The sequence below is a fragment of the Kribbella lupini genome (assembly GCF_039529595.1).
Taxonomy (GTDB): domain Bacteria; phylum Actinomycetota; class Actinomycetes; order Propionibacteriales; family Kribbellaceae; genus Kribbella; species Kribbella lupini.
In genome coordinates, this window is the sequence record NZ_BAAANC010000002.1 from 1,303,340 (window position 1) to 1,358,987 (window position 55,648).

Genomic DNA, 55,648 nt, shown 5'->3' on the forward strand with positions numbered 1-55,648 from the left:
TCCTTGGGGAACCCGATGCCCATCGTCGTCTCGTCCGCCGACAGCGCGAGGTAGACGATCTGCCCGACCCGGAACTTCACCCGGTCCCGGACCAGCACCTCGTAACTACGCGGCAGCCCCTCGGTCACCGCCCGGATGTCGCTCAGATCCACCATGACGCCTCCTCCTGACCGACGGTAGCGCCGATACTTGACAGCATGTGTCAGTCATCTCATCGTCGCACCGGTTTACCGGCGGGATTGCTGGGTTCCTCGGCCTGGCACGTACCGTGGTCGGATGCCTGACGAGGTGAAGAGCGCGGTCGAGGGGGCCGAGGTGGTGTTCCGCCTCGCCGACCCCGAGCACGCGCTGCCCGGCGTACGGCTCTGGGAGGAGCTCGGGCTCGCGGCCGAGCAGCTGGAGTTCAAACCGGTCGAGTATGGCTGGGAGCTGCGGCTCCCGCGGCCCTCGGTGCACCGGATGGAGTACCTGTTCGACGTCGCCGACGCCGGGATGCGGACCGACCCGACCAACCCGCGCGTGGTCGGCGGCGCGTTCGGCGAGCACTCGTGGCTGCCGCTGCCCGGGTACGTCGAGCCCGCCTGGATCACGGTCGAGCCGATCGCGTCGGAGCTGACTCCGCTGCCGGTCGAGACCTCGCCGGTCGGCCCGGTCGACGTCCAGGTCTGGGCGCCGGACGGGATCGCGCCGTCGTTCGAGCTGCCGCTGCTGCTGTCGCACGACGGGCCCGAGTTCGCCCTGTACGCCGGGCTCACGCACTTCGCCGGCGCGATGGTGGCCGAGGGCACGCTTCCCCCGTTCCGGCTGGCGCTCGTCCGGCCGGGGTCGCGCAATCTCTGGTACGCCGCCAACCCGTCGTACGCGGAGACGCTCACCGAGCACGTGCTGCCGGCGATCACCACGCAGTACAAGAGCAGGCAGCCGGTGCTGATGGGCGCGAGCCTCGGCGCGCTCGCCGCCCTGTACGCCGAGTGGAACCATCCCGGCACCTTCGCGGGGCTGTTCCTCCAGTCGGGCTCGTTCTTCACGCTCACGACGGACCCGCAGGAGTCCGGCTTCGAGTACTACGCCGAGGTCACCGGCTTCGTGAACCAGGTGCTCGAGGCAACCTCCGCGCCGAGCACTCCGGAGATCGCGATGACCGCCGGGACACCGGAGGAGAACGTGCACAACAACCGCGTGATGGCCGCGCACCTGGCCTCGCTCGGGCTGGAGGTCGACTTCACCGAGTCGCCGGACATGCACAACTTCACCGCCTGGCGCGACACCTTCGACCCCTGTTTGATCGAGCTGCTCCAGCGCACCTGGGCCGCCTAGGGTAGAGCGGGTGGTCAGAACACTCGCAGGCTTCGGCGCGTTCGGACTCTTCTGGGGAGCGTGGGGAGCGATCCTGCCCGCGGTCCGCTCCGAGGCCGGGGTCAGCGACGCCCAGCTCGGCGGCGCGCTGCTCATGGTCGGTCTCGGCGCCCTGGTCTCCATGCGCTTCACCGGCTACCTGATCGACCGGTACGGCGGTGTGGTGCTGCCGGTGGTCGTCGTACTGTTCGGCGCCTGTGGAGTCCTCCCCGCCTTCGCCGGCTCGGCTGTCACGCTGGGTGCGGCCTTGTTCCTGCTCGGCGTCACCTCGGGCGCCACCGACGTGGCGATCAACGCGACCGGTACGGCGGCCGAGGCCGAGACGAGCAAGCCGCTGATGAACCTGGCCCACGGCCTGTTCTCGATCGCAGTGGTGGTGTCCAGCCTGAGCACCGCCGGTCTGCGCGCGGCAGGCGCTGGTGCGCTGCCGGTGCTGGGTGGTGTGTTCGTGGTGATCGGGGTGGCCGCCGTACTGGTGCTCTACCCGGGTTCGCCTCGCTCTGTCGCCGTCCAGGCCGACAAGCCCAAGCGCCGCCGGCTGGAGCCCGCCCTGCTCGTCTTCGGCGGGCTCTGCGCGCTCGCGTACGTCGTGGAGAACGCCTGGCAGAGCTGGAGCGCCGTACACCTCGACACCTCCCTGGGCGCCGCACCTGGTCTGGCGTCGAGCGCACCGGCCGTCTTCGCCGCCGCTGCGGCGACCGGACGGATCAGCGGGAACGCCCTGCTCGCCCGGCTCCGCCCGACCCAGCTACTGGTTGCCGGAGGCGCCGTTGCCGCCGTCGGCTCGCTACTGGCCGCTACAGCGGGCAACCCCTGGGCGGCCCTCGTCGGCATCGGCATCGCGGGCCTCGGTACGTCGGTCTGCGCGCCGACCATCATCAGCATGGCCGGCGCCTGGGCCGGGCCCGAGCGGCGGGCCGGAGCGATCTCCACCGTCACGACGATCGCCTACCTGGGCTTCCTGCTCGGCCCGGCCGCGGTCGGCGCCGCCTCCAGCGTCTGGTCGTTGCCTGCCGCCCTCGCCGGAGTCGCGGTCCTCGCCGTCGTCGTCGCCCTGCTCGGACCGGTCGCGGGACGCGCGGGGACCAGACAGCCGACCTGAAGTCGTGCGAGGGTTACCGGCAGGACAGTGAAGGGGTGAGGCCGCGTGGAACGTGAGCAGGTCGAACTGGACGCGCCGGGGCTGGACCGTCCGGGCACAGTGATCCGCTACGGCCACTACGGCCGGCCGGTCCTGGTCTTCCCCAGTGAGCAGGGCCGGGCCTGGGACTACGAGAACAACGGCATGGTCGACGCCGTGGCGGACCTGATCGAGGCCGGCCGGGCGAAGCTGTACTGCGTCGACTCCTACGACCACGTGAGCTGGTCCGACCGCAGCATCCCGCTGGAGGAGCGCGCTCGCCGGCACGGGCTGTACGAGTCCTGGATCCTCGACCAGGTGGTCCCCGCGATCGGCCGGGACACGCCGGGCGCCTCCGACATCATCACCACCGGCTGCAGCCTGGGCGCCTTTCACGCGCTGAACTTCGCGCTGAAGCGGGCCGACCTGTTCCCGATCGCGATCTGCCAGTCGGGCAACTACGACGCGGCCAGCTGGCACGCCTGGGGCGACCGCGGCGACGCGACGTACTTCAGCAACCCGGCCGACTACCTGCCGAACCTGGACGGCGACCACCTGGAGTGGCTGCGCAACCGGGTCTTCCTGCTGCTCACCGTCGGGCAGGGCGACTGGGAGACGCATCCGACCGGCTCACTGCCCTCGGCCCGCGCCACGGCCGCTCTGCTCGCGGCGAAGGGCATTCCCCATGAGCTGGACCTGTGGGGACACGACGTCGCTCACGACTGGCCGTGGTGGCAAAAGCAGCTGGCCCATCATCTGCCACGATTCTGTTAGGAGACTGACTGTGCCTGACCGCTCTCAGCACTTGATCGGGTTGCTGCTCGGCGCCGAGGAGGACTGGCCGCAGGCGTTCGAGGCGCTGCTGCGGCGGGTCGGCCCGGTCACCGCCGGCGACCGCACGCACGAGTTCGAGACCGAGCGGCTCACCATCGAGCCGTTCGACCTGAACGACCCGGTCCGGGTCGGGCTGGTGATCGACCGGCTGGCGTACTGGTACTACCACCCGCGCGAGTGGCTGAAGAAGGCCGCGCTGATGAACGGCACGTACCTGCTCAACTCGCCGTTCACGTTCCAGTCGATGGAGAAGCACTCGGCGTACTGCGCGATGCTGCGGCTCGGGCTGAAGATCCCGCGGACCGTGCTGGTGCCGTACAAGAACCCCGTCGACAACGTCCGCTGGGCCTACACGTCGGCCAAGTACAACAAGACCTTCGACCTGGACGCGATCGCCGACGACCTCGGCTACCCGATGTACATGAAGCCGTTCGACGGCGGCGGCTGGCGCGGGGTCTCCCGGATCGACAACCGCGAGGACCTGCACACCGCCTACGACCAGTCCGGCGAGATGCTGATGCACCTGCAGGCGACGGTCGAGTACGAGAAGTTCGCCCGGGCGCTGTCGATCGGCGCCGAGACGATGGTGATGGACTTCCGCCCCGACGAGCCGATGCACAACCGGTACGCCGTCTCGCACGACTTCCTGAGCCCCTCGGCCGGCCACCAGGCGGTCGCGATCAGCCGGATCGTGAACGCCTTCTTCGGCTGGGAGTTCAACTCCTGCGAGATGCTGGTCGCGGGCGACTCGGTGCACCCCATCGACTACGCCAACGCCTGCCCCGACGTCGCGATCACCTCGCTGCACTACTACTTCCCGTGGGCGATCGGCGCGCTGGTCAAGTGGTCGGTCTTCTCGCTGGCCACCGGCCGCCGGACCAAGGTCGACCTGCACACCGAGCGCTACTTCGCGATCGCCGACGACGAGTCGCTCGACTACGACGCCAAGATCGACGCCTACCTCGCACTGGCCGACGAGCACTTCGAGACCGCCAAGTACCACGAGTGGTGCGCGCAGAACCTGCCGCACTTCGACGAGCAGCTGGTCGAGTGGGTCAAGAGTCCCGACTTCGACCGGATCCTCACCGAGACCGTCGCGGCGACCTACCCGGCCCACGAGCAGGAGAAGTTCACGGCCCACTTCCGCGGCCTCACCGGCCTGTGGGTCAGCGACCAGTCGCGGTGATCAGGCGGGCCGCCGGGTGGTGGGTCCACTCACCGTCCGGCGCCCGTTCCAGGAACTTCGCGCGCAGGTCCTCGACGAACGCCTCGCCGCGCGCGATCGCGGTCGCGCGCATCGGGCCGGAGTGGGCGTAGGCCTCGAAGAACTCGGCCGCGTCGGTGTAGGTGATCGGGAACTTGATCAGCTCGTACCGGTCGACCGCGGCGCCGAGGATCGTGGTCAGGTCCAGGTCGGAATCGGTTGCGCCGGGGCGGAGCAGCTCCTTGATCAGGCTGAACGGACCTGACTCCTCGGTGACGGACGGCCAGTAGACGACCGAGAGCCGGCCTTCGGAGCGCAGTGCGTCGTACCAGGACCTGATCGCCTGCTCCGGCTCGGGCAGTTGCTGCAGGCCGAAGACCGAGACGACCGCACTGCAGGCGTTGAGCCAGCGCGGGTCGAGCGTCGAGGCGTCGCCCTCGACCACGCTGACCAGGTCGTGGCCGCCGACCCGCTCGCGCGCCAGGCGGACCATACCGGCCGACAGATCGATGCCGACGATCTCCCGGTTGGGGAACTGCTCGAGCAGCAGGTCCAGCTCGGGGAACGTGCCGCAGCACGGCACCAGGATCGGTCCGGGCGGCAGGTCGCCCAGCTGAGCCACGGCCGCCTCCACCCACGGCCGGAAGCGCGGGACGAAGTACTGCTCGTAGCCCGCGGCGGCCTCGTCCCAACCGCGGGCGAGATGCTCGTTCCCAGCGTTCATGGGCCTACCTCTCCAGAGCGACCAGGATCGCGCGCAGCGCGACCACCCGGGTCGGCGGTACGGCGAAGACGCCACGGCTGGGGGTGTGCAACCAGTTCTCGGCCGTCAACTGCCGCAGATGGTGGTAGATCTGCCCGCTCGTCCCGAGGCCTTCGACCTCGCTGAGCGCGCTGACCGTCGTACGTCCCTGCAGGATCTCGCGCAGCAGTGTCAACCGGACCGGATGCCCGAGCGCGGCCAGCGCCGGCGCCCGTGAGGTCCAGTCCGTTTCCAGGATGTCGGCGTCGCCTGCCGGCGCGGGCCGTTGCCGTGGATCGAACCGGGCGGATTCCAGCGCGGCGACGCGCCGTTCCAGCTCCGCGAGCCGGTTATCCACAGGTCTTTCCACACTGTGGATAGTACGTAGCTACGTAGATGCTGCAAAGCGTAGGCGTGTCTAGAGTGTTCGGATGCGTGACGACGAGGTGCCCGCCTGGTGGCGGTGGCTGGGGCTCGACGGGCTGGTGGACGTGCACGTCCACTTCCTCCCGGACCAGGTGATGAACGCGGTCTGGGCGTACTTCGACCAGGCCGAGCAGCACTACGGCGTCGCCTGGCCGGTGCAGTACCGGACGCCGGCGGCCGAACGCGTCGAGACGTTGCGGCAGTTGGGCGTACGCCGGTTCTCCGCGCTGGTCTACCCGCACAAGCCCGACATGGCCGCCTGGCTGAACAGCTGGGCCCGGGACTTCGCCGCCCGGACCCTGGGCTGCGTGGCGAGCGGGACCTTCTACCCCGAGGCGGGCGCCGCGGCGTACGTGAAGGAGGCGCTGGAGCTGGGCACCCGGATCTTCAAGGTGCACGTCCAGGTCGGTGACTACGACCCGCGCGACGCGGAGCTGGACGCGGTCTGGGGACAGCTGGCCGAGGCCGGCGTCCCGGTGGTCGTGCACTGCGGGTCAGGACCGATCCCTGGGCGCCACACCGGGCCGGGCCCGATGGGCGAAGTACTGGCCAAGCACCCACGACTGACGGCCGTCATCGCCCACCTGGGCATGCCGGAGTACGCCGAGCACCTGACGCTCGCCGAGACCTACCCGAACGTGCACCTGGACACGACGATGGCGCTGACCCCGTTCACGGAGTCACTGGCGCCGTACCCGCGCGAGCTCCGGCCGCGGATGGCCGCGCTGCAGGACAAGGTCGTGCTCGGCTCGGACTTCCCGAACATCCCGTACGAGTACGCCGTACAGCTGGAAGCCCTGGAGCGGCTGGACCTCGGCGACGACTGGCTGCGCGCGGTCTGCTGGGAGAACGGCCTACGGCTCCTCGACGGGTAGCTGGGAAGCGAACCAGGCCAGCGTGAGCCCGGTGAGCAGCGCGTCCCGGTCGATCTCCAGACTGACCAGCTGCGCGTTCCAGGCGAGCAGTGCGGTGCTCAGCACCAGCGCGGAGATCTGCTGGCCGTCGTTGAACGCGGTGAGGTTCTCGTTGAACCAGCGGACCTCTGCCAGCTCGGCGGCGTCCAGTCCACGCTGTTGCGCGACCGCCTCCGACACCGCCGTGTACGCCGGGGTGGCGCCGAGCCCGTCCCGGTCGTCGCCGACCTGGTACTCGTCGTAGCCGAGCCGGCGCATCAGCTCATCCCAGCCCGCGGCGGCCCGGCTGCTCGGCGAACCGCCTTGCGGCCCGTTCAGCGCGGTCCAGGCGATCGACGGGATGACCAGGTGGTGAGTCCCGGCCACCTCCAGCCGCATGGCCGCGTCCAGCACGTCCATCACGCCACTCGGCCAGGCGTGCGTCAGCAGCGCCGGCCGGGCATCGGGGTGCGCCGACCGCAGGTGCAGGAAGTGGACGAACTGGCCACCGATCTCGGTGGCGTAGTGGTGGTAGGCGCTCAACCGGGCCTCGTGCACGCGCCAGTCGTAGCCGTCGAGCCAGTAGTCGAGCAGCTCGTCGGCGTACGCGGCCGGCACCACCCGGTCCAGACCCGCGGCGATGTACCCGCCGCCGTCGCGGAACGCGCGGAGCCGGTCGTACAGCGCGTCGAGATCGGCCTGCGGCACCCGCAGCCGCAGCTCCCGGACCTCGGCGGTGCGCTCAGTTCCCACCCATCGACCTCTCCCTCTCCCCGCTTCCCACCAGCATGACGCCACGGACCGGCAGTTTGTTGTCCCCGATCCGGACTTGCCTCTTCTGACAAAGAACGAACCGATGCCGAAAGGGTTGCACGAACGGGCTGACAACTTGCTGACAGCTCTCTTCGGGAGCCAACCGTTGACAACGTTGCCCTCCGCGTGCGGTCCACTCCTCGTCCATCCGTTGCCCGGCGTATTTCAACGTTGTAAAGTCGACGCCGACCTGCTCAGCCCATCTCACGGGAGCCTCTCGATGCCCAGCACCCAGCCCCGCCCCGAGCACCCCCGGCCGCAGTTCGTCCGCCCGCACTGGCTGAACCTCAACGGCGAGTGGCAGTTCGAGGCCGACAAGTCCGACTCCGGCCTGGAACGCGGTCTGGCCGAGCGCGAGCTCGAGCGCCGGATCACCGTCCCGTTCGCGCCCGAGTCCGAACTGTCCGGGATCGAGGACGTCGACTACCAGGAGGCCGTCTGGTACCGGACGACCGTCACGATCCCCGCCGACTGGACCGGCAACGACGCCGTCCTGCACTTCCAGGCCGTGGACCACGACGCCACCGTGTGGGTGAACGGCGTCGAGGTCGTCCGGCATCGCGGCGGCTTCACACCGTTCAGCGCCAGCCTGGCCGGCGTCGCCGGGCCCGGCGAGGAGGCGCTGATCGTCGTCCGCGCCCGCGACAGCAAGAGCGGTGCGCAGGCCCGCGGCAAGCAGAGCACGCTCTACTTCAACCGGGACTGCCACTACACCCGGACCACCGGCATCTGGCAGACCGTCTGGCTGGAGGCCGTCCCGTCGGTCCACCTCGGGCGGCCGCGGATCACCCCGGACGTGGCCGGCTCGGCGTTCCACCTGGCCGTCCCGGTGTCGGCGAACAAGCCGGGCTGGAAGGTCCGCGCCGTCCTGTCCGACAGCGACGGCGAGGTGGTCGCGGCCGAGGTGCGCGCCGACCTGGACCTGGCTCCGCGCCTGGTGCTCGCCGTACCGGCTGACCGCGTGCGGCTGTGGGACACCACCGATCCCCACCTGTACGACGTACGGCTTGAGCTGCTGGACGCCGAGGGCGCTGTGGTCGACCAGGCCGCCAGCTACGCCGGACTGCGGTCGGTGTCGATCAACGGCCAGGCCGTACTCATCAACGGCAAGCACGTGTTCCAGCGGCTCGTGCTGGACCAGGGCTACTGGGCGGAGAGCCTGATGACGGCGCCGTCCGAGGAGGCGCTGGTCGCGGACATCGAGCTGAGCCTGGCCGCCGGCTTCAACGGGGCCCGGCTGCACCAGAAGGTGTTCGAGGAGCGGTTCCTGTACCACGCGGACCGTCTCGGCTACCTCGTGTGGGGCGAGTTCGGCGACTGGGGTGCGGGCGTCGGCGACACCAACGACAACAACCAGCAGCCGACGGCGTCGTTCGTGACGCAGTGGCTGGAGGCGGTCGAGCGGGACTACAGCCACCCGTCGATCGTCGGCTGGTGCCCGCTGAACGAGACCCACCAGCTGCTGCACGACCGGATCACCCAGCTGGACGACGTGACCCGGGCGATGTTCCTGGCCACCAAGGCGGCCGACACCAGCCGTCCGGTGCTGGACGCGTCCGGCTACTCCCACCGGGTGCCGGAGACCGACATCTGGGACTCGCACAACTACGAGCAGGACCCGGTCGAGTTCGGCAAGCAGATGGCCGGGCTGGCCGACGGAGCGCCGTACGGGAACACCGGGGGCAGCGACGACCGGCCGATCTCACAGCCCTACAACGGGCAGCCGTACTTCTGCAGCGAGTTCGGTGGGATCTGGTGGAACCCGGAGGCGGTCCAGCTCGCGGGGACCGACCGGGCCGAGTCGTGGGGCTACGGCCAGCGAGTGAAGGACGAGGCGGAGTTCTACGACCGCTTCACCGGGCTGGTCGACGTGCTGCTCGACGACCCGCGGATGTTCGGCTACTGCTACACGCAGCTGACCGACGTCTTCCAGGAGGAGAACGGCATCTACCGCTTCGACCGCACCAGCAAGCTGGACGTCGAGCGGATCCGCAAGGTGCAGGTCCGGACCGCCGCCTTCGAGCAGCAGGGCTAGCTAGAGCGTCCCGGTCGCCCACTGCAGGCCGAGGCTCCCCAAGCTCACGCTGACCCACAGGATCGCCCCCAGCACGAGCGGCCGGAGCCCGGCCTTGCGCAGTTCGCCGACCCGCAACGACAAGCCGATGGCCACCAGCGCACTGGTGATCAGGAAGGTCCCGACGAGCGCCAGGTCCGCCTGCCGCTCGTCGGGCACCAGCCCGGCCGTGCGCAGCCCGGCGGCCACGAGAAAGCCAACAAGGAAGAGCGGCAACATCCGCCGCCAGGGAAGCTTGGGCCGCGCGCCGGCGACGCCCGCGCCCGCGGCGCCCGCGGCGGCGAAGCCGCTCGCGGTTTCGGGGGCGCCGGCTCCCTCTCCCCCCACCTTCTCCGCCCTGCGCGCATCCCGACGGGATCTGAGGATCACCAGACCGATCACGATCGGGACCAGCATGAGCGAACGCGTGAGCTTGACGACCAACGCGTGATCGCCGGCCTGCTGGCTGAACGCGTAGCCGGCGGCGACCACCGACGACGTGTCGTTGACCGCCGTACCGGCCCACAGGCCGAAGGCCTCCGGGCCCAGTCCCATCAGGTGCCCGAGCGGCGGGAACGCCAGCACGGCGACCACGTTGAACGTGAAGATCGTTGCCAGCGCGTACGCGACCGACGACTTCTTCGCCTCGATCGCCGCCGTCGTCGCCGCGATCGCGGACGCGCCGCAGATCGCCGTACCGACGCCGATCAGGATCTGCGTGTCCCCGCGCATCCCGAGCAACCGGCCGAACAGCCAGGCCCCACCGAGCGCGATCGCCAGCGTCCCGAGCATCACCGGCAGCGATCCGGCGCCGACCCGCGCGACCTGCTGCAGCGACAGCCCGGTGCCCAGCACGACGATCGACACCTGCAGCAGGAACTTCGACGCGAACTCGTACCCCGGCCGCGACCACTCACCCCGCAGTACCGGCACGACCGAGCCGACCACGACGCCCAGCACCAGCCCGAACACCGGCCCACCGACCACCGGTACCAGCCGCCCGAGCGGCACGGCGGCCATCGCGAGCACGAGCACCACCAGCAACCCCGGCAGCCGCTCGACGAAATGAGGTTTCGCCGCCGTCTGTGACGACGCCGGTGACCTAACCTCGATCTGCACGCCGGGACCCCTCGCTCTTAAATGTACGCACATTTAAGCTAAGAGATGACCGGACATTTAGCAAGCCACGGTGACCCACGACTCCGACGGAAAGGCCTCGATGACCGAGCGCAAGCTCAACCGCGGCGGCGGGCGGCCGTTGTGGAAGCAGCTCCAGGAGGAGCTGGTCCGCCGGCTCCGCGCCGGCGAGTTCGACGACGTCTTCCCCGGCGAGCTCGCCCTGGTCGAGGACTACCAGGTCAGCCGGCACACCGTTCGCCAGGCGCTCAGCCAGCTCCGCGCCGACGGCCTGATCGTCGCCGAGCGCGGCCGCCAGCCGCGGGTCGCGACCGCGCCGGAGATCCGCCAGCCGATGGGCGCGCTCTACAGCCTGTTCTCCTCGGTCGAGGCGTCCGGCCTGAACCAGCACAGCGTCGTACGGGCCCTCGACCTCCGCGCCGACGGCGTGATCGCCAGCCGTCTCGGCCTGGAGGCGTCGATCCCGCTCGTCTACCTCGAGCGCGTCCGCTTCGCCGGCGACGAACCGCTCGCGCTCGACCGCGTCTGGCTTCCGGCGGCCGTGGCCGAGAGCCTGCTCGAGGCCGACTTCAGCCACACCAGCCTGTACGCCGAGCTCGCGGCCCGCACCGGCCTCCGGCTCGATCACGGCCGCGAGGACATCCGGGCGGTCAACCCGACCTCGGCCGAGCGAGCCCTGCTGCACTGCCCGGCCGGCGCGGCGGTCTTCTCCATCAACCGCCTGGCCCACGCGCAGGGCCGCCCGCTCGAGTGGCGCCACACCGTCGTACGGGGTGACCGCTTCGCTCTGGCCGCGGAGTTCTCCGCCCACCAGGGCTATCGACTCACTCCCGCGACCGGCAGCAGCCTGGCCTGAGTGGGTTCACGCCGGGCGCGTTGGCCGCTGGAGTGCGCCCGGCGTGAAGCTTCTAGAGAGTGATCGACTCCAGGTGGTCGACCTTCTTGAACTCGGCGCCGGCCGCGAGCACCGACGCCTGGAGCTTCGCCAGACCACCCCAGTCCTTGGCCGGCTGGTCGAGCGGCCTGTCGAAGTCGTCCCAGTGCGTCGCGATCACCAGCGGTACGGGCTTGATGGTCTTCAGCAGCCGGTCCGTCACGCCAGGCTCTCCACCGGGCGCGGCCAGGACCACGTCGACCTCCAGGTCCTTCAGCGCGACCGGGTCGAAGCCGGCCGTGCTGAGGCTGAGGATGCGCAGGCCACCGATCGTCAGCACGTAGGCGAGCGTCCCGCCCTCGACCAGGTCGGCGATGGTCCGCGGCCTGGGCGGTACGACGGCCGGACGCGTTCCAGGGAAGGCGAACTGGTGCCGCGCACCCCCGCACGAGTGCAGCGACCGGAACACCTCCACGGTGAACCCGGTGAACGGCAGGTACTCCCCACCGACCACCTGCGTCAGCTGGTCACCCGGCGCGCGCAGTGCGCGCAGCAGGTTGAGGTGCGTCTCGTTGCCGAGCACCGTCGCCTTGGTACGCCGGGCGATGTACGGGACATCGGGGAGGTGGTCGTAGTGGCCGTGATGCACCAGGATCGCGTCGGCCTTGGTGACGTACTTGTCGATCACGCTGGGCTTGCTGACGATCCGGGTCGTCTCGTCGGCGCCCTCCGGCGCGTAGGTCCCGGTGACGAACCTGGTCAGCCACGGGTCGGTCAGCACGACCGAGTCCCCGGACCGGATCTGCCACGCGTGGTTGCCCCACCAGGTCAACTCGACCGGCTGCCGATCCACTGTTGTCGGCTCGTCCGCGGTGGCTGCTCGCACTCCCGCTGCTGTCCCGGCCGCGCCCACCGCCGCGACCGCGGCTCCTCTGAGCACACCTCTCCGGCTCACCGTCATCCCAGCTCTCCTCACCTCGACGTGGCACCCAGTCAAGGCTCTGCGCCGACGGAATGTCGAATATGCTCTTACACATGATCCGATTGCCTGCACATATCACTCCAGGTCAGCCGGGTCATGCTCACTGAACGACACCTGCAAATCTTCGTCGCGCTCGCCGACGAGCAGCACTTCGGCGACGCCGCCCGGGTCGTCGGCATTACTCAGCCGCCGCTCTCCCAGGGCCTGCGCCGCCTGGAAGCGCTGGTCGGCGCCAAGCTCTTCGAACGCGGCCCCGGCCGAGTCGAGCTCACTGCCGTCGGCGCAGCCCTGCTCCCGTACGCCCGGCGTGCACTGGGCTCGCTGGACGAGTTCCACCACGCAGCAGGTGCTCAGGATCCGGAGGGACCGGAGGTCCGGCTAGGCCTCACTCCTGAGGTCCCGCCTGCCATCGGCGCCGCTGTAGCCGCCGCACTGCCCAGCGGCCGAGTCACAGTCGTCACCGCTCCGACCAGCCAGCTCCTGCCTCAGCTGACGTCCGCCCGCCTGCACCTGGCCGTCGTACTGCATCCCGCGGTGCTGGACGGACTCCAGGCCGGGCCGGTCACCCTCCTGCCGACCGACGCGTTGGTGCCCACCGCTCTGCACCCGGACGACGGCGTACCGCTCAAGCTGCGCGACCTGGACGCGCTGCCGATCGCCGTACGCCCGCGGGCCGAGGCACCGGCTGCCAGAGACCTGGTGCTGGACACACTGGATCTCCACCGCCCAGCCGGAGGCACTGTCGTGGTCACCGACGAGCGCGCTGCCCTGGCGATGGCCGCAGCCGGGCAGGCCATCGTGGTGACACCAGACCGGTCGCTGCATGCCGCAGGCCTTGGCCGCCATCCGATTGTCGACGACCCGCTGCCCGTAAGGCTCCGCCTGGTTTGGCCAAGCGCCCGTACGCCGTCCGCCCTGCTCCCCGACGCCTTGGCGCGCATCGCCGACGCCCTGGCGGTGGCGCCGTGAGCGCCCCTGGTCGCGACGCCGCGAGATCACCGCAGCGCGACTCCGCGGGCAACCAGCTGCGCGCGATCTTCGAGGACGCCGGCGCCCGCGGCTGGTTCCACGCGATGTCCCTCGACCGGCCCGACGAGGCGATCTCCCTCGACGCCGACCACGTCGTACCGATGGCGTCGGTCTACAAGCTCCCGCTCACCATCGCCTTCGCCGAGCTGGTCGACCGCGGCGCGCTGAACGCCCAGGAGCCGATCACCCTCCAGCCCAGCGACCGCACTCCGGGCCCGACCGGGCTCTCGATCTTCAGCGATCCGGTCACCCTGTCCCTGCGCGACCTCGCCGCCTCGACCATGGCACTCTCCGACAACGCCGCCGCCGACGCACTGCTCGAGGTCGTCGGCCTGGATCGCGTCGCCGATCTCCTGCAGCGCGCCGGCCTGACCAGCACCCGAGTCCGCCGAGGCACGGCCGACAACCTCCGCGAGCTGGTACGTCGTACGCGAGCTACCGACGCCGACGCCGCACTCGCCGTACTGGCCGACAACGACACCACCGACCCGTCCGGCGTCTACGAAGCCGCCAACGCCTCGGCGACCACCGCCCGCGACATGACCACCCTGCTCAGCGCGCTCTGGTCCGGCGAGCTCCTCTCCGCGCCGCAGACCGCTTTCGTGCGACGGCTGATGGCGCAACAGGTCTTCACCCAGCGGATCGCGTCCGCGTTCCCCCACGACGCCGTCCGCGTCTACGGCAAGACCGGGACGTTCGGCGCACTCCGCCACGAGGTCGGCATCGTCGAACTCCCCGGCGGCCCGACCGTTGCCGTCGCCGCCCTCACCCGAGCCGCCCGCGCCGACAAACGCCTCCCCCGCGTCGACGCCGCCATCGGCCAGGCCACCCGGTACGCCGTCGACCGCCTCCGCTAGTCGGCGACCACGGCGTACGCCTCGACCTCCAGCACGAGCTCGGGGCGGAACAGCCCGACCACCTGCACCGCCGTACTGGCCGGAGGGTTCGCCGTGTCGACGTACGCATCTCGAGCCACCCGTACGGCGGGCAGCACCCCGATGTCGGTGACGTAGAAGTTCAGCTTCACCACATCGGCAAAGGTGGCGCCCGCTGCCTCCAGGCAAGCGGCCAGGTTCGCGAACACCTGCCGGGCCTGCGCCTCCGGATCGCCGACGCCGACGATCTCCCCGGCGGCGTCCAGCGCGACCTGCCCGGCGATCGCCACCCAGCGGCCGGGGCCGGTGACGACGTGGCTGTAGCCGTTCCCGGCGGCGACGCCTTCGGGCTTCGGGTAAGAAAGACTCACGTGACCTCCTCCAGTCACCGTCATCCTGCCACCGACCCCTTGACCTCAAGTCGACTTGAACCGCTGGGTTGGGCGCCATGACCAACGAGTGGGGCATCGAGCGGCTCGACCTGGCCGCCTACCTGGATCGGATCGGCCAGCCCGCCGGCGACGTTTCGGTGGACACGCTGCAACGGCTGCACGCGGCGCACGTCCGGAGCATCCCGTTCGAGAACGTGGACGTCGTCCTCGGCACGCATCCCGGACTGGAGCTCGACGTCGTCCAGGCCAAGCTCGTCGGGCGGCAACGCGGCGGCTACTGCTACGAGCACGCGCTGCTGTTCGCCGCCGTACTGGAGACTCTCGGCTTCGAGGTCGAACGCCGGGTCGCGCGAGTCCAGCCGAACAAGTCCGGACCGAAGACGCACATGAACCTGCTCGTCCGCGTGAACGGCGAAGAGTGGCTGGCCGACGTCGGGTACGGCGCCGGAATCCTGCACCCGATGCCACTCAAGGACGGCGCGGTCGTCGACCAGGGCGGCTGGGAACACCGGCTGACCGACGACGCCGGCACCTGGACACTGGCGAAGCGGACCGCCGACGGCTGGATCCCGCAGCACGCCTCGACCGACGAGCCGCAGCGCCTGATCGACTACGAGGTCTACCACCACTACGTCGCGACCCATCCGCACTCGCCGTTCTCGACCAAGCTCGTCGTGATGCGCCTGGCCGACGGCGTCAGTCGCCGCGTGGTCGGCACCGAGCTCACCACCGAGTACGCCGACGGCCGGACCGAGCACCGCACGCTGACCGCCGACGATCTCGGTCCGGCGCTGGCCGCGCTCGACGTCGTACTGAACGACGAGGAGCTGGACCGGCTCCTGCTCAAGCGGTAGGTGTCTCGGTCCGGAAGCTCTCGCCCAGCTGCTCGCCGAGACCGAAGTAGTGGCGGAAGTTGTAGACCAACGGCGACCAGGCCCGCGGATCGACGTACGACGTGCCCGGTACGACGATCTCGGCCGCGGCGTGCACCCGGAGCACCTTCGCCTGCACGACCAAGAAGTTGCCGCCAGCATCTAAATCGACGCTGACCGCCGTCGCCTCGAACTGCAGCGGGCACTCGCCGACCCGCGGCGGCGCGACCAGCTCGGACTTCTGCTCGGTCAGCCCGGCGGCCTCGAACTTCCGGGGCTCGTAGCGAAACCTGGCGCGCTTGTGGGGCGGCACGGGATTGCTGCCCGTCAGCGAAGCCAGTCGCTCGACGGCGTCCCACTGCACCGGAGACGGGTAGTTGACGACGAGGTCCGGCCGGCTGCGCAGGTTCGTCCCGGTCCGGCCCTCTTCACCGAGACCGAGGACGACGACGTCGCCGAGCGCCCAGACCGACGACATCGGGGCCAGGTTGAAGGTCCCGTCGCCGTTGTCCGTGGTGAGCAGGGCCACCGGCGTACCGGCGTACAGGATGGAGGGCTCGATGGTGAGATGGGGCATGGCGCCGAACCTAGGTCCGGATCGCTTCGGCCGGGGCCGAACCGACCCCGAGGCACTATGGGTGGATGACGACGACCGAGGGCCAGGAACTGGCCACGTGGGCGCGGATGCTCGCCGACGGCACGCGCGCGACCGTCTGTCTCGCGCTGCTCGACGGCCGCGCGTGGACCGCGACGGAGCTGGCCGAGCTGGCCGGCGTCTCGCGCCCGACGATCAGCGAGCACCTGAACCTGCTGGTCGAGGGCGGCCTGCTCAGCGAAGTACGGCAAGGACGGCACCGGTACGTCGAGTTGGCCGGACCCGAGACCGCGCAGCTGCTGGAAAGCCTGTCGGCGCTGGCTCCTCGTCGTACGGAAATCGCGACCAGCCTCAAAGGCGCGAGCCGTCGGGACGCGTTCGCACGGGCCCGGACCTGCTACGACCACCTGGCCGGCCGGCTCGGCATCGCCGTCATCGACACGATGACCGAACGCGGCCTGCTCGACTGGTCGGACGGCCTCGCGCTGACCCCCGACGGCACGCGCTGGCTGGAAGATCTCGGCATCGCGGTCAAGACCGGAAGCGGCCGCCCGCTCGTCCGGTCCTGCCTCGACGTGACCGAACGCCGTCCGCATCTGGCCGGCGCGGTCGGCTCGGCGCTGTGCCGGCACGCGCTCGACCAGGGCTGGGTCCGCCGGATACCGGGCGGCCGCGCGCTCAAGGTGACCGGATCGCTGACCGAACTGGGCCTTCCTGTCGGTGTGGTGCGAGAACTCGCTTCCAGGGTGTGAGATTCCCGGCGGGGAACACACCTTCGGGAGGCGAGTGTCGGTGAAAGGGCCTAGCCTTCGGCCATGACTGGTTTCGAGCCCGACACCGAACTGGTGTCCCGCCTCCCTCTGCCCAGCCATGTCGTCGTTCAGGTGGACGGTGTGTGGTACCGCGGCTGGCTGATCGGCCGCGAGCACGAGGACGCGGGATGGACCGGGATGGTGCAGTACGAGGGCGACGACGGCGTCGAGCGGACCGAACGGCTACCGGCCGACCGGATCGCTCTGCCGGAGTCGGACCGACCGACTGAGCAAGCGTCGTAGGAGGAACGACCACAGCGAGGCCCCCGAGGAGATCTCCTCGGGGGCCTCGCTGTGTAACGGGTACTTCGGGCGCCTCGTGCGAAAGCGGATCCCGCCCCAGGCCCTTCGGGCGGTTGACCTGGGGCGAGATCCAGCGTTACACCCTCTGTATCGGTGACGACACGGCCGGTGTTACACGCGTCAGCGACTTTTTCTGCGTCAGGACAGCTTGCGGGTCTCGATCAGCCGCTGGGCGACGTCCCGCAGCTTCACGTTGCGGTCCTGGGAGTACCGGCGCAGTACGGCGAACGCCTGCTCGTCGGTCAGGTCGAAGCGTTCCATCAGGATCCCCTGCGCCTGACCGATCAGCTTCCGCGCGTCGATCGCCTGCCACAACGTCGACTCGCTCCGCGCGTTGGCCACCGCGACCGCCGCGTGGTCGGCGAGCACCTGCGCGATCACGTCGTCGTTCGGGCCGAACCGCTCGGCCACGGGGTCGTACAGGTTCAGGACGCCGACCGTCGTGGTCGGGGTCCGGAGCCGGACGCTGAGCACGCTCCGCAGACCGACGCCGGTGACGCCCCCGGACCACCGTGGCCAGCGCAGGTCCCGCGGTACGTCTCCGCTGACCACGCTCTTCTCGTCCTGGACCACGCTGAAGCTCGGCCCCTCGCCGGTCTCGATCTGGACCCGGTCGGCCTCCTCGACCAGCGCGTCGGTCGCGGTCGCCGACTCCAGCCGGCCGCCGCGCAGTACCAGCAGCAGGCTGGCGTGCGTGGTCCCGATCCTGGGCATCACGAACTCCAGGAACCGTTCGGCGGTTTGTTCCACATCGGGCTGCTCGTGCAAGACCTGGGCCATCCGGGCCAGCTCCTGAGCGAACTCGTCGCTCACCGGGCTCCTGCGCCCGACGGTTGGGAGGGTGCTCTCACCGGGGTGTGTCCTCAACGGGTCGAAATCACTGCGGGCGGCATGCTGCGCCACCGGCTGACTTCCCAACCGGGATGAACTTTAACACCGACCACCCGGCCGTTCCGCGTCCTCCCCCGGACGCGAGGCGACCCCGGTGCGTCGGGTCTGAACACCGGGGCCTGGAACGACTTGCCTCTCGAGCGACCCGCCCTTCCTTGCACTCAGGTGCCCCATCCGGCACCTGTCATGCGCCGTGCCGGATGTGACCGTCAGAACTGATGCAAGCGTTCTCAGAAGTGCACGGCGAGCAGGATCCGGCCGGTGTCGGAGCTGCGGATGTCCAGCGCGCGGATCTCGGCGCGGTGCAGCTTCGTCGTCGCGGCCGGGCGCACCGTCGTACCGGGTGAGGCCGTCCAGCTCGCGATCATCGTCGTCTTGCCGGCTTGGTCGGTGACGAACAGGTCGTAGCCGCGGGCGCGTTCGCTCGGGGTCGCCAGTTCGTCGTACCGGCAACTGATCTCGATCGTCGTCCCCCACCGCTCCTCCACCAGGCGGGCATCGGCGGTCAGCTTGCTGGCGACGGTCTGCGCCAGGACGACGTAGTCCCCCTCGGGTTCCTCGCGAGCCAGCGGGACCGCGACCACCGCGCCGATCGCGGCAGCGGTGGCGGCGGTCGCGGCGACCAGCCCCGCGACCCGGAACCGCCGCTTGCGACGGTCCCGGGTGACGGCCCGGACCAGGCCGGGCAACAGGTTCGGCGGGGTGGGGTCGAGGGTGGCGAGCGCCCGGTCCCCCGGCAGCATCGCCAGGGTCCCGGGGACGCCCGCCAGCGACGCCACCTCCGCCGAGCAGTCCGCGCACGTACGCAGGTGCTCCTCGTACGCGCGCCGATCCTGCGTGGACAACGCGCCCAGCAGGTAGGCCGCGTCCCAGTCCCGGTACGGATCGCTCATTCCTGCGTCACCCCCCTCTCCTGCAGCGCGAGCTTCAGCGCCCGCATCCCGTAGTGCAACCGCGACTTCACCGTGCCCGGCGGGATGTCGAGCTCCTTGGCGATGTCGGTGACGGTCCGCCGGCCGTAGTACGCCCGGACGATCACCTGCCGATGGTCCTCCGACAGCTGCGCCAGCGAGTCCGACACCAGCCACGCGTCCAGTACGGCGTTCGCGTGGTCGGCGCTCGGCCGTTCCGGCAGGTCGTCGCTGGCCACCTCCCGGTTGACCCGGGCACTGCGCCGGTCGTCGATGACGAGATTGCGCGCCACCGTGAACAGCCAGGCCCGGGCCCCCGCCTCGTCCTCGGTCAGGATCTGCGGCCGCCGCCACGCCCGCAGCAACGTCTCCTGCACGACGTCCTCGGCGAACCGGTCGTCCCCGGTCAGCCGGACCACGAACCGCCACAACGCAGGCGCGTGCACGTCGTGCAGCTCACGCAGCAGCGCCGCCCGGTCGTCGGCCATCGGCACTCCCGCTCTGTCGTCGTGGATCGGCACGGCCCGGCACCCCGCTACTCGCCGGCCGCCACGGACTCCCGCTTCCTGCCCGGAAGGCTACTTTCCAGCGCCCACCCACCGTTCCCGAGCACCGCGATCAGCAGGAACGCGAACGCGAACAACGCCGCCTTCTCCCCACCGTTCTCCACCGGCAGCAACCCGTCAACCTGATGCACCGTGAAGTACGCGTAAGCCATCGACCCCGAACACAGCAAGGCAGCCCACCGCGTCCCGAACCCCACCATCACCAGTGCCCCACCCACCGCCTGAATCACCGAAGCCCACCAGGAAGGCCACGCCAGCGCCTCGACCTGCTTCACCCCCAACACCCCGAACAAGGCAGCAGCCCCGTGCGTCGCGAACAAGAACCCCACCACAATCCTGAACACAGCAACCACTTGTCCCTGCCAGCGCTCCAGCATCTTTTACTCCTCAAAGGTGAATGGACGGCTCCACACCCCCACCCGCCTCACGCTGACGAGGGTGCTCCTTCACCCCGTCAAACGACCCACCCGTCCATCCGGTTCAACCCACAGTGATCCACTGCTCACCGTCCGAGACCACCGTCACCACTGGTCTCATCCCCTTTCCAGTTGGCCCCCCACCCCCAACACCTGTCACACTGGTCCCCACACCCGGGCCTCTAGCTCAATTGGCAGAGCAGCGGACTTTTAATCCGCGGGTTGTCGGTTCGAGTCCGACGGGGCCTACCAGGTTAAAAGGACACCGCCTGCGGCGGCGGCAGTATCTTCCGGCGCCTGCGGCGCGGGCGCCTACCGTGGTTTTCGGCGAGCACCGCCGGCGGCGTGCGGTGAGCAAGCTGACGGCTCATCAGGACCTGACTCCAGCACCCCAACCACTGTCTGCTTCGTCCACCCGGGTACCCGAGCGCGGCAGATAACCTTCCCGAGTGGAACGCTGAGGATCTTGGCGCGCAGGAGATCGTCAGGTCTTCAAGCGATGGCGAGGCTTTCGCGAGACGATCCCGGCGGCCAGTCACAAAGCGAACCGAGGCAGAGAACGGCGATGCGCCGGCTCCGGACACACATCGACGAGGTCGTCCGCGGCGCAGATGTGCAACCCGTCAGCCACCTTGTGACACCGACAACTTGACCTAATCGCCCTGGAAGAGACTACGGTGCGGACTTCCCCGGAACTACATGAAGCACTACATCGCGCCGTTGATCACCAGTCCAGGTTGGCGCTGGCGAGGCGGACCTCCTCGACCGCCGAAACGCCGGTCGCTCCTATGGCTCATACTCCATGCCAATTGAGGAAGGGCTCGACCACTCCGTCAACCGCCTGCTTTGCTTCCGGGTCTACGCCAACTTCTCGCGACTGGAGCCGTCGGAAGAGGGTGCGAGCGCCATCACCACTATCCAGACCATATCCAAATCGGGTTCGGATAAATCCCTTGAAACTCTCTCCTGGCTTGAGTCCGAGCTCACGCCACGAGTCCGTTTCCGCACCGAACGCTTTTGGACTAACAACCTGAAAGATGTCCGAGAGGCCATGCATCATGAAGCTGACCCTCGTCTCCATGCTCGCCTCCAAAATGTTGGCCTGAACCCGCAATAGGCCGAGATCTTCATTCGAGAGCCGATCCGGTCTGTCCGCCCTGGCACGCAGTTCCCGAACAGTTCCTCGACGATCGACAAGGGCGCGCGACTGAAGCAAACGCCATCGCTCTTCTGTGTCACCAGCGGTCAAGGAATCGAACATCACCCCAAACGGGGAACCGATGAGGCGCTGCCAGACTGAGGTGACCACTCCACTCGCGGCGAGAGTTCCGTGCGTGGGGCAAACAACAACACGTGCATCGCGGAGTTTATCGCGATAAAAAAAGTCTAAAATATTAGCATCCCAGATACCCTCAACATATAATACCTTAAGACCAGCAAGTGCGCCCGGACCCTCGACGGCCAACCTTGCTAGCTGAGTGCTAGCCCACTCATCAGGCGGCGAGTACTCAAAAGACCCGGGGGCAGTAAAGGTGAAGAAGTCACATTTGCCCACCAGGCCTGCCGCGAGCTCAAGGCTATGCGTAGCCACTATCAAACGACCGCCGACGCTAACCTCCGCCAACGACTCGCCAAGCTTCTGCGCCTCACTTCCAAACAGATGAACCTCCGGTTCATCGAGCATTACCCACGCGCTCTTCGTCGCAAAGCCAGAAACCGGCCCGCGAGGGATCAGTTGGTCAAGGATGGTCCCGTCAAGAAATTCCGCCGCCGGCAATCGACCCTCGTGAAATTTAGAAACTCCACATGCGAGTAGATAGTATTCTCGCAGAGTTTCCGTGGCGGCCAGGCTTACCCACCGGCGAATGGCAGTACTCGCGCGATCGTAGGGAAACCATTCGCCGGACATTCGAAGTCTGAACTGGAAGCTCTCTTCAGGAGCAATGAGCATGTCCAGGTCAAATCCAACAAAGGCACTGAGTCTGGTCTGAGTCCTCGTGGCTACTGACGCGCAGAAGGACTCTGCAATCGACAGGAATGAAACTCCCGTACCGTCCGCGAGACGCCCTACCAGAGGATTGCCTGAGCGCACAATTCGCGCATCGAGGCATAGCAGACACTCCGAAAGCCAATCGGCAAATGTTGCTTGCGCATGCAACTGGAGGTCAACTGCGATCCCAACATCTGGCCGGATCCACTCCTCGCACAGAGATGCCGCACCACCAACCGGAATAGTCCAGGAACCCCTCTCCAGGTCCTCCCCCCTCTCATCTGACAGACAAACGACGGCCTCATCCACCTCCGACGAAACAGACCAGAAACGGTTGGGGTCATCATCGACGTAGGGAATGAAGTCAACTACCGCAGCCACCTCTTGTGGCAGAGGCGACGCCAGGCGGTTGTTCTCAGAACTAGCGCCCACCCAAGCGCGCTTCAATACATCCGGAAGTTTCGCATATACGCGCGATGTCCCCGGCGCAGCCATGGCGTCGATGAACTTTGACTTTCCACACCCATTCGGACCAATAAGCACCTTCGATCGACCATTGTTCTCCACGAAGAAGGGCGCGGGAAAGGGCGCTCCAACCTCTAGGCGCCAACCTCGAAAATTTTCAGGCATATGAATACACTTCCGCACCCCTCATTAGGCCTTTCGGACCAAACGGTCACAGACCGCCTGTATGGTCTCGCCAGCCACGCCATCATGGATTAGCAGCAGGACGTCCTGACGGCGACCAACATCTCCCGTGAGAATGAATGGCGGCCGACTCCCATGCGCACCCCGATCCTCTGCTACGAAGCCCTCTGTCTTAAGTGCCCTTACAACTCTCCGTATGACAAAATCTCGGTCAATCGGCGGAAGGCCGCCCATAAAGGCGGGCCAGCTAATGGCCGAATCAAGGCGACCGCCCCTATAGAATTTCGCGAGTCTGCCTGCAATGATTCGAAGTACGTAGTCCTCCTGCGACTCCCGCATTTCGGCCGGATTTGTTATGTCCGTCAAGATGGGTTCCGCCCACCTATCAGAAAGCTGAGGACCGAAATATTCAATATCGTCGATCGTAGAGCTCGCATTCGTCGCGGTACTCAGACGCGAGTCGACCGAGCAGCCCACGAACGCCGTTCCACTCAGTAGCGCTCCGTCCCAAGCAACGTCCCTCAGGTCGCAGTTGCTGAACAGGGCACCGGAGAGATTGGTGTGCCTAAGATCTTTCCCCCGTAGATCTAGACCAGAGATCGTTACATCACGAAAATCTCTACCGCTCAAGCGCTCGCTCAGATCGCTCGGCACCGCGTTCAACTGCCCGTCATCACCGACTGGAACAGCCGCAGAAAGCAGTCGCAGGACATTGCGTAGACCTACATCATTGAATTTGACGACAAACTGTTGCGGGACAGTCAGCTCTGCGCCGATTGCCGCAACAACACTGCGCGCCACCCCGTCGGAGAGGTCCCTGCGGTTCAAGACGAGGAGAGCCTCCGGAAGCGCCGGAACGAGGGCTCGCGCCAGCGACGTCCCCTGATAATAGTCACGCCAGACTTGATGCCTAATCGTTGCCGCTTGAGACGACCCGACCTGTCCCTCTTCGGCGCTCAGGAAATGATGGCTAAATAACTTCGAGACTCGCCTACGCCCCTCTGGGTCGGGGACATTTATGGTTTCTTGACTTGAAGCTATAGCCTCAAGCGCAAACACCTCTAGATCTTCTAGAGCATAGTATGCGGCGCCGCTTTGAAGCATATCAAGCGCGATTGCCTCCAAAAAGCGCTGCTGCTCATCATCGCTGAAGCCATGACCCTGGCGCTCTCGTTCGCGCTTATAGGCCACCTGAACGAGAAAGTCAACAAATTCCCTCGCTCCCAATTTTGCGATTGAAAACTTGTCGCCGCGGATAAGTTCAACAAACTCAGAAAGGAAGAATGGGCTTCCATAGATGCCGAATCCACCGGCGTCTCGCTCAATCAGTTTCTGTGCACGCTCCACGCGTTGCGAACGGTCTCCAACTCGGTCTAGCTTCTTTTTGATGAATTGCTTTGCCTGCGTCTTATCAAAGGCTTGGAGTTCGAGAAGTTCTACATCACTCTCTACTAGGTTCGGATCCCCAACCATTGATACGACATCACCTGAACTTCGATAGAAGAGCGTTCGCGATGTAAGAATTATTCTGCTCAATGGTCCCGCCATGCTAATAAATTCGGCGATATTTGACTTTGCCGTCTCAGGCATCGCCTCCAGCATCTCGTCATAGCCATCGAGAATAAAGAGGATCCGACCTCGACCGACTAAGTATTGGAATGCCGGAAGGGTCAGCAAAGGTCGTCCATGTCGCGCCAGAGCCGACAAGATGAGTCCTTCAAAGGACGTCGATCTCCGAAATTTTCCGAAGGGAATCAAGAACGGCAAGGGAGGCTTCCGAACTCCGCCCTGCGCATAAATTTTAGCGAGACGCTTGGCAAGTATGTGGGTTAGTTTACTCTTTCCAAACCCGGCGGGCGCCAGAATCATGCTCATTCTCGGCGAGACCCCGGTAGCCCATTCCTTTGCCAGATGGGCAATCGCGTTCACTTTACCTGCGTACTGGCTTATGGCTATCGGGGGTATGAAATCGTCCTCGAACAGAAGACCTGCTTCCTGATTCGGCGCATCGGCGCCAGCCTCAGTGAGGTAGGTACACACTCGTTCGGGACGCATATGACTGTCCAGATACTCGGTGAAAGGCAGTGTCTGATTGAACAGGTCCGCGCCATCTCGCACCCATCTTGTGCGATCAGATTCGGCATAGCCGTCCGGGAGGATCAAGGCCGTTCGGATGGCCTCGTATCGCGGTAGGGACTTAGCGAACCCTGCCAGTTCATCAACCGGCATTGATAGATCCTGAAGGACCAATAGACAGTTGATAAGGTCTCGATCATCCTCAGTCATCACCGCTGCTAGACCCGGTTCTGGGGCATCAATGATGGTCGACTGAAGCCCTTGGCGCCCAATGAAGGACGCAAGCTCGTCTTTCATAAGTCCGTTACCCCAGCCGCATCGCCGGACGACCCGATGCGTCGACGATAGGAACGACTGACACCCAGTCTCCGATCTTGGATTCGGTCGCGGGGCGCGGGCAGAAGATAAGCCCTCGATTGGGAGTACGATTTGAGTCGCGCACCTCGACAAACACGTAATCCCGGCCGTCCGGACATACGGCAATCTGACCTTGAGTTGGCTGATCGAAGATCATCACGCGCACGGCCGTCGCATTCTTTTTCCCTGGCGCAGCTGTGTTGCCGAGGAATGCGACTCTCTGGCCTCGTGGCAGCTCGTCAACACCGACGAGCCAGTGCTTGAGGACGAAGCGGTCCTCCTTTTCGCCGTCCGCACGAACGAAGCCCATGCCTCGATCACCACTCCAACTCACCACTGTTCCGAGCTGCCATTCCCGGGAGCGGTCCCGAGAAGTGTTGGCGGCTTCTGCTACCACTTTGTCACTCTCACGATTAACAATCTGAGTGACCACGCTGTTTCTCACGCCGAAAGGTGTCGTTGACCAAATGATTTCGTGATATTTGACCGGATCTGAAAATCCCTTAAGCCGAACAGACTCCTCCCCCGTGCGGTACTCAGCGACCCCTCGGCGCATGGCCGCTCCGACACGGCTTCGCACCCGCGCCATATTGGCTGCCGAGACAGTATTGGCATCGGCCCATACCGCGTTGGGATTTGCCGCGCCGCATAATCTGGCGGCCAGGTCAACTGACTCTCCGACGAAATCCGTGGCGCCGGCAATCTCGAAACTCACGGGGCGTCCCGTAGTGACCCCGATCGAACATTGGCACTGCAATTTGTTGTCGTGCCTGAGCTCCTCGAGACTCTCTTGGATGAGGATGGCAGCGTTGATGGCCTCGGCTGCCTTATCGTCGTCAAACGCAAGCACGGCACCGTCGCCTAAGTACTTTACTACCCGTCCACCAGTCTGGCTGACCGCTTCTCCCACGACGTCATAGAACTTGCCGACTGTTGGCAGCCAGGTCACCTCACCTTTCGCCTTCATATCGGTTGACCCTACGATGTCCGCGAAAACAATCACCTTGCTTCGACGGTCATTCTCATCGAGCGCGGTACGAAAGAGCGTGAAGTAGTCGCTCTGGTGTGCTGTTGACATCCGTCCCCCTACGTGCAGCGCAAGTACCTGGACGGGCAACGTCGCAGGTTCACATCCCCTTAGCTCGAACGCTAGCAGCGGATCGGCCGGTAGGAGTAGCGGTGGATCCGAGAAAGGCATATCATGTTGGGAATGTCAGTCAGTGGACACATAATGGGGTTCGTCAGAACCCGCGCAGTCTCAGCGCTTTGATGGATGGGGGCGTCGGCTTAGCTGGCGCCCCTGTCGCTTGCCTCGGCATCTGAAACCTGGCTAGAGCGGGCTCTCGGCACTCGGGTGACGACCAAATCGTCGGGCGTCTCGCGCCGTAACCTGGCGCAGGCCGTCCTAGCCGGTGCAACAACGTTGGCGGCCGCGCGCCAGAGTAGGTGCTTCCTGAGACTCTGCATGGAGCGCTTAGGCAGCGATCGACCGCCGTCGTGGCGTCGTGCCGTCAGCAAGCGGATGCGAACTCGATAAGTCGGCGGGGAGCATGGATCGGCGCGCGGCCTCCCGGCTGGGTGGTTGCACCTGCTGCTGCCGACACGATGGAAGGTCTGCCGGATGCCGCATTTCGGACGACGCTGATCGAACAGAAGAGCCTCGCGGCGGCACCAGACCATTATTGGGCTTCCGTAGCGTCGATGTCTCCGCCATCATGGCTTAGGCCTGAGCGTCAGCGAACAGGGGGCGTATGACCGACATCATCAGCCTCGTACTGAATTTCCTCGGGCCTCTAGTAGGTGTGTTGATCGGTGGGGCCATCGCGCTACGCACCCAGTCGTCAGCATTCGCCGGAGAGACCAGCCTGCGGATCCGGGCCGAGAAGCGCGAGGCGTACCTGCGGTTCGTCGCGGCCGCCCGCAGTTGGCAGGCAACAGTATTGAATCCCGAGGTCAATATCAGAGGACCGGCGGTTTACGGAAACCGTAAGTACGCCGACGCCGGCCTTGCCTATGCCGAGAGTATCCGGGCCTTGACCGAAGTTCGGCTGGTCGGCGGACAGCCAGCGATCGACGAGGCCTGGCGGTGGGACAACGCGCTGCGGACTCTCTCAGACGCCATCGCTAACTCGGAGGATAGCGCAGGCGCAGAGAAAGCTGTGGAGGCCTGTCAGGACGCGGAGGCAGCATTCATCGCTGCCGCTCGATACGATCTCGACAACGCCTTCGACAACAGTCCACGCCGCCGCTAGCTACCCTTCGTATGCTGGCTTCCGGGACTGATCCGCGGCCACGGACGTTCGCAATAGCTGCACGCCTGAGGCACGGTCTGCCGTCGCAGGTTGCTGACGCCTTTGTCCGTTGGCTGGCAGGCCGTGGTTCAGGCCGCGAGTGCGATTGCGTTGACTGTTTTGACTTTCTATGTGTCAGTCCGCAACTTCACCCTCGTGCATGTACGCGCCCCAACCAAATCCCAAGCAATGACGCCACTTGGCACCACGACCGCCAGATTGCAAGCAACTGTTGCGGTCCCTCGCGACGCAGACGTGCCGTGGCCCGCGGGTGCCTATCGCGGGTCCGACGAGCGCCGCTGGCGGCGTGCGGGTGGTCGTACCGAAGTCTCGAGGGATCCGTCCGCAGCATCGGACGTGCTGTTAAGCGTTACTGGTTCGCTCCTCTGCGGTTTGGCCCGAGCCATAAGGGCATTCCTCATTCTGCACCTGGCCGCTGCCTGTTATTGAGCTTGGCTGGCAGGGCGTGGGGTGGGGACCTCTTGTCGTAAGGACGCTGGCAGTCTCGGCACTCGGCTTCTAGTGCGAGATGAGGTCCCCGAAGAAGGTTTGGAGGTCCTTGAGCAGCAGGTCGGGGGCGTCCTGGGTGGCCCAGTGGCTGCCTCGGTTGTGTTCGGTCCAGGTGACGATGTTGGCGTGGTCTCGGGTGGCGAAGCGGCGGAGGGGGCGGAAGTCGTGGGCGAAGCTGGAGAGGGCGGTGGGGGTGGTGGTTGGTTCGGTGGGGTGGGTGGCGTGGTGGTCCTCGTAGTAGAAGCGGGCTGAGGACGCTGCGGTGTTGGTGAGCCAGTAGATGGTGGCGTTGGTGAGGACGTGGTCGTCGCTGGTGCCGCCTAGGAGTTGGGCGATCCAGGCCAACTGGCCTGAGGGGGAGTCGGCCAGGGCGTGGGCGAGGGTTTGGGGCTGGGTTTGCTGGAGTTTTGCGTACGCCGGATGTTGTCCTGGAAGGTCTGCAGGAAGGTCAGGTAGCCGAGTTCTTGCTCTGACAGGCCTTCCAGTTCGGCTGGGCCGCCGGACGGGAACGAGAACAATTGGGTTACGTGGACGCCGATGACGTGGTCGGGGTCGATGCGGCCGAGTTCGGGGGCGACGTAGGCGCCGGCATCGTTGCCGTGGGCACCGTACTTGTCGTAGCCGAGGCGGCGCATCAGTTCGGCCCAGGCGCGGGCTGTGCGGTACCTGTTCCAGCCTTGCTCCGTGGTCGGACCGGAGAAACCGAAGCCGGGCAGGGACGGGATCACCACGTGGAAGGCCTGGCCGTCGGCGGGAGCGGTCAGGGGTTCGATCAGGTCGAGGAACTCGATCACGCTGTTCGGCCAGCCGTGGGTCAGCAGCAGCGGAACGGCGTTCGGGTCGGCCGATCGCACGTGGAGGAAGTGGATCTGCTGGCCGTCGATCTCGGTGACGAACTGCGGGTAGGCGTTCAGCCGCGCTTCCCACTCGCGCCAGTTGTAGGTCGTCCGCCAGGTCTCGACGAGTCGCTGGACGTAGCCGACCGGTACGCCGTACTCCCAGCCCGGCGGTACCGGCCCGGTCTGGACGGCTGCTTCGGTCTTCAGGGGCAGCTCGTTCGCCCAGCGGGTCTGGGCCAGGCGGCGCTGCAGGTCGTCGAGGTCGGCTTGCGGGATGTCGATCCGGAAGTGGCGAATCTCGGTGTTTGTCGTCATGTCCAGAACGCTATTCCCTCATTAGGCGAGCCAGCTTCCTAATGAGCTGCCAGACTTTCCCCATGATCGAGACCTCGGCACGACTGCTGAAGCTCCTGACGCTGCTCCAATCGCCGCGGGACTGGACCGGCGCCGAGCTGGCCGGGAAGCTCCAGGTCAGTCCGCGTACCGTCCGCGCGGACATCGAACGGCTGCGTGGGCTGGGATATCCGGTCGACGCGACCCGTGGTTCCGTCGGTGGTTACCGGCTCGGAGCCGGCGGATCGCTGCCGCCCTTGCTGCTGGACGACGACGAGGCCGTGGCCGTGGTGATCGGCCTGCGGAAGGCGGCCGAGCTCACCGGACTGGAGGAGAGCTCTCTGCAGGCCCTCACGAAACTCGAGCAAGTCCTGCCCTCGCGGCTGCGCCGCCGGGTCAGCTCGATCGCCACGTTCACTGTGCAGGTCCCGCAAGACGAACCCGCACCCCTGGTCGACCCCGAACTACTCACCCAGCTCACCGGACTCTGCCGCGATCGCGAGCAACTGAGATTCGACTACCGGTCACACCGCGCGGAGCCCAGCAGGCGCCAGGTCGAGCCCTATCGCGTGGTCAACTGGGGACGCCGCTGGTACCTGGTCGGGTTCGACCTCGATCGCCAGGACTGGCGGACGTTCCGGGTCGACCGGATCTCGCCGCGCATTCCTACCGGTCCACGCTTCACCCCTCGCCAACTGCCCGGGGACGGCGACCTCGCAAGCTACGTGTCCCGGCGGGTGTCCGCGGCCGCCTGGCGGTACTACGCGAAGGTCGTCATCCACGCGCCTGCAGACAGCATGGCAGCGCAACTGCCCCCAGCCGCGGGCACCATCGAACCGATCGACGAGCACACCTGCCTGTTCAGCACCGGCTCCGACTCGGTCAAGGGGCTCGCCGTACACCTCGGCCTGCTCGACGCGGACTTCGAGATCCAGACCGGGCCGGCTGAACTGCACGCGCACCTGCGCCAACTCGCCGAGCGCTACGGGCAGGCCTCCCGGGCCAGCTGAGCGTCGTACAGGCCGCCGACCCACCCGACAACACAGAAGTGTGAGACAGCCGCGATGACCACCCCGATGAGCCGACGCGAGTTGAACCGGGCCACCCTCGCCCGCCAGTTCCTGCTCTCCCGCACCGATCGCTCGGTGCCCGACGTGATCGAGCATCTTGTCGGGCTGCAGGCACAGACGCCCCACACCTGGTACGCCGGTCTGTGGACCCGCATCGCGGGCTTCCGCCCCGAGGTCGCGGCCGACGGGCTGGTCGATCGCACCTTGGTCCGGATGGCCGTGATGCGGTCGACCATCCACCTGATCACGGCGCGCGACGCCGGCGCCCTGCGGCCGCTCGTCCAGCCGGCTCTGGATCGCGACCTGTTCACCAACCACACGCACAAGGCGGCAGTCCGCGATCTCGACGTGGACGCTGTCATCGCGGCTGGACGCGAGTTGCTCGCTGAACGTCCACGCACACAACGCGAACTCGGCGAGCTCCTGCACCAGCGCTGGCCCGACCGTCCTCCGGCCGGCCTCGCGTACGCCGTACGCAACTTGGTGCCGCTCGTCCAGGTGCCGCCGCGCGGGCTCTGGGGCCGGAGCGGACCGATCGCACACACCACCGCTGCGGCCTGGCTCGGGGACCTAACCGACAGCGGCCTGGACCTCGCCGGCCTGGTACGCCGATACCTCGGCGCTTTCGGCCCTGCGACCGTGCGCGACATGCAGACCTGGTCCGGTCTGACCCGCCTGAGTGAAGTCGTCGACTCGATCAGCGGGGAGTTGCTCGTACGACGCGACGAGGACGGCCGCGAACTGTTCGATCTGCCCGAGGCTCCGCGCCCCGATGCCGATACGCCCGCTCCACCGCGATACCTCTACGACTTCGACAACCTGTTGCTCTCCCACGCCGACCGCACGCGGGTCATCACCGACGACTTCCAGCGCTACTCGTTCCGTCCCCACGGTCCCGTGCCGTCCGTCGTACTCATCGACGGTGTGACCGGCGGCGACTGGACCATCGAGCGCACCGGGGCGACCGCGACTCTCCAGGTGCGCACCTATCGCCGGCCATCCACCGAGCTCACCACGCAGCTCGTTGCCGAAGGCACCGACCTGCTCGCGTTCGCGGCGGCCAACGCCGATCATCACGACGTCCAGGTGCGAGTGGTGTCCGACTGAGGTAGTACAGGATCAGTTTCGTCGGAGGTTGTACTGCAGGGTGCACTTGCCGAGCGTGTCTGTGGGACGGTAGTGGCAGACCTTGATTCGGACGAGGTCGATGCCGCCGACGAGGTTGGTGTCTCCGATGGGGAAGTTGAACGACACCGGACCTCGCTCCGACCTGCGATTCGTGCTCTCCACCAGGGTGTTTCCGGCGAGAGCCTCGAAGTAGACAACGGTGGTCGACTGCAGGTGCGAGTCGTCGTACACCGCACCTTGGATCTGCGCGGTCCGGTTGTTCCAGACGATGCCGCCAGAGGACCTGTTCACGCACGGCCATCCCGGAGCCTCGTGATAGTTGTACGGGCTTGGAGCGCAGATGACGAAGGTGTCGTTGGCCCACTGGACACTCGCCACCGCGGAGGACTGGCCGAGAGCGGCTACCGAGATCCCTGCTGCAGCGGCGGCGATCGTTCTCCGAAGAGTGCTCATGGCTACTCACTTTCTCGCTCTGAGAGTGGGGCGGGCACGATCGAGTGTGTCCAACGGCCCGCCTCGTCGCCATGCCGTTGCACGAAGTTGCAGTCCGCTACGGCGCTCGGTCCGCATGCGGTGTGATGGCGCGCGTGTAGCGGGCGGCCAGGGTGGCCAGTTCTTGGATCAGTTCGGGTGGGTCGGTGACCTCGAAGTCGGCGTTGAGCATGCCTAGGTGGAGGGCCAGCATGTAAGCGTTGTCCGAGCCGACGGCCAGGACGCACGTCGTCTCGGTGGACTCGAGGATTTCTATGCCGGGCGGTAGGCGCTGCGACAGTTCGTCGGCTGGGGCGTGGACCAGGACCGTTGCTCGGTAGCGCCAGGTGGCGGTGGCCAGGCCTTGGGCTACGAAGTTGGCGGTGTCGGGTGGAGGTTCGCGTGGCGTGAAGCGGGGGCCGGTGGGGATCTTGGGGGTGAGGCGGTCTACTCGGAAAGTTCGCCAGTCCTGCTTGTCCACGTCGTAGGCGACCAGGTACCAGCGGCCGCCGGCGTGGGCGAGGCGGTGGGGTTCGACGGTGCGGCGGGACTCGCCGCCGTGGTGGTTGGCGTAGTCGAAGCGGAGGCGCTCGTGGTCGCGGCAGACGGCGGCGAGGGTGGTGAGGATCTCGGCGTCGACGCGGGATTGCCGGCCGGGGACCTGGACGGTTGCGTTGTGCAGCGCGTTGACGCGGTGGCGGAGCCGGGTGGGGAGGACCTGTTCGAGTTTGACGAGGGCTCGTACGGCGGTTTCCTCGATGCCGGTCACGGCGTTCGCCGTACGGAGGCCGATGGCGACCGCCACGGCTTCTTCGTCGTCCAGCAGGAGCGGCGGGAGGGCTGCGCCTGCGCCCAGGCGGTAGCCGCCGGCGACGCCGGGGGTGGCGTCGACCGGGTAGCCGAGGGTGCGGAGGCGGTCGATGTCGTTGCGGATGGTTCGGGTGGTGACCTCCAGCCGTTCGGCCAGCGCCGGGCCGGTCCAGTCGCGGCGGGCCTGGAGCAGGGAGAGCAGGCGCAGCAGCCGTGCCGAGGTGTCGAGCATGTGCTCAGTTTGCCCGCCAATTGCGGAACGAACCTTTCCGCGTTCGTTTCTAGGCTGGTTTCATGACCGAGATCAAGCCGTTCCGCATCGACATTCCGCAGGCCGACCTCGACGACCTCATGAACCGGTTGACCGGTACTCGCTGGCCCGATGAGCCGGCGGGCATCGGCTCCACACGAGGGCTTCCGCTCGCTGACGTCCGTGAGCTGGTCGAGTACTGGCGCAGCAGCTTCGACTGGCGCGCGCAGGAGGAGCGCCTCAACGCCTTCCCGCAGTACACGACCGAGATCGACGGGCAGACCTTCCACTTCGTCCATGTGCGGTCCAACAAAGCGAACGCGCTCCCGGTCCTGCTCCTGCACGGCTGGCCGAGCGCCTTCACCGAATTGCTCAGCCTGGTCGGGCCGCTCGTCGAGGACGGCTTCGACGTCGTGATCCCGTCCCTGCCGGGCTTCGACTTCTCGACGCCGGTGAAGGAGACCGGCTGGGGCAACCTGTTCCGCGTCGCGTCGGCCTTCGCCGAGCTGATGACTCGGCTCGGGTACGAGCGGTTCGCGGCCCACGGCGGTGATGTCGGCGCCGGGATCACGGGCATGCTGCCGATGGTGGCGCCCGGCCGCGTCGTCGCGACGCACATCAACGGGCCGGGACCGTTCCCGTTCGGTCCGCCCGTCGACACCGACGGGCTGTCGGACGAGGACAAGGCCCGCGGGCAAAGGTTCAACGAGTTCCAGCGGGACGGGCTCGGCTACCTGCACCTCCAGTCGACCAGGCCGTCGACGCTGGCGTACGGAATCACCGACTCCCCCGTCGGACAGCTGACGTGGATCGCAGAGAAGTTCGCCGAATGGAGCGACGACGCCGTACCGGTCGACGAGCTGCTGACCATCGTGAGCCTGTACTGGTTCACGCGGTCCGGCGCGTCGGCGGCGCACTTCACGTACGAAGGCATGCAGGCGTTCCGCGCGTTCGTCGAACAAGCCGGTACGGCGACCGGCGGGACGCTCGCCGCGGGCGGTGCGCCGGTGGGCGTCGCGGTCTTCGCGACCGATCACACCATCCGCTCGCTCGCCGACCCGACCGGGATGGCCGCGCACTGGTCGGAATTCGACCGCGGCGGTCACTTCCCGGCGCTGGAGGTCCCCGAACTGCTGGCCGGCGACCTGCGTGGGTTCTTCGGTGCGTACCGATAACCGCACGCTGAACCGGGTGACGCTCGGGCGGCAGCTGCTGCTCGAGCGTCACCTCGGCACTGTGCGCGGGACGTGGAAGCTGTTGCTGGGCAGGGATTCCGCGACGCTCACCGTCACACCGCTCGAACGGCTGTCCCGCCAGGTGCGGGACGAGGTCGAGGTCGAGGCTCACCAACTGCTGGCCTTCGCGGCCGCCGAGCTGGACGACCGCGAGGTCAGGTGGTCCTGAACCGCCGTCAGAGGTCCTTGCGGCTGAAGGACAGGGCGGCGAGGCCCCAGAGCATCGCGACCCAGAGCACCACCCAGGCGAGATAGGCGGGGCTCAGTGAGGCCGCGCCGAGGAAGGGGAAGGCGTTGGCGCCCTCGTCGTTGGCGAACTGGCCGAGGGCCGACGGGTCCTGGAAGGCGTGCATCGCGCCGCGCCAGAGGCCGTCGGTCGGCAGGAAGATGCGCGACAGCGTGCCGATCCGGGCGATCGCGTCGTTGCCGAGCGAGGCGCCGATGCCGCCCACGACCCCGGCGACCCACGTCGTACCGAAGAGGCCTACGGCAACTACTCCGGACGCCATCGGGGAGACGACCGTGGACAGGAGCATCGCCAGCGTCAGCAGGACTGTCGTCTGAGCGGCGAGGAGCGCCAGCGCGCCGGCGGGGTTGGGCGGCCAGTAGCCGGTCGTGGCCAGGACGACCAGGCACTGTGCCAGACCGGCCAGTACGACGAAGCCGCTGCCGAAGGCAACCAGCCCGAGCCACTTGCCGAGCAGGAAGGCGGGTCGGCGTACGGGTCTCGCCAGCACGGTCAGAGCGATGCCGGACTCGGTCTCGCCGGCAAGCGTGGGACCGGTGAGGAACGCGGTGCCCAGCGCGGCGATCAGGCTGAAGCCGAACATCACCAGGTTGAGCAGGATCGACGCCGTCAGTCGCGCCTCGCCCGAGGTGAGGTTGCCGCCGGACTCCGCGGCCAGGCGGGAGAATCCCCAACCCGACAAGGCGAGCAGCAAGACGGTAAGGATGCCCAGGGCAAGCAGTACCCGACGGCGCGAGGCCTCGCGCAGGGTCAGGGCGGTGATCGTCAGGACTGTGGTCATTGGTCCGCCTTGCGCAGGATGCCGAGGAGACGTTCTTCCAGCGTGATGCGGCCCGGTTCGACGGCGTGGATCTTGACGCCGAGACCGGCCAGATCGCTCACCAGCGTGGGCACGGTCGCGTCGTCGTCGGCCGGGAGCGCCACGGTGATCCAGTCGCCGGAACGGTCGAGCACGGTCGTTTCGGCCAGCCTCTGCGAGGCCGGCGGCGTGACGTCGGTCAGGTGAAGGCGCACCTCGCGTTGGCCGAGCAGTTCGGCGAGAGAGCCCGCGGCGGCGACAACGCCGTGGTCGAGGATGACGACCCGGTCGCAGACCCGCTCGACCTCGCCGATCAGGTGCGAGTTGAGCAGTACGGCGACGTCGCGCGACTTCAGCTCGAGAACGATGTCGCGGACGTCGGCCCGGCCGAGCGGGTCGAGCGCGCTGGTCGGTTCGTCGAGGATCACGAACTCCGGTCGGGCCACCAGCGCGACCGCGAGGCCGAGTCGTTGCTGCATGCCTTTGGAGAACCCGCCGACGCGGTCCCGAGATCGTTGCCCCAGGCCCACGAGTTCCAGACAGGTCTGCTGCTCGGCCTTGGAGACGTCGGCCCGGGCGAGCTTGACGTGCAGGGTCAGGACCTCCGCGGCACTCAGCCAGGGCTGGTAGCGGAAGAGCTCCGGCAGATAGCCGACGCGGGCGCGGGCCGCCGGATCGTGCGCGGCGTGACCGAGCAGTCGCACCTCACCCGCATCCGGTTGCACCAGACCGAGCAGCATCTTGATCACGGTGGTCTTGCCGGCGCCGTTCGGGCCGAGCAGCCCGACGATCTCACCCCGGGCGACCTCCAGCGACACGTCGCCGACGGCCGTGCGCTTGCCGTACCGCTTGCGCAATCCGGAGCACTGCGCCGCGAGATCGGCGACCGCGGCGCTCAGCGCAGGCTCCGCGCGACGTCGAGGACCTCAGCCTTGGACAGCGAGCCGGCCACCGCGGTGACCTCGCCGTCGGACACCCACACGACCGCCGCGAGCGCCTTGTCGCGCGTGGTCAGAACCGTTGCCTGACGCCCGTTCACTTTCGCCGACGAGCTGCTGACCTGGTCGGCCGGGATCGGCAGCGGCAGGGTCGACCCGTCCGCGCTGAAGGTCCTGAGCTTCGTCGCGACGTCGGCCGGAATCCCCGGCAGGGACAACAGGTAGTCCCGCGCCGTCGCGAAGTCGATCCCCGACGAGTGGGCCGTCGGCGCGACCGCGCGACCGACAAGCAGGGCGGGCATGCCGCTCGTCGACTTCCACACCTGCGCGACTCCCGGGCCCGCGTCGAGTCGGATCGGCTGACCGTCGAGCCCGGTAGGTGCCTGAGGCACCTGCTTGCCGAGCGGCTTGGAGGCCTTCGCTGCCGAGTAGGTGAACGTCACGCTCACCTTCCCACCCACCTGGTACGACGGCTCGCCGGTGACCCCGCTCGGCAGCTTGCTTACCCGCGGCACATCCAGACCCGACTGCTCCCCCGCGGCAGCCGCGTCCTTCACCTCGCGGACGCCGTCCGCGCCCGTCACCTTGACGTCGCCGTACGCGCGCAGGTCGGGCAGCGCGACCAGGTCCGCCGCACTCAAGCTCACCGGCGCGACCTTCTCGGTCTGGAAGATCGGCAGCCAGTCCTTGGCGGCCGCCGTACCAGCTCCGGCCATCACCACAGCCACAGCCAGTACGGCGACCGCGGGCCGCGTCACAAGGGTCGTCAATCTCCGAGGCAGCTTCTCCATGCATTGAAGATCGCTCACTATCGATCGAAAGTCAATAGGTTCACGCCGCGAGCCGGCCGTCTCGCAGTTCCAGCGTCCGGCCCTGGAACCGGCGGGCCAGCATCCGGTCGTGCGAGACGACGATCAGCGCGCCACGGTAGGCGGACAGCGCGTTCTCCAGGTCCTCGACCAGGGCCGGCGAGAGGTGGTTGGTCGGTTCGTCGAGCAGCATCAGGTCGACCGGGCGGTGCAGCAAACGGGCGAGATCCAGGCGCCGCAGCTGGCCGGTCGACAGTTTGCCGACCGGGGTGTGGAGGTCGTGCTGGCGGAACAGGCCGAGGCCGAGGAGCGCGCCGCGGTGTTCGTCCGGCGTACCGGGCAGGCCTCGGGCGTAGGCCCTGAGCAGCGACTCGTCGGGTTTGGCGACGACCGTTTGTTGCGGGAGCCACCCGATCCGCGCCGGCCGTCGTACGTCGCCCTGGTCGGGCGCGAGATCTCCGGCCAGGACGCGGAGCAGCGTGGTCTTGCCGGCGCCGTTCGGGCCGATGATGTGCAGGCGATCGCCGGTCCGGATCTCCAGGCTGCGGACGTCGAGGCGGCCGTCGACCTTGACCTGGTGGAGGTCGGCAAGCGTGCCCTTGACCGTGCCGCCTTGTGGTTTCGCGGTGAAGCGCATCGGCGCCGGCGGTCTCGGGACCGGGTTGTCCTCGAGCCGTCGTACGCGCTCCTTGGCCTGCCGGACGCGGGCCGAGATCTGCTTCTCCACGTTGCGTTGATGACGCCCGGCCGGCTCGGCGTCGGGCCGCGGCCCCGAGGCCAGCGTGGTGGAGGCCTTCCGGGCGAGGTCCTTCTGCCGCGCCAGCTCCTGCTGCCACTCGTCATAATCCTGCTCCCACCGCAGCCGCGCGGTCTGACGCGCCTGCAGGTAGCCGTTGTAACCGTTCCCATGCCGTACGACGGTGTGCTGCTCGGCGTCGACCTCCCAGAGCGCGGTCGTCACCCGCTCCAGGAAGACCCGGTCATGAGAGACGACCACGAGGCTGCCGGGATGGTTGCGCAGCCGCTCCTCGAGCCATTCGAGCGCGGAGGAATCGAGATGGTTGGTCGGCTCGTCGAGCAGGAGCAGCTGCGGCGACGCGGCCAGGATGCAGGCCAGGCCGAGTCGGCACTGCTCGCCGCCCGACAGCGATCCGAGCAAGCGGTCGCGTTTGATGGCAGCGAGGCCCAGGCCGTGCATGGCCGACTCGACCCGCGCGTCGGCGGCGTAGCCGTCGCGGGCCTCGAAGGCCTCCATCAGCTCGCCGTACCGGTCGAGCACCGCCTCCAGGTTCGACGGCGCAGCGGCGAGCTCCTCCTCGACCGTGCGCATGCGAGCCTCCAGCTCGCGCAGTTCGGCCAGGGCGTGGTCGACCGCGTCCTGAACCGTGTCGTCCGGAGGCAGGTCCGGGGTCTGCGGCAGATAACCGATCCCGCCGGGCACCTGCATCCGAACCTGCCCGCTGTCCGGCAGGTCGACGCCGGCCAGCACCCGCAACAAGGTCGACTTGCCCGAGCCGTTCTCGCCGATCACGCCGATCCGCTCGCCCAGTGCGACGGACTGACTGATCCCGTCGAGCACGGTCCGGCCGCCCGGAGCCCGCACGATGTCGGCGAGCACGGCTTGAAAGTTGCTTGATTCCCTCATCAGATCTCACTTCTCGGTCGCAACGACGGATGAACACCGAGAGAGGAGTCGCGACGTGGCGTGCTTCAGCGCACGAAAGAAGGCACCACCGACGCCCGGACGCGGCACGACAGCCGACAGCCCGCGACTCCCCGAAGGAATCAGACGAAGAAGTAGTAGTGCATGACGGAAACGGTAGCCGAGCGGACCGCTCGGCCGCGCCCCATTTATCGCCCGGTTGAGCTTCGTCACCCTGGCGACGGCGATTCGACGCGTGCCCCTTTCAGGTGGTTGGGTCGTGACGAAACGACCACTCGGGGAAGGAACCATCGTGCAGTTCGCAATCACCCGCCGCCGGGCCGCTCTTGCTCTGGGACTGGCAGGCCTCCTCGCTGCCGGGACCACGACCGTTGTCGCGGTCAACGGATCCGGCGCGTCGCAGGCCGCGACCGCGGGTGCCGTCTCGGCGACCCGGACGATCACCTGCAACGACACCCCGGGCAGCAACCCGTTCTACGACAAGCCGTCCGCGTCGAAGATCTACGACGGCGCGTTCAGCAAGAGCGCGTCACTGAAGCCGTACCTGGACAAGTACATCCCGCAGGGCATCGGTACCTGGTGGAACTGGTCCGGCCGCAAGAACCTGCTGCTGGTGGGCATGTACCACAAGGGCTGGCAGTCGATCATCGTCGGTATCGACCCGGCCACCAACAAGGTCGTCGGTTCGGTGAAGATCGCCGAGAGCCACGTCGGCGGCATCACCACCGCGCACGGCTGGGCGTTCGTGCAGGGCAGCACCAACGGCATCCGCAAGTACAAGCTGTCCACGCTGGCCGCGGCGATGAAGAAGCCCGGCGCGCCGTACGTGAAGGCGACCGGCTCCGAGCGCAAGGTGTACGGCGCCTCGTTCCTGACCAGCTACGGCGACTCGCTGTGGGCCGGCCGGTTCAACGACAAGGGCCGCGACAAGATGTACGAGTACAAGATCAAGTCCGACGGCAGCCTGGTCACCACCCGCGGTCCGTGGGAGATCCCCACCAAGACCCAGGGCCTGCTCGTCACCAAGACGCACTACATCTACAGCACGTCGTACGGGCGCGACAAGCTCAGCAACCTGTACGTCGTACGCCGCGGCACCGCGGACCTCGACAAGGCCAAGCTCAAGTGCTTCCGCGCCCCGAGCATGAGCGAGGGCCTGACCGAGTTCGGCGGCCGCGCGTACCTGGTCTTCGAGTCCGGCTCCTACGCCTACCGCGGCGACCCGAAGACGAAGAACGTGATCAGCAACTTGCACAAGGCATCGCTCTCGTCCTTGACCAAGCTGGTCTGACCAATCCTCGCGACCGCGCTCAGACTCCTCTGAGCGCGGTCAGCCAACTGGCGATCTGGCTGCGGGACTTGAAGCCGAGCTTGTCGAGAATGTGGACGACGTGCGACTCCGCCGTCCGGCGGCTGATCACCAGGCGCAGCGCGATGTCCTTGTTGGACAGGCCTTCCGCAACCAGCTCGGCGACCTGGTACTCGCGGGCACTGAGCGGACCACGATCGGGTACGGCGGCCGGCTGGGGCGACGCGACCCGGCCGAGAGCGTAGGTGATCGCGTGATCGAACTCGCTCGACGCGGCAGCACCACGCGCGCGAGCGGCGGCGTACCGGTCGGGGCCGAGGGCAACCAGTACGTCGCGCTCGCAGGTCTCGTGCGCGTCGGTCATCAGGAGCGAGCCGAGCATCGACCTCCCACCGACGGCCGGCCACAGCTTCTGGGTCACACCGAGCAGCTCGGCGGCGCGCTCGAACCGTCCGCTCGCGGCTGTCGTCCAGCACAACAGCTCCATCCAGGTCACCGCGCCGGCGATGTCGTTGAAGCACTGCGCCAGTCGGATGCCCTCGGTCAGGTGCGCGGCGGCCGCGTCGTACCGGCCCAGCATCCACTCGCTGAGAGCGGTCGCGAAGAGCAGTGCGCTGCGGGCGAACTTCTCGCCGGACTCGTCGCACAGCTCCAGCCCGCGGGCCGCGATGGCGAGACCCTCCTCCGGGCGGCCGCGCCAGATCTCCGCCTGGGCGAGCGCGGAGTGCAGTTGCCGGACGAAGCTGCTCGACGGGCCGATGACGGAGGTCAGGTCGGCGAGCGCCGCGCGGAACATCGGCACGGACTTCTCGACCTCGCCGGTCAGGAAGTAGTACGAGCCGAGCAGGAAGACCGTGTGCGCGAGGATGTCCCGGTCGTCGTTCTCGCGGGCCCAGGCCTCGGCCTCGCGCGCGTAGGAGTAGGTGGTCGAGGCGTAGCCGAGGAGACTGAGCGCGTACGACGTGATGCCGAGCGCCTTGGCGCGGTCCCGGCTCGGCTCGGGGTTCAGCTCCAGGGCCTGTTCGAGCCACCGGCGCCCTTCGGCGGCGTGACCGCAGAACAGCCAGTAGTAGTGCAGCGCCACGGCGAGGCGGAGTCCGGCCCGGTACTCGCCCGGAGTGCTGAGGCTGAACTCCAGAGCTGACCGGAGATTGGCGTGCTCGGCCTTGGTCCGCAGGTAGGCCTCGACCTGATCGGTACCGTGCCTCCAGTCACTGCTCCACTGCTCGGCGCGGCCGAGGTAGTGGTCGCGATGCAACCGCCGGACCGCATCGCTCTCGAGCTTGCTCGATCCGTACTGGCGAAGGGTCTCCAGCAGGTGGAAGCGCGTCCCACCCTCGGACTGCACGACCGACTTGTCGACCAGCCCGGCGAGGAGTTCCAGTACGTCGTCCGGCCGGTCGGAGACGGCCTCCGCGGCCGCGAGATCGAAGCCGCCGGCAAAGACCGACAACCTTGCCCAGAGCTCCTGCTCCTCCGGGCTGCAGAGTTCGTAGCTCCAGGCAACAGTTGCCTCGAGCGTCTGCTGACGGGACGCCTTCGTGGTCCGGCCCCGGTTGAGCAGCACGAACCGGTCGTCGAGCCTGGACAGCAGACCGTCGAGCGTGAGGACCCGCAGCCAGGCCGCGGCCAGCTCGACAGCGAGCGGAATGCCGTCCAGCCGCCGGCAGATCTCGACGATCTGCGGGCCGTTGCCGTCGTCAACGCGGAAATCGGGTGCGACGGCAACGGCCCGATCGGCGAAGAGCCTGACGACGTCCTCGGCCTGGTCGTCCACGGGCATCGGCGGTACGGCGTACAGGTGCTCGCCCTCGACGCCGAGCACCTGTCGGCTGGTCGCCAGCACGCGGATCCCGGGCGCGGCCCGCAGGAGCAGGCCGACGAGCTGCGCACACGCCGTGACCAGGTGCTCGCAGTTGTCGAGGACGAGCAGGAGCGAGCGGTCCTGGAGGAACCGCGCCAGCTCGGCAGCCGGGTCGTCGGTGTCGCGCAGTCCGAACGACGCGTTCACGACCCTCGGGACCAGTTGCGGCTCCTCGACGGAGGCCAGCTCGACGAACCAGACGCCGTCGGGGAACGTACGGCGTACTTGCGCCGCCAGCCGGAGCGCCAGGCGCGTCTTGCCGACCCCGCCGACCCCGGTCAGCGTCAGCAGCCGCCCGGTGGCGAGCAGGGCGCGGGCGTCGGTGAGCTCGCGTCGGCGCCCGACGAAGCTGGTCAACTCGGCCGGCAACGTACCCATCGACCACCTCTACCGCAGGAGGAAGGCTTCAGGGTGAAGATAGGCCAATCCTGACGGGGCCGCTACAGCGATCGAGCGACCCCGTCGCCGGTGCTACACCTCCAGGTAGTACTTCAGGTCCGCCGCGGCGTGCCGGAACTCGGCCCGCGTCGACGGCAGGTCGCGGATCGGGTTGAGCAGCGCCATGTCGTGGATCTGGCCGACGTACATCACCGACACGACGTCGACGCCGGCTTCGTCGAGCTTGTGGCCGTACGCCTGACCCTCGTCGCGGAGGATGTCGTTGCCCGAGGTGTGGATGATCGCCGGCGGCAGCCCGCGCAGCTGGTCGGGCCGCGCCTGCAGCGGCGCGGCGTACGGGTTGTTCCGGGTCGCCTCGTCGGGTGCGTAGGTGTCCCAGCCATACTTCATGAACGCCTGCGGCAGGAACCGCCCCTCGGCGAACTCCTGGTACGACGCGGTGTCGAGCCGCGCGTCGGTCGCGGGGTAGAGCAGCAGCTGCACCTTGATCTGGGGCCCGTCGTGATCCCGGGTGTAGAGCGTCAGCGCGGCACTCAGGTTTCCGCCAACGCTGTTCCCCGCCACGGCGACCTTCGACGCGTCGAGCCCGGCCTGCGCGCCCTCCCGCGCGATCCACTGCAACGCGGCGTAGCACTCCTCGAGCTGCCGCGGGAACACCGCGTCCGGAATCGGCGTGTACTCCACGAACACCACGGCGTACCCGGTCTCCACCACCAGGTCCCGCGTCAGCCGCTGATGGTTGTCGAAGTCCCCCGCGATCCACACCCCACCGTGCAGGAACAGCACCACCGGCAACGTCTCGGTAGTGCCTTCCGGCCGCTGGATGTAGAGCTTCACCCCCACCCCGTCGACCTCGACATCCCGCTCCTCGACGCTCACGCCGCCGAGATCCACCGCCACACTCGCCTGCAACCCCGCCAGGGTCCCCCGCACCTGGTCGCCCGGCAACAACCAGTACGGGTCCGAGTTCTTGTTCACCTCCGCCAGGAACTCCCGAACCCGCCGCTCGATCCGCAGATCCGTCGCGGCATCCGGCACGTCGTACCCAGTCATCTGACTCTCCTGCTCCACGAGGGGCTGATGCTGTCCGAGTCCAGCACCCGCCTCTCCCCGCAGGCATCCGTCAAAATACGGACAGGCGACGTCGGCTCCCCCGAGATCGCGCTCCTGCGCGATCTGTACCGGCCTCAGTCGCCGAGTTCCTCGAAGAGGGTGAGCTGAATTCCGCCGGGGGTTTCGAGGCGGGCGTTGAGGGAGTTCCACGGGGTGCGGGTCGGTTCGGCGATCAAGGAGGCGCCGGCCTCGGTCAACCGATGCGTGGTGCCGGTGGCGTCGGTGACCTCCAAGGCGACGCGGAACTGGCCGGCGACGCGGCGGCCGACCTCGACGCGGTCGATGTAGTCGGCGTGGTTGGGGTCGGTGATCTCCAGGGTGGCGCGGCCGGCGCCGAGGATCGTGACGCTGCCTTCCTCGGAGGTGTAGGCCTCCTCGACCTCCAGGCCGAGGACGTCGCGGTAGAAGGCGACCGTCTCGGCGTAGTCGGGCGCCGTGACGACCAGTCGCAGTTGCAGCACGTTGGCGTTCATTCCCCGATTCTGGACCCTGACGAGGCGACTGACGAGGAAATTGCCGACCCGGGACCTTTGCGTGCGGCAATGACCGGGGAAACCACACCGCGAACGGGACGGGCGGTGCGCGAAGAGCCCTCGATCCCTGCCCAGCAAAGGATTACCCGCAAGCAGGCATTTGAACGGTGACAATGATGCGTTCGCTTGACAACGCTCGGTGAAATCCGGGTCTTGTGCGCGGCCGAAAAGCGGTGCTCTGATGACGTCGGCAATCCGCCACTGCCAATGGGAGGAAAGATCATGGAGAAGAAGACCGAGAAGCCCGAGCCGCGCAAGATCATGGTCCGGAAGCTGGAGAAGCTCGAGACCACCGTGATGATCATCGCGGACCCGGGCTGCCGCAACGAGCTCTGCGGCTAGTTCGCCGGCGGCGGGGCGCGGGCTCATCACCCGCGCCCCGCCGCGCCCGGTCCTGGGGAGGGGGAGACGCGTGGAACGACCGAAGATCAAGGGGATCCACAAGCCGGTCCGGCTGACGCCGACGCTGGTGAACATCGGGGGCCGGCAGGTCGGCATCGGCGCCGAGATCGACGACGAGGACGGCGCCCTGTGGACGCTGCTCGGGCTGATGGACGGGACCCGTGACCGCACCGGGATCGTCGCCGAGCTGGTCGAGCGCACGACGCTGACCGCCGACGAGGCGGCCGACATGCTGGAGACGATCATCGCCGCCGGGTACGTCGAGGACGCGGCCGCGCCACCGCCGCCGGAGCTCGGTCCGGACGAGCTGGACCGCTACGACCGCGCCTTCAACTACTACGCCTGGGTCGACCTGACCCCGCGTCCTTCCCGGTACGACGTCCAGGCTCAGCTCAAGCGCAGCCGCGTCGTCGTCCTCGGCCTCGGTGGTACCGGGTCCGCTGTCGCCTCGTCGCTCACAGCGGCCGGTGTCGGATCCGTGCACTGCGTCGACTTCGACGTCGTCGAGGCCGGGAACCTCACCCGCCAACTGCTCTACACCGAGGACGATCTCGGCCGGCCGAAGGTGCAGACCGCCGTCACCCGCCTCGGCGCGATCAACTCGCACGTGAAGGTCACCGGCGAGGAGACCCGCGTCGAGAGCACCGACGACGTCGCCCGGCTGATGCGCGACCGCGACCTGCTGGTGCTCTGCGCCGACCAGCCGATGGACAAGATCCGCGACTGGACCAACGAGGCCGCGCTTCGCACGAACACCCCCTGGATGATTGCCCAGTACGCCGGTCCGATGGCCGTCGTCGGCCTCTTCGTCCCCGGCCAGACCTGCTGCCAGGCGTGCCTCCCGAGCGTCAAAGACCGGCTGGTCGACCAGCACGGCTTCGACCCTCAGGAGCTGTTCCCCTTCCAGGGCCACGCCGTGATCGCCCCGACCGCGAACCTCACCGGCCACCTCGCCGCCCTCGACGCGATCTACCACCTCGGCGGTATCCCGCCGAGCACGCTGGGCCGGATGTTCCACCTCAGCCTGACCGACCTGACGTACCACTACGCCGTACGGCCGACGCCGGGCGAGAAGTGCGGGACCTGCGGCTGGGTCGGCCAGTGAGCGAGGACCTGACCACGCGGCCCGGCGCAATCGCGACCGACAGCCGGCTCGCCGTCGACCACCTGGTCGTCCGGCGCGAGGACGAGGACGAGTACGTCGTCGGCGACCCGGCCACCGGCACGTTCGTCGTCGTACCGGAGATCGGCGCGCGGCTCGTCGAACTGTTCGCCCAGGGGCGGACCGTCGCCGAGGCCGGCGCCGAGGTCGAGCGGGAGACCGGGGAGGCGATCGACGCCCTCGACTTCGCCGAGGTCCTGCTGGACGCCGGGCTCATCGCGACCGGGGCCGCGACGGAGCCGGCGCGCAAGCACTGGTCGATCTCGCACATCCCGGCCCGGTTCGTCCGCCCGCTGTTCACGCCGTTGGCGTGGGTCCTGTACGCCGGGTGCCTGGTCACCGCGCTGGTGATGTTCGCCGTCGAGCCGTCGCTGCGGCCGACGTACGAGGACACCTTCATCTTCCCCGACATCGTGCTCAGCCTGCTGGTGACCAACGTGGTCGTTGTCGTGCTGACGATCGTGCACGAGATGTGGCACGCGTTCGCCGGTGCGGCCGTCGGGATCCCTTCGCGGCTGCGGGTCGAACGCCGCGGGATCTTCCCCGTGCTCGAGACCGACCTGACCGGGCTGTGGGCGTTGCCGCCGGCGAAGCGGTACGGGCCGTTCCTGGCCGGGATGGCGATCGACAGCGTGATCCTGTTCGCCGCGGTCGCTCCGCGGTACGCCTGGTCACGCGGGTGGATCGACCTGCCGCCCGGGTTGATCCGGCTGCTCGCGATGGTCGTGCTCAGCCAGATCGCCAAGCTCGCGTTCCAGACGCTCGCGTACCTGCGGACCGACATGTACCTGGTGATGGCGACGGCGACCGGCTGCGGGAACCTGCACCAGGTCACGCGGCTGTCACTGAAGAAGCTGATCCGGCGGCTCAAGCCCGACGAGCAGGTGATCCTCCGCGACGCGAGCCCGAAGGATCTGCGGGTCGCCCGCTGGTACCGGCTGCTCTACCTGACCGGTTTCACCTGGATGCTGTGGTTCGCGTGGCACTTCTTGTTGCCGAGCGCAAAGGTCACGCTCGGCTGGGCGTTCGGCGTACTGCTCGGTGCGCCGTTCGCGAGCCTGTACTGGTGGGAGGGTGTCGTGCTGCTGCTGTTCACGTCGTTCAACGTGCTCCTCCCGCTGTGGGTCGTCGTGCGCAACCGCCGGCAGGCCGCGCGATGAAGACGACCAGGAAGCGCAAGTACGGCGTACTGGTCGGCATTCTCGTCACCACGTTGTCGGTGCTGACGATGTCGAGCTTCGCGTTCGGCGTACTGCTCGGCCAGTTCGGCGACAAGCAGGCCCTGCCCTGCAACGAGGTTCCCGGTACGCCGCAACCCTTCGAGGGCAACCGCCACGTCGCCTACCAGGGCGCTCCCCACGAGCCGTACAAGACGATGCCCCCGACGTCCGGCCCGCACTCGCCGCGCGTCGTCATCCCCGGCATCTACCGCGCTCCGATCGACCCCGAGCTCCAGGTGCACATTCTCGAGCACGGCCACGTCCTGCTCCAGTACGCCGACGACGTCTCACCCGCCGACGTCGAACGCCTGGAGTCCATCGGCCGCCGCTACCCGCGCGACGTGGTCGTCGCCCCGTACCCCGCCATCGGCCGCGGCATCGCCCTCACCGGCTGGCAACGCCTCCAACTCCTGGACACCTTCGACCAGGCCAAGGTGGAAGCCTTCGCCACCAAGGTCCCGACCCGCTACAACCACCAGTGGCGCAACGGAGCCACCGACTGCGTCACCGGATAGGACGCCACGGGAGGTGTTGCAGCGTCCAGGTGTTGCCGTCGGGGTCGGCGAAGTACGCGAACTGGACGCCTCGGACGTCTTCGACAGGCCGCACATCGATGCCGTTGGCAATCAAGCGGTTGCGTTCGGCCTCGATGTCCGCGACGACGAGGTGCAGACCTCGGAGCGTGCCTGGCTCCATGTCGAGCTGGGGGAAGCCGGTGGAGAGCTTGATGGAGACCGACGAGCCGGGTGGGGTGAACTGGACGACCCGTACGCCGGGGGCCGGCTCGACGTCGACGTCGAGGGTGAAGCCGACCTGGTCGGCGTAGAAGGCCTTCGCGCGGTCGATGTCGCGGACCGGGACTGGGACGAGCTCGAACTGGAGATGGCCGGGGGTGACCGGCGGATCGGTGGGCATCGCGGGAACTCCTTGAAGTGAAGTCGAGGGCGGTCAGACGAGGGCTTCGCCGCCGTCGACCGGGAGGGTGTGGCCGGTGACGAAGGTGTTGGTGAGGGCGAACATCACCGCGGCGGCGATGTCGTCGGCGGTGCCGATCCGGGCGGCCGGGCTGGTCGCGACGCGGTCGGCGAACAGGGCGGCCTTCTTCTCGGGGCCGAGGCCGTCGTACGCGCCGGTGTCGATCGTGCCGGGCGAGATCGCGTTGACGCGGATCGGCGCGAGCTCGACGGCGAGCGACCGGACGACCACGTCGACCGCGCCGTTCGTCGCGCCGACGGCGAGCATCCCGGGCATCGGCTTGCGGGCCGACTGGCCGGAGAAGAAGACGAACGAGCCGTCGGCCGGCATCAGCGGCGCGAAGTGCTTCGCGAGCAGGATCGGGCCGGTCACCTTCGTGGCGAACGAGAGTGCGATCGTCTCCGGCCGCAGGTCGGCCAGTACGCCGCGGGCGCGGGCCGACGCGGTGGAAACCACATGATCGACTTCGCCGAGGGAGGCAGCCAGCGCGGCGATCGAGGATTCGTCAGTCAGGTCGACTTGGGCTCGAGTGAAGGGATGAGAGCTGCCGTCGAGTGTGCGGCCCGCGAGGACCACCTCAGCGCCTTCTGCTACCAAGGCTTCGACGGTCGCGAGAGCGATGCCGCTCGGGCGGCCGACGACCAGAACAGTGCGGTTCTTCAGACTCATCTCAGTGCTTCCCGTCGGTGATGTCGCGGTCGATGCCGTGGGGGCGGACCTGTTGGCCGGGCTCGAGGTGCTGCCGGACACCGTCCAGGAAGACCTCGACCTTGTCGGCCTCGAACGAGACCAGGTCGCGGACCCGCCCGACCTCGTCGTACGCGTCCCGGTACGACCAGGCCGCGCGCCCGGCGTCGCCGATGTCGTAGTAGTCGGCCATTCCCTTGTACGGGCAGAACGTCTGCCCTTCGACCGGTGTCAGCTCGCCGTCGGCGATGTCTTCGCGCGGTACGTACCAGCGCGGCGCGAAGCCCGACTCGTACAGGACGACCGGACGGTCGGTCGCCGCGACGACGCGGTCTCCGACGCGCACCTCCAGCCGCCGCGACGTGTTCCGGATGTCGATCCGGTGGTACTGGTCCGCCGCGTGCCCGAGGATCCGCTCGTCCTCCTCGTAGAACGCGTCCATCGCCCGCCACGCGAACGCGACCCGGCCGGCCAGCTCGTCGGCGTACTTCGGAAGGTCGACGTGCTGCCAGGCGGCGCGGTCGGTGGTGCCGACCGTGTACCAGGTGGTCGTCCCGAGATCGCGGTGCTGGGTCTGGCGTGGCGCCTCGGTCAGGACCTCGGCGTCGACGTCGGCGAGCGGGAAGTAGGCGACCGGGTAGCGGCCGGGCTCGTGCAGCAGGATCACGTCCTCGCTGTCGGCGATCCACTCACCGGCGTACCGGACGCGCATCCGGCGACGCAGGCGTTCGGCGTACAGGAGTCGTTCCGGGAGGGGGGCAGGGGTGAGGAAGCGGCCGACCGCGGTGCCGCCGAGGGGGCCTTGTTGCCAGAACAGTCCCATGAGACTTTCCTCCTAATGTTGAAATGATGGAGTAAGTATTAGTACGATGGTGACATGAGCACAAGGCCTAATGTCAACGAGCTGCTGGAAGCAGGTTTCGGCATGGGTGGCGAGCGACTCGCCGCTCTGGACCTGGTCGACACGGAGATGCTGGTCCCGGACCCGACGATCGACCTGTTGGCGCCGGACGGGCAGTTCGACAAGTGGTGGGCACTGCAGGCCGGCCGCCTTCCTGAGGGCCCGATCCCGGATGCGGCGGCGACCCGGCGGATCCGCGCGGCGGTGCGCGAGGTGCTCGACGCCCACCTCGCCGCCCGCAAGCCGCAGCCGACCGCGATCGAGGACCTGAACGCGGCCTCCGCCTCGGCGCCGCAGAGTGTTCGGCTCAGCGCGGACGGACAGCTCGAGGTCCGCTACCACCCGGAGTACGGCGGGAACGCCAAGCTCGCGGCGATCGCCCGCGAGACGATCGAGCTGCTCGCCGACGCGGAGCAGCTCGCACTCCTGCGGCGCTGCGCGAACCCGGAGTGCTCGATGGTGTTCCTGGCGGAGCACAAGCGCCGCCAGTGGTGCGTCGGATCGATCTGCGGCAACCGCACCCGCGTCGCCCGCCACTACGAGAAGACGAGGAAGCACTCATGACCGCTCTCGACCATCGTGGGCTTACCGATCGTGTACCGGCCGTCGGCTTCCACGCGGGTGAGCTGGCCGTCCAGCGCAAGGCCGGTGTCGCGTACGACGCCTCCCGGCTGGAAGGCATGCTGCGTCCGCCCCTGCTCGACGGCGGCGCGGCGAAGTTTTTGGCCCAGCGCGAGTTCGCCGTGATCACGGCGCGCGACACCGACGGACGGCTGTGGACCTCGCCCCTGCACGGACCGGCCGGCTTCCTCGACGCGAGCGGTACGACGCTGACCGTGCACGCGGCGCCGCCGGCCGGCGATCCGCTGCACTTGATGCCGGCCGACCAGTCCGCCGGGCTGATCGTGATCGAGTTCGCGATCCGCCGCCGCTTCCGCGTGAACGGCACGCTCACGGTCAGTACGGCGGACACGCTGGAGCTGACCGCCGACCAGGCGTACGGCAACTGCCCGCAGTACATCCACCCCAGACCGTTGCCTCCGGCAACCGAAGGACCGGCGACCCAGGTCGCCGACGGCCTGCTCGGGCGGGAGCTGATCGAGCGGTCCGACACGTTCTTCCTCGGCACGACGCACGCCGAGCGGGGCGCGGACAGCTCGCACAAGGGCGGCACGGTGCACCTGGACGGTGACGAGCTGTGGTGGGCCGACCAGCCGGGCAACAACATGTTCAACAGCCTCGGCAACCTCGCGGTCGACCCGACGGCTTCCTTGCTGTTCGTCGACTTTTCGTCCGGAGCCTCGCTTCAGCTGTCCGGGAAGGCGACCATCGACTGGGACGTTCCCACCGAAACGGGTCGCGCCGTCCGCTTCACCACGGACCGGTCGGTGCTGACCGGCTCCGTCTGACCGCTGGAGGAACGTGATGGCAACGCTCGTCTCGCTCAACGTCGGGATGCCGAAGAACGTCGAGTGGCAGGGCCGGACCGTCCACACCGGGGTGTGGAAGTCGGCGGTCGAGGGACCGCGGATGGTCCGCCGGCTGAACGTCGACGGCGACGGCCAGGGTGATCTCGGAGGCCACGGCGGCGAGATCCGCGCCGTCCTGGTCTACCAGCTCGACTCGTACCGGCACTGGCAGGAGCACTTCGGCCGCTACGACTTCGAGTACGGCGCCTTCGGGGAGAATTTCACCGTCGACGGGCTGCCCGACCACGAGGTCTGCGTCGGCGACCGGTACCGGATCGGTACGGCGGAGTTCGAGGTCACCCAGCCGCGGGTCACGTGCTACCGCGTGGGGATGCGAATGGGAGAGCCCGAGCTGCCGTCGTTGCTGGTCGCGCATCGCCGGCCGGGGTTCTACCTGCGCGTGATCACCGAGGGCATGGTCGAAGCGGGCGACGAGATCGTCCGGACCAGGGTCGGCCCGGAGGCGCTGTCGGTCGCGGACGTCGACGGCCTGCTCTACCTGCCGCACCGCGACGAGGAGAAGCTGCGCGCGACGCTGCGGATCCCGGCGCTGAGTCCGGGCTGGCAGCAGTCCTTCCGCGAACTGGTGGACAAGGCCGACGAGAAGGAGCCGGTCAAAGCTGCCTGGACTGGGTTCAAACCGCTCGAGGTGCAACAAGTCGTGCGCGAAAGTCCGTCGGTCGTCTCCGTCCTGCTCGGCGGCGACGAACTGCCGTCGTACCGGCCGGGACAGTACCTGACCGTCCGGGTCCCAGGCCCGGCCGTCCGCAGCTACTCCCTCTCGTCAGCACCGGGAGGTGCGGCCTACCGGATCAGCGTCAAGCGCGACGGGCTGGCCAGCAGGTACATCCACGAGCAGCTGACCGCGGGGATGACGCTCGACGTGGCGGCGCCGCGGGGCGACTTCGTACTGGAGGAGGGCGACGGGCCGGTCCTGCTCGTCTCCGGCGGCATCGGGATCACGCCGGTACTGGCGATGCTGCACACCCTCGCGACCGCCGAGAAGACCCGGCCGGTCTGGTGGATCCACGTGACCCGCGATCCCGCGTTCTCCTCCGAGGTCGACGAGCTGCTCGACGCGCTGCCGGACATGCACCGCTACGTCTGGACGCACGGGCGCCCGACGCCCGACGAGCTGCGGGCGCTCGGCGTACCGAAGGACGCGACGGCGTACATCTGCGGCCCGACCGCGTTCATGGACGACCTGCGCGGGCTTCTCGCGGAGTCGGGTATCGCGGCCGATCACATCCACACCGAGCTGTTCGGCACGCTGCCGCCGATCAACCCGGGACTTGTCGGGCAGACCGTCGTACCTCCGCACGCTCCTGCGGGCGATCCCGGCACCGGTCCGCTGGTCACGTTCGCCCGGAGCGGGCTGTCGGTGCCCTGGTCCGAGCAGTACGGGTCGCTCCTGGAGCTGGCCGAGGCGTGCGACGTACCGGCGCGCTGGTCCTGCCGGACGGGCGTCTGCCACACCTGCGTGACCGATCTGGTCGCGGGCGACGTCGCCTACTCTCCCGACCCGCTCGAGCCGGCGCCGCTCGGCCAGGTGCTCCCGTGCTGCGCGCGACCGGCCGACGACGTGGTGATCGACCTGTAGGGGCATGATGGTTGCCGTGAGTGAAGAGCTGACGCCGGAGCTGGCGGCGACCATCGAGGAAGCGTTCGCACGACGGAACCGGGCGAACATGGCGCCGACGATCGCGTTCTTCGAGGACCTGCTGCGCGAGCACCCGGACAACCCGTACGTGCTGTACGAGGTCGGCGGCTCCTACGACACCGACGGCCAGGAGGAGCGCGCGCTCGTGTACTACGAACGCGCGCTGCCCGGCCTGAACGGCGACACCAAACGCCGCTGCCTGCTCCAGTACGGCAGCACCCTGCGCAACCTCGGTCGGTTCGACGAGTCGCTCGAGGTGTTCACCAAGGCCTGCCAGGAGTTCCCGGAGTCGGACTCGCTGCGCGTCTTCAAGGCCCTCACGCTGAACGCCGCCGGCCGCAAGGACAAGGCGCTCGCCTCGCTCCTGCTGGTGATCGCCGATCGCGTCGACACCGCCGAGCTCAAGCGCTACGAGGCCGCGATCCGCGGCAACGCGGACTACCTCGCCTCACACTGAGCCATCAACAGGCGCAGGCGACGCCGCGCGGTGCGACCAGGGGGTCCACCGCCTGGCGGTTGGTCCCCTCGGCGGTCTCCACCGGAAGGCCTTCGCGGGTCCAGTACTCGAAGCCGCCGAGCATCTCCTTCACCGGGTGCCCGAGCTTGGCGAACTCCAGCGCCGCCCTGGTCGCGCCGTTGCAGCCAGGACCCCAGCAGTAGGTGACGACGGGAGTGCCGGCCGGTACGACGGTCGCCGCGCGCGCCTGGATCTCCCGTGTGGGCAGGTGGATCGCGCCGGGCACGTGGCCCTGGTCCCAGCTCTCCTGACTGCGGGTGTCGATCAGCATCCAGCCTTTGACCCCGGCGCCAATGTCGGCGGCCACGTCGGAGCAGTCGGTCTCGAAGGCGAGCCGGGCGGCGAAGTGCTCGACAGCGGCCTGCGACGGGGCCGGTGGGACCTGGAGAACTGCTGACATGGTGGCTCCTTCACGAGAGGGAGCCCTCAGCGTCGCGGACCGGCGTACGGCGAGGAAAGTGGCAGGAAAGCCGTCGTACTACGAATTACTGCCATTGCGCGCGACGACCATCGCCCGGGCGCGAGCGGTCTTGATCGCCTTGGTCAGCGTCTCGATGTCGTACGCGCCGTAGTGCCGCTGGCCGTTGATGAAGAACGTCGGGGTGCCGGAGACGCCGCTCAGGTCGGCGGTCTCGACATCGCGCGCGACCCGACCGGCCGCGACGTGCCGCTTGACCTCGTCGTGAACGCGGTCGTTGTCCAGACCGAGCTCCTTGGCGTACCGCATCAGGTCGGCGGGCTGGAGCTTGTCCTGGTTCGCGAGCAGCAGGTCGTGCATCTCCCAGAACTTGCCCTGCGCCGCCGCGGCCTCGGACACCTCGGCCGCGATCTGTGCCCGCGGGTGCACGTCGGTCAGCGGCAGGTGCCGCCACACGTAGCGCAGGTCGTCGTCCTTGAGCAGGTCGCGGACGACGGTCTCCGCCAGTCCGCAGTACGGGCACTCGAAGTCGCCGTACTCGACCAGCGTCACCGACGCGTTCTCCGGGCCGCGGACGTGGTCGGCGAACTGGTCGACGGCGTCGACGAGGTCGACCAGCTGCTCGGCGTCACCGAGCATCGCGGCCGCCTTCTTCGGCGGGGAGAGCAGCTTCGCCAGCCGGAAGACCGTCCAGGTCACCGCCGACGCGATCACCAGCGTGGACAGCAGGCCGACCTTCGCCTCGGCCAGCGCGTCACCCTCGAACGCCAACGTTGCGATCAGCAACGACACGGTGAACCCGATGCCGGCGATCGTGCCGCTGCCGAGCACGCCGACCCAGCCGACCAGCGGCTTGACCTTGCCCTTGGTGAACCGGGCCAGCGCCCACGAGCTGACCGTGACCGCGATCGGCTTGCCGAGCGTGTAGCCGAAGATGATGCCGAGCGTGATCGGCGACGTGAAGGCCCGGCCCAGGAAGTCCAGGTCGATCTGGATCCCGGCGTTGGCCAGGCCGAACAGCGGGACGATCAGGTAGCTGGTCCACGGGTGGTAGAAGTGCTGGAGCCGGTCGTTCGGCGACAGCGTCTGGGTCAGCCCGAGCGTCGCGCTGCGCGCCAGCTCCGGCGTCGGCTGCTCGCGGAACAGCCGGAACAGGCCGCTCGCCTGCTCCAGGTCGTCACGGCCCGGCGAGTACGCCGGCGCCATCAGCCCGATCGCGAGACCGGCGACCACAGGGTCGACGCCCGAGGTCAGCAGCGCGGCCCAGGTGAGAATGCCAAGAAACACGTAGTAGAAGGGGTTGCGGACCCCGGCCAGCGAGAGCGCGAAGATGATGCCGAACGCAATGATTGCCGCGAGCAACGGCATCATCGAGATGTCCTCGCTGTAGACGACCGCGATCACCAGCAGGGCGATCAGGTCGTCGACCACGAACACGGTCAGCAGGAACACCCGGACCCGGTCCGGCACCCCGCGGCCGACGAGCGCCAGCAGGCCGAGCGCGAGCGCGGTGTCGGTGGACATCGCGACGCCCCAGCCGTGCCTGCCCTCGCCGCCGGCGTTGAACGCGACGAAGATCAGGATCGGCAGGATCATCCCCGCTACGCCGGCCACCACCGGCAGCACGAACCGGCTTCGCTCGCGCAGGTCGCCCAGGTCGAACTCGCGCCGCGCCTCCAGCCCGACGACCAGGAAGAACAGCGTCATCAGCCCGCTGTTGATCCAGTCCCGCAGGTCGAGGCTCAGCTCCTCCTGGCCGAGCTTCAGCGCGAAGTCGGTGTGCCAGAAACTCGTGTACGTGTCCGGCATCAGGTTGGCCCAGAGCAGCGCGAGCACGATCGCCGCCACGAGCACGCCGGAACTGCCCGCCTCGGTCCGCAGGAACGCCCGCATCGGCGTCGCGATCCCGCGGGTCCACAACGAGCGGCCGCTCAGCCGCGTCTGGTCGGACACTTCAGTTCCCCTGCCCGCGTCGTACGGCGTAGGACTCCACGTGGGTCAGCATCGCATCCAGCGTCACCTCGAGCGGCCGGGGATCGCGATGGGTCTGAGTGAGCAGTACGCCGCCCTGCAGCGCGCCGAGCAGCGAGGTCGCCAGGCGGTCGGGTTCCGCGTCGGGCCTGAGCTCGCCGCGGTCGCGCATCGCCTGCAGACCGTCGCGCAGGGCGACCTCCCAGCGGTCGAATCCGCCGGCCAGTGCTCGCCGCGTCGCCGGGTCGCTCTCGGCGAGCTCACTCGCGAGGGATCCGAACCGGCAGCCGCCGGCACAGCCGTTGTCGACCTGGCGCTGGACCTGGGTCTTGGCCCACTCGCGGAGCGCGTCGAAGCTGTCGAGCTCGGTCGAGTGGACGACCGCGTCCGCCTGGAGGCCGACGACCGCTTGGACCAGGCTGCGCTTGTCGCGGAAGTAGTGCGTCATCTGCGAGCCGCTCACCCCGGCCGCGGTGCGGACGTTCTCG

At 68.0% G+C, this 55,648-nt stretch carries 57 protein-coding genes and 1 tRNA gene (2 of these 58 cut by a window edge); 26 read left to right on the forward strand and 32 right to left on the reverse strand.

The genetic code is table 11. The features are described 5' to 3' along the window. A protein-coding gene (locus ABD235_RS19470; RefSeq protein ID WP_344175947.1) for an MmcQ/YjbR family DNA-binding protein crosses the window boundary here: on the reverse strand, nt 1-155 show its 5' portion. 184 nt of this gene lie to the left of the window's left edge; the window shows 155 of its 339 coding nt (coding positions 1-155); the start codon lies at nt 153-155; the stop codon falls past the left edge of the window. Between the two features lie 121 nt (nt 156-276). Here ABD235_RS19470 and ABD235_RS19475 point away from each other — a divergent pair, with 121 nt between their 5' ends. The 4 genes from ABD235_RS19475 to ABD235_RS19490 are packed head-to-tail and all read left to right on the forward strand — an operon-like array spanning nt 277 to nt 4,496. Then, on the forward strand, nt 277-1,317 hold the full coding sequence (locus tag ABD235_RS19475; RefSeq protein ID WP_344175948.1) for an alpha/beta hydrolase: 1,041 nt from the start codon (nt 277-279) through the stop codon (nt 1,315-1,317). Between the two features lie 10 nt (nt 1,318-1,327). Next, nucleotides 1,328-2,458: an MFS transporter gene (locus ABD235_RS19480; RefSeq protein ID WP_344175949.1), complete on the forward strand. Its 1,131-nt coding sequence runs from the start codon at nt 1,328-1,330 to the stop codon at nt 2,456-2,458. Between the two features lie 45 nt (nt 2,459-2,503). Next, nucleotides 2,504-3,250, forward strand: coding sequence for an esterase family protein (locus ABD235_RS19485; protein ID WP_344175951.1), 747 nt, complete (start codon nt 2,504-2,506; stop codon nt 3,248-3,250). 10 nt (nt 3,251-3,260) lie between these two features. Next, entirely contained in the window at nt 3,261-4,496 is a 1,236-nt protein-coding gene (locus tag ABD235_RS19490; protein ID WP_344175955.1) for an ATP-grasp domain-containing protein, read from the forward strand. Here ABD235_RS19490 and ABD235_RS19495 read toward each other — a convergent pair. Together ABD235_RS19495 and ABD235_RS19500 are read right to left on the reverse strand one after the other, a co-directional pair. Continuing rightward, nucleotides 4,477-5,238, reverse strand: a complete 762-nt coding sequence (locus tag ABD235_RS19495) for a class I SAM-dependent methyltransferase (protein ID WP_344175956.1) — start codon at nt 5,236-5,238, stop codon at nt 4,477-4,479. The genes ABD235_RS19490 and ABD235_RS19495 overlap by 20 nt on opposite strands. A 4-nt stretch (nt 5,239-5,242) precedes the next feature. After that, a complete protein-coding gene (locus ABD235_RS19500) occupies nt 5,243-5,626 on the reverse strand; it encodes an ArsR family transcriptional regulator (protein WP_344175957.1) in 384 nt (127 codons plus the stop codon). Between the two features lie 61 nt (nt 5,627-5,687). On the opposite strand from ABD235_RS19500, the gene ABD235_RS19505 reads away from it, so the two are divergent. Next, nucleotides 5,688-6,557: an amidohydrolase family protein gene (locus tag ABD235_RS19505; RefSeq protein WP_344175959.1), complete on the forward strand. Its 870-nt coding sequence runs from the start codon at nt 5,688-5,690 to the stop codon at nt 6,555-6,557. Here ABD235_RS19505 and ABD235_RS19510 read toward each other — a convergent pair. Continuing rightward, on the reverse strand, nt 6,537-7,328 hold the full coding sequence (locus tag ABD235_RS19510) for an epoxide hydrolase N-terminal domain-containing protein (RefSeq protein WP_344175960.1): 792 nt from the start codon (nt 7,326-7,328) through the stop codon (nt 6,537-6,539). The genes ABD235_RS19505 and ABD235_RS19510 overlap by 21 nt on opposite strands. Nucleotides 7,329-7,608: 280 nt before the next feature. On the opposite strand from ABD235_RS19510, the gene ABD235_RS19515 reads away from it, so the two are divergent. Further along, nucleotides 7,609-9,423, forward strand: a complete 1,815-nt coding sequence (locus tag ABD235_RS19515) for a glycoside hydrolase family 2 protein (protein ID WP_344175962.1) — start codon at nt 7,609-7,611, stop codon at nt 9,421-9,423. On the opposite strand, the gene ABD235_RS19520 is transcribed toward ABD235_RS19515, so the two are convergent. Further along, nucleotides 9,424-10,560, reverse strand: coding sequence for a YeiH family protein (locus ABD235_RS19520; protein WP_344175964.1), 1,137 nt, complete (start codon nt 10,558-10,560; stop codon nt 9,424-9,426). Nucleotides 10,561-10,630: 70 nt separating this feature from the next. On the opposite strand from ABD235_RS19520, the gene ABD235_RS19525 reads away from it, so the two are divergent. Continuing rightward, nucleotides 10,631-11,434 carry a GntR family transcriptional regulator gene (locus ABD235_RS19525; protein ID WP_344175966.1) on the forward strand — a complete coding sequence of 268 codons (804 nt, stop codon included), beginning with the start codon at nt 10,631-10,633 and terminating at the stop codon, nt 11,432-11,434. Nucleotides 11,435-11,486: 52 nt separating this feature from the next. On the opposite strand, the gene ABD235_RS19530 is transcribed toward ABD235_RS19525, so the two are convergent. After that, nucleotides 11,487-12,413, reverse strand: a complete 927-nt coding sequence (locus ABD235_RS19530; protein WP_344175968.1) for an MBL fold metallo-hydrolase — start codon at nt 12,411-12,413, stop codon at nt 11,487-11,489. A 117-nt stretch (nt 12,414-12,530) separates the two neighbouring features. On the opposite strand from ABD235_RS19530, the gene ABD235_RS19535 reads away from it, so the two are divergent. After that, nucleotides 12,531-13,403: a LysR family transcriptional regulator gene (locus ABD235_RS19535; protein ID WP_344175970.1), complete on the forward strand. Its 873-nt coding sequence runs from the start codon at nt 12,531-12,533 to the stop codon at nt 13,401-13,403. Next, complete coding sequence (locus ABD235_RS19540; RefSeq protein WP_344175972.1) at nt 13,400-14,320, forward strand: serine hydrolase; 921 nt, start codon at nt 13,400-13,402, stop codon at nt 14,318-14,320. Before ABD235_RS19535 ends, ABD235_RS19540 begins: the two co-directional genes overlap by 4 nt. Here the strand turns inward: ABD235_RS19540 and ABD235_RS19545 are convergent. After that, nucleotides 14,317-14,709: a RidA family protein gene (locus ABD235_RS19545; RefSeq protein ID WP_344175974.1), complete on the reverse strand. Its 393-nt coding sequence runs from the start codon at nt 14,707-14,709 to the stop codon at nt 14,317-14,319. The two genes, ABD235_RS19540 and ABD235_RS19545, sit on opposite strands and share 4 nt — an antisense overlap. 77 nt (nt 14,710-14,786) lie before the next feature. On the opposite strand from ABD235_RS19545, the gene ABD235_RS19550 reads away from it, so the two are divergent. Next, the gene (locus tag ABD235_RS19550; RefSeq protein ID WP_344175976.1) at nt 14,787-15,584 is read left to right on the forward strand and encodes an arylamine N-acetyltransferase family protein; all 798 of its coding nucleotides are present in this window, start codon (nt 14,787-14,789) and stop codon (nt 15,582-15,584) included. Here ABD235_RS19550 and ABD235_RS19555 read toward each other — a convergent pair. Further along, a complete protein-coding gene (locus ABD235_RS19555) occupies nt 15,574-16,179 on the reverse strand; it encodes a flavin reductase family protein (protein WP_344175978.1) in 606 nt (201 codons plus the stop codon). The genes ABD235_RS19550 and ABD235_RS19555 overlap by 11 nt on opposite strands. 65 nt (nt 16,180-16,244) lie before the next feature. Here ABD235_RS19555 and ABD235_RS19560 point away from each other — a divergent pair, with 65 nt between their 5' ends. Both ABD235_RS19560 and ABD235_RS19565 read left to right on the forward strand, forming a co-directional pair. Then, entirely contained in the window at nt 16,245-16,949 is a 705-nt protein-coding gene (locus ABD235_RS19560; protein WP_344175980.1) for an ArsR/SmtB family transcription factor, read from the forward strand. Nucleotides 16,950-17,012: 63 nt separating this feature from the next. Continuing rightward, entirely contained in the window at nt 17,013-17,252 is a 240-nt protein-coding gene (locus ABD235_RS19565; RefSeq protein ID WP_344175983.1) for a hypothetical protein, read from the forward strand. Between the two features lie 198 nt (nt 17,253-17,450). Here the strand turns inward: ABD235_RS19565 and ABD235_RS19570 are convergent, their stop codons facing one another. The 4 genes from ABD235_RS19570 to ABD235_RS19585 all read right to left on the reverse strand — a co-directional run bounded on the left by ABD235_RS19570 (nt 17,451) and on the right by ABD235_RS19585 (nt 20,057). Next, a complete protein-coding gene (locus ABD235_RS19570; RefSeq protein WP_344175986.1) occupies nt 17,451-18,125 on the reverse strand; it encodes a GAF and ANTAR domain-containing protein in 675 nt (224 codons plus the stop codon). Between the two features lie 308 nt (nt 18,126-18,433). After that, nucleotides 18,434-19,096: an anti-sigma factor family protein gene (locus tag ABD235_RS19575; RefSeq protein WP_344175988.1), complete on the reverse strand. Its 663-nt coding sequence runs from the start codon at nt 19,094-19,096 to the stop codon at nt 18,434-18,436. Then, nucleotides 19,093-19,602 carry a sigma-70 family RNA polymerase sigma factor gene (locus ABD235_RS19580; protein ID WP_344175989.1) on the reverse strand — a complete coding sequence of 170 codons (510 nt, stop codon included), beginning with the start codon at nt 19,600-19,602 and terminating at the stop codon, nt 19,093-19,095. The genes ABD235_RS19575 and ABD235_RS19580 overlap by 4 nt, the downstream gene beginning before the upstream one ends. A 47-nt stretch (nt 19,603-19,649) precedes the next feature. Beyond that, nucleotides 19,650-20,057 (reverse strand): DoxX family protein, encoded by a 408-nt coding sequence (locus ABD235_RS19585; protein WP_344175990.1) that lies wholly within the window; start codon nt 20,055-20,057, stop codon nt 19,650-19,652. A gap of 215 nt (nt 20,058-20,272) precedes the next feature. On the opposite strand from ABD235_RS19585, the gene ABD235_RS19590 reads away from it, so the two are divergent. Next, nucleotides 20,273-20,348, forward strand: a tRNA-Lys gene (locus tag ABD235_RS19590). Between the two features lie 541 nt (nt 20,349-20,889). Here the strand turns inward: ABD235_RS19590 and ABD235_RS19595 are convergent. Genes ABD235_RS19595 through ABD235_RS19605 form a run of 3 tightly spaced genes read right to left on the reverse strand, consistent with a single transcriptional unit; the run spans nt 20,890 to nt 26,245 of the window. Beyond that, nucleotides 20,890-22,716: an OLD family protein gene (locus tag ABD235_RS19595; RefSeq protein ID WP_344175993.1), complete on the reverse strand. Its 1,827-nt coding sequence runs from the start codon at nt 22,714-22,716 to the stop codon at nt 20,890-20,892. Nucleotides 22,717-22,740: 24 nt separating this feature from the next. Beyond that, entirely contained in the window at nt 22,741-25,107 is a 2,367-nt protein-coding gene (locus ABD235_RS19600) for an NACHT domain-containing protein (protein ID WP_344175995.1), read from the reverse strand. A 7-nt stretch (nt 25,108-25,114) separates the two neighbouring features. Beyond that, on the reverse strand, nt 25,115-26,245 hold the full coding sequence (locus ABD235_RS19605; RefSeq protein ID WP_344175996.1) for an adenylate/guanylate cyclase domain-containing protein: 1,131 nt from the start codon (nt 26,243-26,245) through the stop codon (nt 25,115-25,117). Between the two features lie 673 nt (nt 26,246-26,918). On the opposite strand from ABD235_RS19605, the gene ABD235_RS19610 reads away from it, so the two are divergent. After that, nucleotides 26,919-27,419, forward strand: coding sequence for a hypothetical protein (locus ABD235_RS19610; protein ID WP_344175998.1), 501 nt, complete (start codon nt 26,919-26,921; stop codon nt 27,417-27,419). A 558-nt stretch (nt 27,420-27,977) separates the two neighbouring features. On the opposite strand, the gene ABD235_RS19615 is transcribed toward ABD235_RS19610, so the two are convergent. Beyond that, a complete protein-coding gene (locus tag ABD235_RS19615; protein ID WP_344176000.1) occupies nt 27,978-28,313 on the reverse strand; it encodes a hypothetical protein in 336 nt (111 codons plus the stop codon). Continuing rightward, nucleotides 28,289-29,122: an epoxide hydrolase family protein gene (locus tag ABD235_RS19620; RefSeq protein WP_344176002.1), complete on the reverse strand. Its 834-nt coding sequence runs from the start codon at nt 29,120-29,122 to the stop codon at nt 28,289-28,291. The genes ABD235_RS19615 and ABD235_RS19620 overlap by 25 nt, the downstream gene beginning before the upstream one ends. 62 nt (nt 29,123-29,184) lie before the next feature. On the opposite strand from ABD235_RS19620, the gene ABD235_RS19625 reads away from it, so the two are divergent. Next, on the forward strand, nt 29,185-30,150 hold the full coding sequence (locus ABD235_RS19625) for a helix-turn-helix transcriptional regulator (RefSeq protein WP_344176004.1): 966 nt from the start codon (nt 29,185-29,187) through the stop codon (nt 30,148-30,150). Nucleotides 30,151-30,204: 54 nt separating this feature from the next. After that, nucleotides 30,205-31,317, forward strand: coding sequence for a winged helix DNA-binding domain-containing protein (locus ABD235_RS19630; RefSeq protein ID WP_344176006.1), 1,113 nt, complete (start codon nt 30,205-30,207; stop codon nt 31,315-31,317). Nucleotides 31,318-31,329: 12 nt separating this feature from the next. On the opposite strand, the gene ABD235_RS19635 is transcribed toward ABD235_RS19630, so the two are convergent. Next, a complete protein-coding gene (locus ABD235_RS19635) occupies nt 31,330-31,791 on the reverse strand; it encodes a hypothetical protein (protein WP_344176008.1) in 462 nt (153 codons plus the stop codon). A 97-nt stretch (nt 31,792-31,888) separates the two neighbouring features. Next, a complete protein-coding gene (locus ABD235_RS19640; protein WP_344176011.1) occupies nt 31,889-32,851 on the reverse strand; it encodes a helix-turn-helix transcriptional regulator in 963 nt (320 codons plus the stop codon). Between the two features lie 62 nt (nt 32,852-32,913). Here ABD235_RS19640 and ABD235_RS19645 point away from each other — a divergent pair, with 62 nt between their 5' ends. Both ABD235_RS19645 and ABD235_RS19650 read left to right on the forward strand, forming a co-directional pair. Beyond that, nucleotides 32,914-34,044 (forward strand): epoxide hydrolase family protein, encoded by a 1,131-nt coding sequence (locus tag ABD235_RS19645; RefSeq protein WP_344176014.1) that lies wholly within the window; start codon nt 32,914-32,916, stop codon nt 34,042-34,044. Beyond that, nucleotides 34,031-34,273, forward strand: a complete 243-nt coding sequence (locus ABD235_RS19650; RefSeq protein ID WP_344176016.1) for a DNA glycosylase AlkZ-like family protein — start codon at nt 34,031-34,033, stop codon at nt 34,271-34,273. Before ABD235_RS19645 ends, ABD235_RS19650 begins: the two co-directional genes overlap by 14 nt. A 7-nt stretch (nt 34,274-34,280) precedes the next feature. Here ABD235_RS19650 and ABD235_RS19655 read toward each other — a convergent pair whose 3' ends face one another. The 4 genes from ABD235_RS19655 to abc-f are packed head-to-tail and all read right to left on the reverse strand — an operon-like array spanning nt 34,281 to nt 38,542. Further along, entirely contained in the window at nt 34,281-35,132 is an 852-nt protein-coding gene (locus ABD235_RS19655) for an ABC transporter permease (RefSeq protein WP_344176018.1), read from the reverse strand. Beyond that, nucleotides 35,129-36,007: an ABC transporter ATP-binding protein gene (locus ABD235_RS19660; RefSeq protein WP_344176019.1), complete on the reverse strand. Its 879-nt coding sequence runs from the start codon at nt 36,005-36,007 to the stop codon at nt 35,129-35,131. The genes ABD235_RS19655 and ABD235_RS19660 overlap by 4 nt, the downstream gene beginning before the upstream one ends. Nucleotides 36,008-36,045: 38 nt before the next feature. Then, nucleotides 36,046-36,879, reverse strand: coding sequence for a hypothetical protein (locus ABD235_RS19665; RefSeq protein WP_344176022.1), 834 nt, complete (start codon nt 36,877-36,879; stop codon nt 36,046-36,048). Between the two features lie 40 nt (nt 36,880-36,919). Beyond that, on the reverse strand, nt 36,920-38,542 hold the full coding sequence (gene abc-f / locus ABD235_RS19670) for a ribosomal protection-like ABC-F family protein (RefSeq protein ID WP_344176023.1): 1,623 nt from the start codon (nt 38,540-38,542) through the stop codon (nt 36,920-36,922). A gap of 310 nt (nt 38,543-38,852) precedes the next feature. On the opposite strand from abc-f, the gene ABD235_RS19675 reads away from it, so the two are divergent. Next, nucleotides 38,853-39,851: a hypothetical protein gene (locus ABD235_RS19675; protein ID WP_344176025.1), complete on the forward strand. Its 999-nt coding sequence runs from the start codon at nt 38,853-38,855 to the stop codon at nt 39,849-39,851. 19 nt (nt 39,852-39,870) lie between these two features. Here ABD235_RS19675 and ABD235_RS19680 read toward each other — a convergent pair whose 3' ends face one another. From ABD235_RS19680 to ABD235_RS19690, 3 genes are all read right to left on the reverse strand, one after another. Next, entirely contained in the window at nt 39,871-42,111 is a 2,241-nt protein-coding gene (locus ABD235_RS19680) for an ATP-binding protein (RefSeq protein WP_344176027.1), read from the reverse strand. Nucleotides 42,112-42,204: 93 nt separating this feature from the next. Further along, nucleotides 42,205-43,185: an alpha/beta hydrolase gene (locus tag ABD235_RS19685; protein ID WP_344176028.1), complete on the reverse strand. Its 981-nt coding sequence runs from the start codon at nt 43,183-43,185 to the stop codon at nt 42,205-42,207. A gap of 134 nt (nt 43,186-43,319) precedes the next feature. Further along, nucleotides 43,320-43,718: a VOC family protein gene (locus tag ABD235_RS19690; RefSeq protein WP_344176030.1), complete on the reverse strand. Its 399-nt coding sequence runs from the start codon at nt 43,716-43,718 to the stop codon at nt 43,320-43,322. Between the two features lie 472 nt (nt 43,719-44,190). On the opposite strand from ABD235_RS19690, the gene ABD235_RS19695 reads away from it, so the two are divergent. From ABD235_RS19695 to ABD235_RS19705, 3 genes are read left to right on the forward strand one after another with little or no spacing between them, the layout of a single operon-like run. After that, a complete protein-coding gene (locus ABD235_RS19695) occupies nt 44,191-45,285 on the forward strand; it encodes a HesA/MoeB/ThiF family protein (protein WP_344176031.1) in 1,095 nt (364 codons plus the stop codon). After that, on the forward strand, nt 45,282-46,502 hold the full coding sequence (locus ABD235_RS19700; RefSeq protein WP_344176033.1) for a PqqD family protein: 1,221 nt from the start codon (nt 45,282-45,284) through the stop codon (nt 46,500-46,502). Before ABD235_RS19695 ends, ABD235_RS19700 begins: the two co-directional genes overlap by 4 nt. Further along, nucleotides 46,499-47,077 carry a DUF3105 domain-containing protein gene (locus tag ABD235_RS19705; protein WP_344176035.1) on the forward strand — a complete coding sequence of 193 codons (579 nt, stop codon included), beginning with the start codon at nt 46,499-46,501 and terminating at the stop codon, nt 47,075-47,077. The genes ABD235_RS19700 and ABD235_RS19705 overlap by 4 nt, the downstream gene beginning before the upstream one ends. Here the strand turns inward: ABD235_RS19705 and ABD235_RS19710 are convergent. From ABD235_RS19710 to ABD235_RS19720, 3 genes are read right to left on the reverse strand one after another with little or no spacing between them, the layout of a single operon-like run. Next, nucleotides 47,067-47,477, reverse strand: coding sequence for a VOC family protein (locus ABD235_RS19710; protein WP_344176036.1), 411 nt, complete (start codon nt 47,475-47,477; stop codon nt 47,067-47,069). The genes ABD235_RS19705 and ABD235_RS19710 overlap by 11 nt on opposite strands. A 33-nt stretch (nt 47,478-47,510) precedes the next feature. Continuing rightward, nucleotides 47,511-48,206 (reverse strand): SDR family oxidoreductase, encoded by a 696-nt coding sequence (locus ABD235_RS19715; RefSeq protein WP_344176038.1) that lies wholly within the window; start codon nt 48,204-48,206, stop codon nt 47,511-47,513. Between the two features lies 1 nt (nt 48,207). Beyond that, nucleotides 48,208-49,047 (reverse strand): DUF427 domain-containing protein, encoded by an 840-nt coding sequence (locus ABD235_RS19720; protein WP_344176040.1) that lies wholly within the window; start codon nt 49,045-49,047, stop codon nt 48,208-48,210. A gap of 54 nt (nt 49,048-49,101) precedes the next feature. On the opposite strand from ABD235_RS19720, the gene ABD235_RS19725 reads away from it, so the two are divergent. From ABD235_RS19725 to ABD235_RS19740, 4 genes are read left to right on the forward strand one after another with little or no spacing between them, the layout of a single operon-like run. Further along, on the forward strand, nt 49,102-49,689 hold the full coding sequence (locus ABD235_RS19725) for a CGNR zinc finger domain-containing protein (protein ID WP_344176042.1): 588 nt from the start codon (nt 49,102-49,104) through the stop codon (nt 49,687-49,689). After that, a complete protein-coding gene (locus tag ABD235_RS19730; protein ID WP_344176043.1) occupies nt 49,686-50,534 on the forward strand; it encodes a pyridoxamine 5'-phosphate oxidase family protein in 849 nt (282 codons plus the stop codon). Before ABD235_RS19725 ends, ABD235_RS19730 begins: the two co-directional genes overlap by 4 nt. Before the next feature lie 16 nt (nt 50,535-50,550). After that, on the forward strand, nt 50,551-52,194 hold the full coding sequence (locus ABD235_RS19735; RefSeq protein WP_344176045.1) for an MOSC domain-containing protein: 1,644 nt from the start codon (nt 50,551-50,553) through the stop codon (nt 52,192-52,194). A 7-nt stretch (nt 52,195-52,201) separates the two neighbouring features. Continuing rightward, entirely contained in the window at nt 52,202-52,711 is a 510-nt protein-coding gene (locus tag ABD235_RS19740) for a tetratricopeptide repeat protein (RefSeq protein WP_344178692.1), read from the forward strand. 4 nt (nt 52,712-52,715) lie between these two features. Here the strand turns inward: ABD235_RS19740 and ABD235_RS19745 are convergent, their stop codons facing one another. From ABD235_RS19745 to ABD235_RS19755, 3 genes are all read right to left on the reverse strand, one after another. Continuing rightward, nucleotides 52,716-53,171: a rhodanese-like domain-containing protein gene (locus ABD235_RS19745; protein WP_344176047.1), complete on the reverse strand. Its 456-nt coding sequence runs from the start codon at nt 53,169-53,171 to the stop codon at nt 52,716-52,718. A gap of 78 nt (nt 53,172-53,249) precedes the next feature. Beyond that, nucleotides 53,250-55,142, reverse strand: coding sequence for a Na+/H+ antiporter NhaA (gene nhaA / locus ABD235_RS19750; RefSeq protein ID WP_344176048.1), 1,893 nt, complete (start codon nt 55,140-55,142; stop codon nt 53,250-53,252). A gap of 1 nt (nt 55,143) precedes the next feature. Further along, nucleotides 55,144-55,648: the 3' portion of a TetR/AcrR family transcriptional regulator gene (locus ABD235_RS19755; RefSeq protein WP_344176050.1), read on the reverse strand. It continues 95 nt past the right edge of the window; 505 of the gene's 600 nt are visible here — the last part of the coding sequence; the start codon falls outside the window, past its right edge; it ends in the stop codon at nt 55,144-55,146.

Excerpts from the sequence above, each read along its gene's own strand:
- ABD235_RS19475 (WP_344175948.1), top strand. The coding sequence starts at position 277 with ATGCCTGACGAGGTGAAGAGCGCGGTCGAGGGGGCCGAGGTGGTGTTC.
- ABD235_RS19495 (WP_344175956.1), bottom strand. The coding sequence starts at position 5,238 with ATGAACGCTGGGAACGAGCATCTCGCCCGCGGTTGGGACGAGGCCGCC.
- ABD235_RS19505 (WP_344175959.1), top strand. The coding sequence starts at position 5,688 with ATGCGTGACGACGAGGTGCCCGCCTGGTGGCGGTGGCTGGGGCTCGAC.
- ABD235_RS19515 (WP_344175962.1), top strand. The coding sequence starts at position 7,609 with ATGCCCAGCACCCAGCCCCGCCCCGAGCACCCCCGGCCGCAGTTCGTC.
- ABD235_RS19530 (WP_344175968.1), bottom strand. The coding sequence starts at position 12,413 with ATGACGGTGAGCCGGAGAGGTGTGCTCAGAGGAGCCGCGGTCGCGGCG.
- ABD235_RS19535 (WP_344175970.1), top strand. The coding sequence starts at position 12,531 with ATGCTCACTGAACGACACCTGCAAATCTTCGTCGCGCTCGCCGACGAG.
- ABD235_RS19550 (WP_344175976.1), top strand. The coding sequence starts at position 14,787 with ATGACCAACGAGTGGGGCATCGAGCGGCTCGACCTGGCCGCCTACCTG.
- ABD235_RS19555 (WP_344175978.1), bottom strand. The coding sequence starts at position 16,179 with ATGCCCCATCTCACCATCGAGCCCTCCATCCTGTACGCCGGTACGCCG.
- ABD235_RS19560 (WP_344175980.1), top strand. The coding sequence starts at position 16,245 with ATGACGACGACCGAGGGCCAGGAACTGGCCACGTGGGCGCGGATGCTC.
- ABD235_RS19565 (WP_344175983.1), top strand. The coding sequence starts at position 17,013 with ATGACTGGTTTCGAGCCCGACACCGAACTGGTGTCCCGCCTCCCTCTG.
- ABD235_RS19575 (WP_344175988.1), bottom strand. The coding sequence starts at position 19,096 with ATGAGCGATCCGTACCGGGACTGGGACGCGGCCTACCTGCTGGGCGCG.
- ABD235_RS19580 (WP_344175989.1), bottom strand. The coding sequence starts at position 19,602 with ATGGCCGACGACCGGGCGGCGCTGCTGCGTGAGCTGCACGACGTGCAC.
- ABD235_RS19585 (WP_344175990.1), bottom strand. The coding sequence starts at position 20,057 with ATGCTGGAGCGCTGGCAGGGACAAGTGGTTGCTGTGTTCAGGATTGTG.
- ABD235_RS19595 (WP_344175993.1), bottom strand. The coding sequence starts at position 22,716 with ATGCCTGAAAATTTTCGAGGTTGGCGCCTAGAGGTTGGAGCGCCCTTT.
- ABD235_RS19600 (WP_344175995.1), bottom strand. The coding sequence starts at position 25,107 with ATGAAAGACGAGCTTGCGTCCTTCATTGGGCGCCAAGGGCTTCAGTCG.
- ABD235_RS19605 (WP_344175996.1), bottom strand. The coding sequence starts at position 26,245 with ATGTCAACAGCACACCAGAGCGACTACTTCACGCTCTTTCGTACCGCG.
- ABD235_RS19610 (WP_344175998.1), top strand. The coding sequence starts at position 26,919 with ATGACCGACATCATCAGCCTCGTACTGAATTTCCTCGGGCCTCTAGTA.
- ABD235_RS19620 (WP_344176002.1), bottom strand. The coding sequence starts at position 29,122 with ATGACGACAAACACCGAGATTCGCCACTTCCGGATCGACATCCCGCAA.
- ABD235_RS19625 (WP_344176004.1), top strand. The coding sequence starts at position 29,185 with ATGATCGAGACCTCGGCACGACTGCTGAAGCTCCTGACGCTGCTCCAA.
- ABD235_RS19630 (WP_344176006.1), top strand. The coding sequence starts at position 30,205 with ATGACCACCCCGATGAGCCGACGCGAGTTGAACCGGGCCACCCTCGCC.
- ABD235_RS19635 (WP_344176008.1), bottom strand. The coding sequence starts at position 31,791 with ATGAGCACTCTTCGGAGAACGATCGCCGCCGCTGCAGCAGGGATCTCG.
- ABD235_RS19640 (WP_344176011.1), bottom strand. The coding sequence starts at position 32,851 with ATGCTCGACACCTCGGCACGGCTGCTGCGCCTGCTCTCCCTGCTCCAG.
- ABD235_RS19645 (WP_344176014.1), top strand. The coding sequence starts at position 32,914 with ATGACCGAGATCAAGCCGTTCCGCATCGACATTCCGCAGGCCGACCTC.
- ABD235_RS19655 (WP_344176018.1), bottom strand. The coding sequence starts at position 35,132 with ATGACCACAGTCCTGACGATCACCGCCCTGACCCTGCGCGAGGCCTCG.
- ABD235_RS19665 (WP_344176022.1), bottom strand. The coding sequence starts at position 36,879 with ATGGAGAAGCTGCCTCGGAGATTGACGACCCTTGTGACGCGGCCCGCG.
- abc-f (WP_344176023.1), bottom strand. The coding sequence starts at position 38,542 with ATGAGGGAATCAAGCAACTTTCAAGCCGTGCTCGCCGACATCGTGCGG.
- ABD235_RS19680 (WP_344176027.1), bottom strand. The coding sequence starts at position 42,111 with ATGGGTACGTTGCCGGCCGAGTTGACCAGCTTCGTCGGGCGCCGACGC.
- ABD235_RS19685 (WP_344176028.1), bottom strand. The coding sequence starts at position 43,185 with ATGACTGGGTACGACGTGCCGGATGCCGCGACGGATCTGCGGATCGAG.
- ABD235_RS19690 (WP_344176030.1), bottom strand. The coding sequence starts at position 43,718 with ATGAACGCCAACGTGCTGCAACTGCGACTGGTCGTCACGGCGCCCGAC.
- ABD235_RS19705 (WP_344176035.1), top strand. The coding sequence starts at position 46,499 with ATGAAGACGACCAGGAAGCGCAAGTACGGCGTACTGGTCGGCATTCTC.
- ABD235_RS19710 (WP_344176036.1), bottom strand. The coding sequence starts at position 47,477 with ATGCCCACCGATCCGCCGGTCACCCCCGGCCATCTCCAGTTCGAGCTC.
- ABD235_RS19715 (WP_344176038.1), bottom strand. The coding sequence starts at position 48,206 with ATGAGTCTGAAGAACCGCACTGTTCTGGTCGTCGGCCGCCCGAGCGGC.
- ABD235_RS19720 (WP_344176040.1), bottom strand. The coding sequence starts at position 49,047 with ATGGGACTGTTCTGGCAACAAGGCCCCCTCGGCGGCACCGCGGTCGGC.
- ABD235_RS19725 (WP_344176042.1), top strand. The coding sequence starts at position 49,102 with ATGAGCACAAGGCCTAATGTCAACGAGCTGCTGGAAGCAGGTTTCGGC.
- ABD235_RS19730 (WP_344176043.1), top strand. The coding sequence starts at position 49,686 with ATGACCGCTCTCGACCATCGTGGGCTTACCGATCGTGTACCGGCCGTC.
- ABD235_RS19735 (WP_344176045.1), top strand. The coding sequence starts at position 50,551 with ATGGCAACGCTCGTCTCGCTCAACGTCGGGATGCCGAAGAACGTCGAG.
- ABD235_RS19740 (WP_344178692.1), top strand. The coding sequence starts at position 52,202 with ATGGTTGCCGTGAGTGAAGAGCTGACGCCGGAGCTGGCGGCGACCATC.
- ABD235_RS19745 (WP_344176047.1), bottom strand. The coding sequence starts at position 53,171 with ATGTCAGCAGTTCTCCAGGTCCCACCGGCCCCGTCGCAGGCCGCTGTC.